Below are 54870 nucleotides of genomic sequence, written 5' to 3' on the forward strand. Positions count from 1 at the left end.
GTGCCCGGCGCGTGGCCGTGCGCCGGGCACCGTGCGCGCCCGAGCCGCGGCCGGGCCGCCCCGGGCGCACGTGGGGGTGTTCGGAGGAACGCGCCGGGGGCGGACTCAGCGCAGCTGGTCCTTCATCACCTTGCCGGTGGCGTTGAGCGGCAGTGCGTCCAGGAAGCGGATCGAGCGCGGCACCTTGTAGCCTGCCATCCGATTCCGGCTCCAACCGATCAGCTCGTCCTCGGTGAGCGGCGCCGACGGCACCACGTAGGCCCGCCCGACCTGCCCGAGCCGCTCGTCGGCCACCCCGACCACGGCGGCCTGCGCCACCGCGGGGTGCTCGAGCAGGAACCCCTCGATCTCGGCCGGGTAGGCGTTGAAGCCGCCGACGATGAACATGTCCTTCTTCCGCCCGACGATCCGCAGCCTGCCCTCCGGGTCCAGCTCACCGAGGTCACCGGTGTGCAGCCAGCCCTCCGGGTCGATCGCCTCGGCCGTGGCCTCGGGATCGTCCAGGTACCCCTGCATGACGCTGTAGCCGCGGACGAGCACCTCGCCGTCGTCCGCGATCCGCACCTCGATCCCGTCGCACGGCTGCCCGACGGTGGTGGCGATCTGCTCGAAGGTGTCGCCGGGGCGGGACGCCGTCGCGGTGCCCGCCTCGGTGAGGCCGTACCCGGTCATGATCGACCGGAACGGCAGCTCCTCGCGCACCCGGCGGATGAGCTCCACCGGGATGTCGGCCGCGCCGGTGACGGCGGCCCGCAGCGAGGAGAGGTCGCGGGTGCCCTTCGCCGCGAGCAGCGAGTGGTAGAGCGTGGGCGGGCCGGGCAGCATGGTGATCCGCTCGCGCTCGACCAGGTCGAGCACGGTGTCCACGTCGAAGACCGGCACCGGCAGGATGGTGGCGCCGCGGATGAGCGAGGCGACCAGCCCGGCCTTGAGCCCGAAGGTGTGGAAGAACGGGTTGACGATCAGGTACCGGTCACCCTCGCGCAGGTCGGCGAGATCGCACCACTCCGCGTAGAGCCGCAGCGTCTGCGCGTGGTTCATCAGCGCGCCCTTGGGGCGGCCGGTGGTGCCGGAGGTGAAGATGATGTCGGCGATGTCGGTGCCTGCCACCGGGCGCTCGAACGGCTCCCCGCTGCCGAGGAACTCCGACTTCAGATCGAGCACCGGCACGTCGGCGGTGTACTCGGTGCCCTGGAAACCCTGCTGCACCAGCACCGCCTTCGCCCCGCTGCGCCGGATGACGTCGCGCGCCTCCTCCGCCTTGAACCGGGTGTTCACCGGAACCAGCACGCCGCCCGCGGCCATCAGCCCGAAGGCGGCGACGATCCACTCGGCCGAGTTCGGCGCCCAGACCGCGGCCCGGTCGCCCTTCTCGATACCGAACGCGGCGAAGGCGCCCGCGGCGCGGCGCACCCGCTCCGCGAGCTCGGTGTAGCTCCACCGCAGCTCACCGTCGACGACCGCCTCGGACGAACCGAAGCGGTCGGCGGCGGAGAGCACCATCTGTGGGATGGACTCCCAGGTCATGGTGGGGTTCAGACCTTGAGCAGCCGGGCCAGGTTGCCGCCCATGATGCCCGCCTGGTGCTCCAGCTTCATGTCCTTGATCTCGTGGATGTAGCGGGCCGGTTCGGCCAGCCCCTCCGGGTGCGGCCAGTCCGAGCCGAAGAGCACGTGGTCGGCGCCCATCACGTCGGAGAGCCGGACCAGGTCCTCCTCCCAGAACGGGGAGACGTAGAGGCTCTGCTTGATGGCCTCGACCGGGTTGCGGAAGCCGAACCCCTCCGGCGCCTTCTTGTACACGTCGGAGAGCTGCTGCAGCAGCGGCTCCAGCCAGGCCGAGCCGTTCTCGATGACCGCGATCTTGAGATCGGGGAAGCGGTTCAGCGCGCCGTGGCAGACCCAGGAGGCCACCGCGTCGGTGACCGGCCGCCACTGGTTGGTCATGGCGAAGGTGTTGGTCTGGAAGGGCAGCATCTCCAGGCTGTTCCCCTCCCACTCGGCGTCGTAGCGCGAGTAGCCGCTGTCCGAGGAGTGCATGGTGACCAGCACGTCCAGCTCGACAACGCGCTTCCAGAACGGGTCGAACTCCGGCAGCGCGAACGAGCGCATGCCCTTGTAGCCGGGCACCGGCGCCGGGCGCACCAGGATGGCCTTGGCGCCGTGCTCGACGACGGCCCAGTTCAGCTCGGCGATCGCGCGGTCGACGATGGGCAGGGTGATCACCGGGATGGTGAAGATCCGGTCCGAGTGCACGAAGGCGCCGTCCTGGCCCCAGTCGTCCAGCATCCAGCGGTTCAGCGACTCGACCACCGCGTGGATCAGCTCCGGGTGGTGCCGCATCCGCTCTTCGATCAGGCTGGCCAGGGTCGGGAACATCAGCGCGCGCTGCAGCTGCAGATCGTCCATGACCTTGAGCCGGGCGATCGGGTCGCGGAAGGCGTCGATCGCCTTCATGGACTTGCCGAAGATCTCCCTGCGGCTCTTGCCCTCCGGGTTCCCGTGCTTGAAGTACTCCTCCATGGCACCGGGGCGGGCGACGACCTCGAAGGTCGGGTTCGGGATGTACTCGCTGATCTGGCCGAGCACCGCGATCTTGGTGCGGCCGTTGATCTCGACGTACTGGATCGCGCCCTTGTACTGCTCCGGCAGGTACCGGGTCAGCGCTTCCTTCGTCTCGTAGAGGTGGTTGTCCGCGTCGAAGAGCTGATACGGCAGGTCTACTTTGCTCATGGAATCCTCCTTGTCGTCTAGCGAGAATGATATTCTCTTCAAGAGCGGGCCGCAACGTCCTGAGTGGCGGCGAGTTCGCGGCGGACCACGTATTTCTGGATCTTGCCGCTGGGCGTGCGCGGGAAATCCGCGACGACGTGCACCTGCTCCGGCCACTTCTGCTTGGCCAGCCCGGCCGCGGCGAAGTGCGCGCGCAGTGCCTCCAGGTCGGGGGCTTCGTGCCCGGGCAACAGCCGCAGCACCGCGGCCGCGCGCTCGCCGAGCCGCGGATCGGGCACCGCCACCGCGACCGCCTCGGCCACGCCGGGCAGCGTCAGCAGCAGCTCCTCGACCTCGAGCGCGCTGATGTTCTCGCCGCCGCGGATGATGATGTCGGACTTGCGGTCGGTGATGGTCAGGTAGCCGTCCGCGTCCAGCACGCCGATATCGCCGGTGTGGTACCAGCCGTCGGCGTCGAAGGCCGTCGCGGTGAGCTCCGGGTCGACGTAGCCGAGGCAGAGGTCGGGGCCGCGGCTGATGATCTCGCCGTCCGCGGCCAGCCGGAGCTCGACGCCGGGCAGCGGGTCGCCGTCGGTGTAGAGCCGCTTCTCCTCGGGCGCGCTGTGCAGCGAGCCGGTGATCGAGGGGTGCTCGGTGCTGCCGTACGAGCGGTAGACCGTGATCCCAGCGCTCGCCAGCCTGGTGGTGATCGCGGCGGGCACCGCGGCGCCGCCGAGCCCGGCGTAGCGCATGGCGGGCAGGTGCGCGGGGGTGTGCTCGGGGTGGTCGAGCAGGCTGGTGACGTAGTACGGAACGCCGCCGCCGACGGTGATGCCGTGCGTCGTCATCAGACCGAGGATGCGGGCGGGGTCCCAGACGTCGATGAGGTGGATCGGCTTGCGGTCCAGCACCGGGATGAGCAGCGCGTTCACCATGCCGATGAAGTGGCCGACCGGGGCGGCGGTGAGCTGGTCGCCGCGGTCGGCGGGGTACCACGCGGCGAGCTGCCTGGTCTCGTGCACGAGCGTGTTGTGGCTGTGCACGACGCCCTTGGGCGCCCTGGTGGTGCCGGAGGTGAAGGCGATCAGCGCCGGGCCGTCCGGGTCGGTGCCGAGCACACCCGGCATGGGCTCCGGGTCGAGCAGGTCGTCGAAGTCGCGACCGACCACGCCGGTGATCGGCACCCCCGCGTAGGGCTCCGGCGGGAACTCCAGGCTGCCGAAGCGCTCCAGCGTGACGAACACCTTGGGCCGGACCGTCTCCAGGATGTAGCCGAGCTCGCGGCGGCCGTAGAAGTGCACCACCGGGACGACGGTGGCGCCGAGGAAGGCCGAGGCCCAGAAGGTCGCCGCCGCCTGCATCCAGTTCGGCAGCTGGAAGGCCACCACGTCGCCCGGGCCGACCCCGCGCCTGCGCAGCCCCGCCGCGAGCCGCCGCGCGACCTGCTCGACCTCGGCGAAGGTGCCGTCGTAGGGCCGCTCCTCGGAGTGGATCCGGAACGCGGCGCCCGGCGCGGCGGCGAGCCCGCCCGCCAGCAGCTCGCCCAGCGTCTCACCGGTCCACCAGCCCTGCTCGCGGTAGTGCTTGGCCAGCTCGGGAGGAATCGTGCGCATGGGAGCCCCTTCTCGACCGCATAGCGTTCTCCCGAACAGAGAATCACATTTTCCAGCGGGAGAACAAGCGTGTGGCCTAGGGTGTGGTCGGTAGTTCGTCCCGGGTAGTGCGGCAGCCCCGCGTCCCCCCAGTCCCGACGCCGCCGGGCGCCCGGAGCGATCGCCGTGTCGACTCTCGATCTCGGGATGGAACCCATGGCTACTCGATCCGCCGCCCCCGGCGTCCACTCCGTCACCCACTGGCGGGCGCATGCCCGCGAGCACCCGCTCCGGCACCGGCTTGCGGTGGTGGCCCCGGACGCCGCCGACGTCATCCGGAATGCCGGTGGCTGGCTCTTCGACCGCTCCGCGGCAGGCTGGGAGGTGACCGTGCTTGTCGCCGACTCCGCCGACGTCGCGCCGCTGCGGATCCTCGGCGCCACCGTGCTCGACCTGCGCCAGGCGCTCGCCGGGCCGATCCACGAGATCTGGCCCATGGCGGTGGCCGTCTCCGCCGCGACCTACCGGGTCGAGCCGATGGTCCGCACGGGGGTGCTGGACTGCCTCGATCGCGGCCTCACCGAGATCGCGGTCTGGGGCGACGACCTGCCGGACGAGCTGGCGGGCCGGGTCGCGCCCTCCTATCACCGGGTCAGCGTCGCGGCCCGCGCCTTCAAGTCCTGCGCGCTGACCGCCGCAGGCTGCGCGGGGGAGCAGGTGCCGCCGACCGAGGTCTTCGGCGCCGGCGAGCTGCTGCCGCCGCGGTACCGGGCCGAGATGCGCGACCTGCTGCCCGCCTGACGGTCAGCCCGCGGGCTCGGGGCTGCCCGCCCTGGCCCGTTCGAGCTGGGCGATCTCCCGCTCGACGAGGTCGAAGGCCTCGCCGTGCCCGCCGGACATGCCGAGCGCGCGCTCCAGCACCACCACCCGGGAGATGCTCGTCATGAGCACCGCCATCGCGGCGGGCGGGAAGCGCTCGGTGTCCAGCCCGTACTCGGCGAGGATGCGGGTCAGCGCGGTGGTCTGGATCGTGCGGAAGCGCTCGGCGTAATCGGCGACCGCCGCCCGGATGGCCGGGCGGTGATTCGACAATCCGACGAACTCCATGGTGAAACGGACCGCGGCGGGATCGATGCTGAATTCCCAGAGCGCGCGCAGCGGGGCGGACGTTTCCATCATCTCGGCCTGCATTATGAGCCCCTCGTCCGCGCGCCGGGTGAAGATTTCCAGCAGGAGGTCGTCCATCGAGCGGAAGTAATAATGCACGAGCTGGGGTTTGAGCCCGGCGCGCTCGGCGACGCGCCGTGAGGTCACCGCCGCCCAGCCCTCGTCGAGCAGCAGCTGCTGGGCGGCCTCCAGCAGGACACCGCGGTTCTTGGCGTCGGGGGCGCCGATACGGCGGGGTGATGGCATCCGCCTGCTCCCTTCCGGAGTCCTGGTCGTGGGATCAATTCGTATCGTAGTAGCGGACCGCTGTCACTATTGACGCCTCTTCCCGAATCATGCTATGCATGTGCACAGCATCTGATCCGGAGGGACGGCTCTGCGATTCCTTCCGGGTTGACGGGAAATTCCCGGTCGCCCCTCTTTCGCATTTTCCGACATATCCGAAGTGAAACGCGTGTGGTTCGAGGAGAATCTAATTCTCTGAATCGTGCATTCCACTCTTGACGTCGCTGAGAGATAGCGCTCACAATGGGAACAGTTGGTTCTCGCAGAGTGCGGTACGCGATTCTCAGCGACTCTCCCGCCGCCGATCAGAAGGTTCATCGATGACGCTCAGCCCTGGTCCCGCAGGCGGTGAACTCCCCGCCGCGAAGCCGGCGACCCGGGAGGTCACCGACTGGGGCCGCGGCTACCTGAAGCGGCACCCGGTGGCCGCGCTGGAGACCGTCGGCGGGCAGTTCGTGCTCGGCGTCCGGGCCATCCAGTACCTGGTCGCCGATATCGTCACCGGGCGCTTCAACTTCGCCGAGTTCGTCAGGCAGTCGGCCTTCATGGCCTCGGCGGCGGCGCTGCCGACCATCTTCGTCTCGCTGCCCATCGGCGTGACGCTCTCCATCCAGTTCGGGCTGCTGGCCGGGCAGGTCGGCGCCACCTCGCTGGCGGGCGCGGCGAGCGGGCTCGCGGTGATCAGGCAGGGCGCGCCGATGGTGGCCGCGCTGCTCATGGCCTCGGCCGTCGGCTCGGCCATCTGCGCCGATCTCGGCAGCCGCAAGATCAGGGACGAGCTGGACGCCATGGAGGTCATGGGCGTCTCGGTGATCCGGCGGCTGGTCGTGCCGCGGGTGGCGGCCGCGGTGCTGGTCGGCGTCTCGCTCACCGGGGTGGTCTGCTTCGTCGGCTTCCTGGCCGGTTACCTGTTCAACGTCTTCGTGCAGGGCGGCGCGCCCGGCAGCTTCGTCGCCACCTTCGCCTCCTTCGCCACCGTCGGCGACCTGTGGCTCACGCTGGTGAAGGCCGTGGTCTACGGCGCCATCGTGGCGGTGGTGGCCTGCGAGAAGGGGCTCGGCACCAAGGGTGGGCCGGCCGGCGTCGCCAACTCGGTGAACTCGACGGTGGTGTCATCGATCCTGCTGCTCATGGTGGTCAATGTCGTGTTCACGCAGATGTTCATGATCCTGTTCCCGCGGTCGGGGCTGTGATGGCCGCGCCGTACCGCCCGCTCGGCACCCGCACCCTGCTCCGCACCTCGCGGCAGGTCGGCGTCTCGTTCATGCGGCTCGGCCACATGATCAGCTTCCTGGTGCGCGCGCTCGGCTCGATCCCGGTGATGCTGCGGCACTACCGCGGCGAGTTCCTGCGCATCCTCTCCGACATCACCTGGGGCAACGGCTCGATCGTCGTCGGCGGCGGCACCGCGGGGGTGATCATCGTGCTCGGCGCGGCTGGCGGCGCCATCGTGGGGCTGGAGGGGTACAACGCCCTGCACCTGCTCGGCATGGAGCCGACCATCGGGCTGATCGCCTCCACCGCCTCGACCAGGGAGCTGGCGCCGATCATGGCCTCGCTGGCCTTCGCCGCGCAGGCGGGCTGTCGCTTCACCGCGCAGCTCGGCGCGATGGGGATCGCCGAGGAGATCGAGGCGATGGAGTCGATGGGCATCCGCTCGATGCCGTACCTGGTGAGCACCAGGCTGCTCGCCTCGATCGTGGCGATGGTCCCGCTCTACGTCATCTGCCTCGCCGTGAACTACATCGCGGTCGAGCTGGTGGTCGGGCTCTCCGGCGGGCTCTCGCGCGGCACCTACCAGCACTACTTCCAGCTCGTGCTGAACGGCCCGGACATCGTCTACTCGCTGCTCAAGGCCATCGTCTTCGTGATCATCACGACCACCGTGCAGTGCTACTACGGCTTCTACGCCGCGGGCGGGCCGCAGGGGGTCGGCATCGCGGCGGGCCGCGCCATGCGCGCCGCCATCTCGCTGATGATCATCGTCAATCTGCTACTCACGATCGCGCTGTGGGGCATCGGCGCCAGCGCCCGGCTCGGAGGCTGAGGTCATGTCGGTGCTGTTCGAGAAGGACGGCCGCGGGCCGTCCGGCACCGCGCTGCTGCTGCGCGGGCTGGTGCTGGTGCTGGCGACCGCGCTGGTGGTGACGCTACTGCTGCTCAAGTCCACCGGCCGCTTCGACGAGAAGCTGGAGGTGACGGCGGTGCTCGCGCAGCTCGGCGACGGGCTGCCGACGCGCTCCGACGTCAAGTTCCGCGGCATGCTGGTCGGCATCGTCGCCGGGGTCACCCCGGCCGTCGGCGACGCCGGGAACCGGGTGCTGCTCCAGCTCGACCCCGTTGCCGCGCAGGGGATTCCGAGCACGGTGACGGCCAGGGTGGTGCCGAGCAACGTCTTCGCGGTCTCCTCGGTGCAGCTGGTCGACAACGGCCCGGGCCCGGCGATCGGCCCGGATACCGAGATCACCCAGGACACCAGCCTCTCCACCGTGCAGTTGCAGACCGCGCTGACCAAGCTGCGCGAGATCATCGCCAGCACCGCGCGGATCGGCGCAGGCAATACCGTCGGCATCCTCGCCACGGTGGCGCGCGCGACCGACCGGCGCGGCGCCGACCTGGTCGAGGCGGGCGCCCAGCTGAACCGGATCACCACCGAGTTCGACGCGCTGCTCACCCCGGACGGCGGCCCGCCGACGCTCACCATGGTCGCCGATGCCGTACGCGGGCTGAACACCTCAGCCCCCGACCTGCTCGACGCCCTGCACCACGCGGTGCTGCCCATGCGCACCCTGGCCGAGCAGGACGCCCAGCTGGCCGGGCTGCTCGGCGCGGGCAATGCCACCTTCGGCACGCTCGCCGGTTCGCTGGATCGGCGCACCGACCAGATCGTCGACGTCACGCAGAAGATGGGGCCGGTGATCGACGTCTTCGCCGAAGGCTCCCCGGCCTTCGGCCCGATCGTGGTGCGCATCAAGCGCCTCTCCGAGCTCTGGTTCTCCGAGTTCTGGAATGCCGACAACCCGCGCGGGCGCGGCAAGTTCCAGTTCCGCTTCACCCCGCACACCCCCTACACCAGGGCCGACTGCCCGCGCTACGGCGAGATCGCCGCACCGAGCTGCGGCACCGCCCCCGCCGACATCCCGATCGAGCCGGTGCCCGCCGCGCTCGACCCGGCGAACCAGCCGGCCGCGCCGGAGCTGCCGCCGGAGATCAGGGACCTGATCGAGCGGGCACTGCAGGGCAACCCCACCGGCGCCGAATCGCTGCTGGCGCCGCTGGTCGCCGACGGCCCGTTCCCGACCGGCGGTGCCCGATGAGCTACCGCCGCCCGCTGATCGGGGTCAGCCTCTTCGTCGCCGTCGCGATGGCGCTCATCTGGGTCACCTTCGTGACCCTCGATCGCGGCATCAACGGCGACACCGAGGACTACTCGGCGGTCTTCAGCGATGTCAGCGGTCTGCGCGTCGGCGACGACGTGCGGATGGCCGGGGTCAGGGTCGGCCGGGTGGACGGCATCGAGCTGGACGGCCTGCGGGCCAGGGTGCGGTTCCGGGTGGAGAACGACCAGACGCTCTACGGCAACACCAAGGCCGCCATCACGTACCAGAACGTCATCGGACAGCGCTACCTCGGGCTCGCGCTCGCCGAGTTCGGCGACGGCTCGGCGCTGCGGCCGGGCGCGGAGATCCCGCTCGAACACACCGAGCCCTCCTTCGACATCTCCGCGCTGCTCAACGGCTTCGAGCCGCTCTTCGGCGGGCTGGATCCGGCGCAGGTCGACAATGTGACCGGCGCGCTGATCAAGGCGCTGCAGGGCGACCGGACCTCGCTGGTGCTGCTGGTGGAGCAGGTCTCGTCGCTGGCCGAGTCGCTGGCCGGGCCGGACCAGGTGCTCGGCGCGGTGATCGGCAACCTGAACGCGGTGGTCGGCAACCTGGCGCTGCAGACCGGCCAGATCGGCTCGCTGATCGGGCAGTCGCGGGCCATCGTGGACGGGCTGACCAGGCACCGCGACGAGCTGTTCGGCGCGCTGGACCAGGCGGCGGTCACCACCGGCGGGCTGGCCGACACCATGGACGGCATCCAGCCCGAACTCGAGTCCATGCTGAATCGCGAGCCCGGCTTCACCAGGCATTTCGCCGAGAACAAGGAGAACTTCGCCTACCTCGGCTTCAACCTGCCCGGGTTGCTGAAGGGGCTGGCCAGGGTGAGCCAGGAGGGCCCGTACCTGAACACCTATCTGTGCAACTTCGGCGTCACCATCCTGCCCGCGCTCTCCTCGCTGGTCCCGACCGTTGTCGACCTGGCAACTCCCGGCGGGCAGGCCAAGTACTCCCCGATCTGTAGGTCCACCGAATGACGAAGACGTGGAAGCGGCCGCTCGAGGAGCACCGCCGCGGCGTGCTCGGGCTGATCGCGGTCGCGGTGCTGCTCGCGGTGCTCGCGGCGGCGGTCGGCTGGAGCCGGATCGGCATCGGGACCACCCGCTACGAGGCGGAGTTCGCGCAGGCGGCCGGGATCAGCTCCGGCGACCAGGTGACCCTCGCCGGCGTCCCGGTCGGCACCGTCGACGCCACCCGGCTGGCGGGGGACCGGGTGCTGGTGACGCTCGCGATCGACTCCGGGGTGCCGCTCGGCACCAGCACCGGCGCCGCCATCAAACTCACCACGCTGCTCGGCGCCCGCTATGTGGAGCTGCGCCCGGCGGGCGACGGGGAGCTGCCCGACCACCGGATTCCGCTGGAGCGCACCGAGGTCCCCTACGACCTGCAGACCGCGCTGGACAACGCCACGGTGACCTTCGACCGGCTGGACGCCGGGCAGATCGGCACCTCGCTGAACACCCTCGCCGCCCAGCTACAGGGGGTCCCGACGGTGCTGCCCGGCATGCTCGCGAACGTCCGCGCGCTGGCGACGATCATCGGCGACCGGCGCACCGAGCTGAGCGCACTGCTCGCCGCGAGCCAGCAGCTCACCGGCGTCGTCACCGACCAGCAGGCGAACCTGGCCGCGATCATGACCCAGGGCCGCGACCTGCTCACCGAGATCGTCGCCCGCCGGGACATGGTGCTGCGGCTGATGGACGCAACCCGCCGACTGGCCGACCAGGTCAGCACCCTCGTCGTGCGCGACCGGCCCGCCGTCGACACCCTGATCGCCGGGCTCGACGAGCTGCTCGGCAGCCTGGCCCGCAACGACGCGCTGCTGCGCAGCACCCTGGAGATCCTGCCGATCCCGATCCGCAACTTCGCCAATGCCTCCGGCACCGCCAACGAGGTCGACTTCACCGCGCCCGCCGGGCCGCTGATCGACTCCTGGATGTGCGCGCTAGGCGGGCGCGCCGAGGGAGCCGGGCTCGCCCCCTACCACGAGGACTGCCAGTGAGAGCGAAGCGAGTCCTGGTCCGGGCCGGTGTGGTGCTGGCGATCGGCGCGCTGGCCGGCTGCGCGGGCAGCGCCGTCGTCCCGGACGACACCATCGCGGTGACCGCGCAGTTCGACAACGGCGCCGGGCTCTACCCGGGCAACGCCGTCGCGGTGCTCGGCATGCCGGTGGGGAAGGTGACCTCGGTCGAGCCGCGCGGCACGCACGTCGAGGTGCGCATGGAGTTCGACGCCGACGTCGACATCCCGGCCGACGCGCGCGCCGTCACGCTCTCCACCTCGGTGCTCACCGACCGGCACGTCGAGTTCACCCCCGCCTACCGCGGCGGGCCGACGCTGGCCGACGGCGCCAGGCTGGGCCCGGAGCGCACCCGCACCCCGGTCGAGTTCGACCGGCTGCTCGGCGCCGCCGAGCGGATGGCGGGCGAGCTGCAGGGCGAGCAGCCCGGCGACGGCCCGGTGGCCCAGCTGCTCGGCGTCTCCGCGACCATCGCCACCGGGAGCGGGCCGGAGCTCAGGCAGACGCTGGACCAGCTCGCCACCGCCCTGAAACTCGGCAGGGACGGCGGCGCGGAGACCCGCGACACCCTCACCAAGCTGGTCGACCAGCTCGCCCAGCTGCTCCGCGCGGCCGCCGCCAACGAGGACACCATCCGCCAGTTCGGCGCCGCCGCTCGACAACTCGGCGACGTGGTGGCCGACCTGGACATCGGCACCGGCGACACCGGCGCGCAGATCACCGACATCATGCGGCAGACCGACGCGCTGCTCACCGAGAACGCGGGCGTGCTGGAGTCCACCCTCGCCAACGGCGCGACGGTGACCAAGGCGCTGGCCGACTACCGCAGCGAGCTCGGTGAGTTCATCGACGTCACTCCGCTGCTGCTGAACAACGCCTACAACGCGGTCGACTTCCAGTACCGCGGCGTGCGGGTGCACGCGCTGCTGGACAAGGTCTTCTTCGACGGCCAGCTGGTCAAGGAGGTCTGCAACATCCTCGGGCTGCGCCAATTGGGCTGCGCCACGGGCACGCTGCAGGACTTCGGCCCCGACTTCGGGATCACCGACATGCTCGACGCCATGTCCAGGATGCCGCGATGAGCGCCGGTCGGGTCACCCGCGCCGCCGCGCTCGCCGTGGCGGCGCTGGCCGCGAGCACCGGCTGCGCGGTCGGGCTCGGCGATCTGCCGCTGCCCGCCCCCGGCTCCGGCGGCGACAACTACACCGTGCGGGCGAGCTTCGCGAACGCGCTGAACCTGCCGGCCAAGGCGAAGGTGCGGCTCTCCGGCGCCGATGTCGGCGAGGTGAGCGACATGGCGGTGCGCGACTACACCGCCGTGGTCACGCTGACCATCCAGCAGGGGGTCCGGCTGCCGCTCGGCACCAGGGCCGAGCTGCGCACCGCGACCCCGCTCGGCGACGTCTTCGTCTCGCTCACCCCGCCCGCCGAGGCCACCACCGCCACCCCGGCGCTGGCCGACGGGGACAGCATCGCCCTCGACCACACCTCCGCCGCGACCACCATCGAGGAGCTGCTCACCACCGCCTCGCTGCTGGTGAACGGCGGCGCCCTGCGCAACCTCACCACCATCGTGAACGGGCTCGGCAACGCCGTCGGCGAGCGCGGCGACCGGATGGCCGAGCTCATCGACCGCTCCACCCGGGTGGTGCAGGCGCTCTCCGCCCGCTCCGACGACATCCGCTCCGCGCTCGCCGAGGTGGACCAGCTGGCCCGCCGGATCGACGAGCAGCGCGGCACCGTCGACGACGTCATCGCGGCGGCGGGCCCGGCGCTCGACACCCTGCGCGCCAACTCCGGCCAGGCGCTGACCCTGGTCAACGAGGTCGAGCGGATCACCGCGCAGGTCGGCCGCTTCCCCGGGGTGAACGGCGAGCAGACCACCGGCATGATCGCCGACATCAATACCATCGCCGCCCAGCTGAATTCGGCGGCGACCAACCCGAATGCCAGCGTCGCGGCGATGAACGCGCTGCTCGGGCCGGTCATGGCGGTCACCGTGAGCACCTCGGCCAGCACCGACGCGGACTGGCAGGACCTGGCCATCGGCGCGCTGCCCGACCCCAACCACCCGGGCGACCCGGAGAGCAGGCTGCCCGACCAGCGGGACTGGCAGAACTTCATCGGCACCCTCACCTACACCCTGCTGAAACTTCAGGGCCGGATCACCGGGGGTGCGCGGTGAGCGCGCTGGAGCGGCCCGCCCGGCTGCTGGTCGGCACGGTCTCCGCGGTGCGGGCGCGGCGCTCCGCGGTCTCCGCGGTGGCGCTGGCGCTGACCCTGGTCGTCGGGGTCGGGTACCTGGTGTTCGGCTCGCTCGGGGTGAACCCGGCGGCGGAGACCATGCGGGTCAGGGTGCACCTGGCCGACTCCGGCGGGCTGCTCGCCGGGCAGAACGTCACGCTGCGCGGGGTGCCGATCGGCAAGGTCGAGTCGGTGCAGCTCGCAGGCACCGGGCTGGTCGCCACCGCGGTGATCGATGCCGCCACCGCGGTGCCCGCCGACGGCGAGGTGCGGGTGGCGAGCCTGTCGCTGGCGGGGGAGCAGTACCTGGACTTCCGGCCCGACCGGGACGGCGGCCCCTACCTCGCCGACGGCGCCGAGATCGCCGTCGAGCGGACCAGCACCCCGACCCCGCTCTGGAAGACGCTCTCCCAGCTCGATTCCACGCTCGCGCAGGTCGATCCGGCGCAGCTGGCGGCGGTGGTGGACGAGCTCGGGGTCGGGCCGGAGGGGCCGGACAAGCTCGCCGACCTGCTCGACAGCGGGATCTTCCTCGCCTCGACGCTGGATTCGGTGCTGCCGCAGACGGTCTCGCTGATCCGGGACAGCAGGCAGGTGCTCGGCACGGTCAGCGACCTCGCGCCCGGGCTCGGCGATTTCGCGGCCGACATGAACGTGGCGCTGACCGGGGTGGAGGCCAAGTCCGGCGGATACGTCGAGCTGCTGAACGCCGCGCCGGGCACGCTCCGCGCGCTGGACGCGCTGCTGGCGCAGAACTCGCCGAACGCCGCCGCGCTGCTCGGCAACCTCGGCGTCGTCGCCGACACCACCGGCCCGCGGGTGCCCGCCTTCCGGGAGTTCTTCTTCCCGACCGAGCGGGCCGGCTCCACCCTCGACGCCATCGCGGTGGCCTTCCACGACGGCGGCGTCTGGGGGCTGGTGAACCTCTACCCGCGCTACGCCTGCGACTACGACCTGCCGCGGCGCCCGCCCTCGCTCCCCGACTTCCCCGAGCCCTACCTCTACACCTACTGCCAGGACAACGACCCGTCGGTCCTGATCCGCGGCGCCCGCAACGCCCCGCGCCCGCCCGGCATCGACATCCCCGGCGCCCCGCCCCCCGGCGAGCCCGCCGACCGCCAGGCCACGCCGACCCCCATCGGCCCGCTCTCCCTCCCGCTCACCTTCGCGGGCCCCCCGCTCCCACCCCCGCCCCCGGCCCCGCAACGCTGAGAGGAACCACTCATGAGTGACACCGACACCGCCGTTGACGCCCGGCCGGACACCGCCCCCGGCAAACCCGCCGAACCCGCCGCCGAGAAGCCCGACGACTCCTCCGCAGGCAAAACAGTCGAGAATGCCACCGCAGGTGGCGGCGAGACCCGCGGCAAGCACTGGCTGCGCATCGCTCGCAAAGCCGCCCTGCCGATCACGGCACTCATCGCCATCGCCGCGACGACGGCGGCGATCATCCTCGGCGTCCAACTCCGCGACGAGCGCAAGACGGACGCGGCCGCCGCCGCCGCCCTGGACGCGGCGAAAACCTACGCCGTCACCCTGACCAGCGTCGACTCCAACAACCTCGACGCAGGCTTCACAGCGGTACTCGACGGCTCCACCGGCGAATTCCGCGACATGTACACGCGATCCAGCGGCCAGCTGCGCCAGCTCCTCCTGGAGAACAAGGCGACCGGCAAGGGAACCGTCCTCGACGCCGCCGTCAAGTCCGCGACCGAAACCGAGGTCGACGTCCTCCTCTTCATCGACCAGACCGTCACCAACGCCGCCTCCGCGGACCCGAGGATCGACCGCAGCCGCGTCGAGATGACCATGCAGCTGGTCGACGGCCGCTGGCTCGCCAGCCGCGTCTACCTGCCCTGATACGCCCCCTCCGGCCGATCCGGAGATCTCTCGCAACTAAGCGAGAACGAAATTCTCCACCTGAGATATGATTGTTTCCGAGGAGCTACCGATGACCGACTTCGACACCGTCGACTACTTCACCGATCCGAGCCTGGTCCCGGATCCGTACCCCTACTTCGACCACCTGCGCGCCCAGTGCCCGGTCAAGCAGGAGCCGACCTTCGGCGTCTACGCCGTCACCGGGTACGAAGAGGCCACCGAGGTCCTGCGCGACACCGAGAAGCTGTTCTCCTCGGCCATCGCCGTCGGCGGCCCCTTCCCGCCGCTCCCGTTCCAGCCCGAGGGCGACGACATCACCGAGCAGATCGAGCAGCACCGCTCGCAGCTACCGATGTTCGAGCACATGGTCACCATGGACCCGCCGCAGCACACCTACGCCCGCTCGGTCCTGAACCGGCTGCTCACCCCGGCCCGGCTCAAGGAGAACGAGGAGTTCATGTGGCGGCTGGCCGACCAGCAGCTGGACGAGTTCCTCGCCGACGGCAAGACCGAGTTCCTCGCCGCCTACGCCAAGCCGTTCTCGCTGCTGGTCGTCGCCGACATGCTCGGCGTGCCGGAGGAGGACCACCAGCAGTTCCGGATCGTGCTCGGCGCCGAGCGCCCCGGTTCCCGGGTGGGCGCGCTGGACAACGAGATCGTGGCCTCGAACCCGCTGGAGTGGCTGGACGAGAAGTTCGTCCAGTACATCACCGAGCGCAGGGAGAACCCGCGCGACGATGTCCTCACCTCGCTGGCCCAGGCCAAGTACCCGGACGGCTCCACCCCCGAGGTGATCGACGTGGTCCGCTCGGCCACCTTCCTCTTCGCCGCGGGCCAGGAGACCACCGCCAAACTGCTCGGCGCCGCCCTGCGGGTGCTCGGTGACCACCCCGAGGTGCAGCAGGCGCTGCGCGCGGACCGCAGCCTGATCCCGAATTTCATCGAGGAGACGCTGCGGATGGACTCGCCGGTGAAGTCCGGCTTCCGGCTGGCCAAGCGGGCCACCCAGGTCGGCGAGGTGGACATCCCGGTCGGCGCGACCGTCATGGTCTGCCCCGGCGCCGCCAACCGCGACCCGCGCCGCTTCGAGAACCCGCACGAGTTCCGGTTGGACCGCAAGAACTTCCGCGAGCACATGGCCTTCGGCCGCGGCGTGCACTCCTGCCCCGGCGGCCCGCTGGCGCGGGTCGAGGGCCGGGTCTCGATCGAGCGGATTTTGGACCGGATGCTCGACATCGGGATCGACGCGGAGCAGCACGGCCCGGCCGGTGAGCGCCGCTACGACTACGAGCCCACCTTCATCCTGCGTGGCCTCAGCAACCTGCACATCACCTTCACCCCCAACCCCTGAACCACACACACGGAGAGAGGTCCACGATGACCGGACGGGTCGACGGCAAGGTCGCCTTCATCACCGGCGCGGCGCGCGGCCAGGGTCGCAGCCATGCGGTCCGGCTGGCCCAGGAGGGCGCGGACATCATCGCGCTCGATGTCTGCAAGCAGCTCGACAACGTGCCCTTCCCCATGCCGACCTCGGACGATCTCGCCGAGACCGCCGACCTGGTCAAGGCGGCGGGCGGGCGGGTCGTCACCGTCGAGGCGGACGTCCGCGACTTCGACGCGGTGAAGGCCGGGCTGGACGGCGCGGTCGAGCAGCTGGGCAAGCTGGACATCATCATCGCCAACGCGGGGCTCGCCAACGAGGGCGGCGCGCTGGTGGAGATGCGCGAAGACCTCTGGGACGACATGATCGGGGTCAACCTGACCGGCGTCTGGAAGAGCGTGAAGGCGGGCATCCCGCACCTGCAGGCGAACGGCAGCGGCTCGATCGTGCTGACCAGCTCGGTGGGCGGGCTCAAGGCGTACCCGAACGTCGGCCACTACGTCGCCGCCAAGCACGGCATCGTCGGGCTCATGCGCACCTTCGCGGTGGAGCTCGGGCACCAGAACATCCGCTGCAACTCGGTGCACCCCACGCACGTCAGCACCGACATGCTGCTCAACGAGGGCACCTACAAGCTGTTCCGCCCCGACCTGGAGAACCCGGGCCCGGACGACATGAAGCCGATCTGCCAGATGTTCCACGTGCTGCCCACCCCCTGGGTGGACTCGGTGGACGTCAGCAACGCGGTGCTGTACCTGGTCTCGGACGAGGCGCGGTTCATCACCGGCGTTCCGCTGCCGGTCGACGCGGGCTCGATGCTCAAGTAGCAGCATGGAATTCGGGTTGTGCCTGCCGTGCCTCGGCGAGTTCGCCGAGCCGCGGCGGGTGGCCGAGCTCGGCCGGGAGGCCGAGAGCTGCGGATGGGACGGCGTCTTCGTCTGGGACCACGTCGTCTTCCCGTTCGGCGACACCGAGGTGGCCGATCCCTGGGTACTGCTCACCCTGCTGGCCGCGGCCACCACGCGGATCCGGCTCGGGCCGCTGGTCACCCCGGTCGCCCGGCGCAGGCCGTCGACGCTGGCCAGGCAGACCGCCACTGTCGACCGGCTCGCCGGCGGGCGGCTGGTCTTCGGTGCCGGGCTCGGCTTCCCGCTGGCGGCGGAGTACGGCAGCTGGGGTGAGGTCGCCGAGCCGCGCGCGGTCGCGGCGCGGCTGGACGAGGGACTCGACCTGCTGACCCGGCTCTGGACGGGGAAGCCGGTCTCCTTCCGCGGTGCGCACTTCCACGCCGAGGTCGGCGCCCTCCTGCCCGCCCCCGCCCGCCGTCCGCCGATCTGGATCGGCGGCAACTGGCCGAGCCTGCCTCCGCTGCGCCGCGCCGCCCGCTGGGACGGTTTCGCGCCCATGATCATCGGCAAGGACGGTTCCTTCGCCCCCACCACCGGGGTGGTCCGCGAAATCGCCTCCCGCCTGGCGGAATTGCGCGCCGCGGGCACCCTGCCGCCGGACGCCGCCGGAGTCGTCGCCGGTGCCGCCGCGGCGCTCGGCGCCGAGCAGCCGGACCGGTTCGACCTCGTGGTCACCGGGCGCACCGACGGCGCCGAGCCGGACCGCGATGCCGACACCGCCGCGGCGGTGGAAGAAGCGGGCGCAACCTGGTGGCTCGAGGGCTTCGGCCCCGGCCGGGGCGAGTTCGAGCGCGCCCGGCGCCGGATCGCCGCCGGCCCGCCCCGGTGAACTCCGCGCTACTCTCGAAACGAGAGTCTCTCTTTTCCGGAGAGATCGGCGGAAGGACACGGACATGCCCGCGACCAAGGAAACCCGATCGGATACCGCCCGCGCCCTGCGCGACGCGCTGCGCGCCCAGGCCACCAGGACGGTGGTGTTCCACAGCGCCGTCGCGGCCCGGCTCGGCATCACCGTCACCGACCTGAGCGCGCTGAACATGCTCAGCATGGCGGGCCCGCTCACCCCGGGCCAGCTCGCGGACCGCCTCGGCATCACCAGGGGCGGCGCGGTGACGACGGTCGTCGACCGCCTGGAGAAGGCGGGCTATGTGCGGCGCAGCCGGGACGAGGAGGACCGCCGCCGGGTCCGGGTCGAGTTGGTCGCCGTGCGCGCCGACGTCGCCGTCGCCCCGCTCTTCGGCGCCATCGGCCAGAGCCTCCCGGACGACGAGGAAACCCTCGCCGTCCTGCTCGCCTTCGTGCAGAAGCTGAACGGCGCCCTGGAGCGCGGCACCGAAAGGGCCACCGCCGATCGCGGCTGACCACCCCTGCCTGGCGTTCCACGCGATGAAATGGTAACTCTTGAATATGAGAATCTAGTTCTCATCGAGAGTACGGCGAGGAGGCAGGCCGAGATGCTGTTCGAGTTCGACTCCGACCAGCGGCTGTTACGCGAGACGGTGCGTGACGTCGCGGCGAAGGAGTGCCCGCCCGCGCTGATCCGGGACATCGTCGACAAACAGGGCGACCCGGCCCCGCTCTGGCAGACCTACGTCGGCCTCGGCTGGACCGAGCTGACCGAGCCGGGCGAGACGGTGGAGCTCGGCATCCTGTTCGAGGAGCTGGGCCGGGCCACCGACCCCACCCCGTTCCTCGCCACTATGTCGCAGTTCGCGCCGCTGGTGCCAGGCGTCGGCAAGCTGGACCGCCCGGGCGCCGCCGTCTACGAGGGCGTCACCGCCGCCCCGGACGGCACCGGCTGGCGGCTCACCGGCACCGCGCACCACGTGCTCGACGGCGACCGGGCCGAGCGGTTCGCGGTGGTCACCGGCGCCGGCGTCTTCGTCGTCCCCGCCGCCGCGGTGACCGCGCGGCGCACCTCGGTCTTCGACCCGGTGCTGCACCTGGCCGAGGTCACCTTCGACGGGGTCCGGCTGGAGGCGGCCGAGCGCACCACGGTCGATGTGGAGCGGGCCAAGCAGTACGCGCTCACCGGGATGGCGCTCACCACCGTCGGCGCCTGCCGTCGCATCCTGGACCTGGTGCTGGAGCACGTGCGCAGCCGCAAGCAGTTCGACACCGTGATCGGGTCGTTCCAGGCGGTGCAGCACAAGGCCGCCGACATGCACATCGCCATCGAGCGGGCCCGCGCGCTCGGCTTCTTCGCCGCGCTCTGCCTGGCCGAGGACGACCCGCGGCGCGGGCTGGCCGCCTCGATGGCGAAGGCGGCGGCGGGGGAGTGCCAGTCGGTGGTGTTCCGGCACGGCGTCCAGCTCTTCGGCGCCATGGGCTTCACCTGGGAAAACGATCTGCAATTCGCGCTCAAGCGCGCCAAGACCGGCGAGCTGCTGCTCGGCGGGGCGGCGGAGCACCGGGCGCTCGTGGCCGAGGAGTACCGTGCGTCTCTCGTTTGATTCCGACGTCGAGGAGTTCCGCGCCGAGTTCGCGGCCTTCCTCACCGAGCACCAGCCCGGCGAGGACGAGGCGCGGGAGCGCTCGAAGTCCAGTGCGGATGTTCCCGAGTGGGCCCGGCGCTGGCAGCGGCTGCTCTTCGACAACGGCTGGCTGCTGCCCGCCAACCCGCCGGAGTTCGGCGGCCGCAACGCCTCGGTGCTACAGCAGTACGTGCACCTGGAAGAACTGTCCAAGCGACGGATCTACCACTCCTTCAACCCGCAGGGCCTCGGCATCATCGCCGCCTCGCTGCTCTCCTTCGGCACCGAGGAGCAGAAACACCGGTGGGCCGTGCCGATCCTGCGCGCGGAGATCACCGCCGCGCTCGGCATGAGCGAGCCCGGCGCGGGCTCGGACCTCGCGGGATTGCGCACCCGCGCGGTCCGCGACGGGGACCACTACGTGGTGGATGGCCAGAAGGTCTGGACCTCCGGCGCGCACGACGCCGACGTCCTGCTCACCTTCGTCCGCACCGACCCCACCGCCCCCAAACACAAGGGCATCAGCGTCCTGCTGATCCCCACCGACACCCCCGGCGTCACCCGCCGCCCCTTCCCCTCGGCCTGCGAACGGGACGACCTGGACTTCAACGAGGTCTACTTCGAGGGCGTGCGGGTGCCGGTCGCCAACCTGGTCGGCCCGGAGAACGGCGGCTGGACGGTCGCCAACGGCTCGCTCGGCCACGAGCGCACCCTGCTCTGGCTCGGCTACGCCGACCGGTTGCAGGACCTGCTCGCCGACTTCCGGCCGCGGACGGTCTTCGACCGCGACGCCTACGCCGGGCTGGTCATGGACAGCTACGCGCTGCGGCTGCTCGGCTCGGCCGCGCTGGCCAGGGAGTCCCGCAACGAGCAGGACGTGCCCGCGCTCTCGGTGCTCAAGGTGCTCGGCTCGGAGGCGGTGCAGACCGCCACCGAGCACGCGCTCACCGCGGTCGGTACCGACGGCCTCGCCTCCCCGGCGATCAGCTCGCCGCCGAGCCCGCTGAACCTGGAGAACTTCTGGTGCGGCTGGTTCGAGCGCTACCTGCGCAGTTTCGCGGGCACCATCGCGGGCGGCACCTCGGAGATCCAGCGCAACATCATCGCGCAGCGGGTGCTCGGGCTGCCGCGCGCCTGATCGTCCGCGCGCACGGCGGGGGCCCCGGAATCCGGGGCCCCCGCCGTCGTCGTCAGCGCTTGCCCTCGTACCCCGCGGTCGGGTCGGGCGAGATGCCGAAGCTGTTGAAGGCCAGCGCCAGCGTGGTGTAGCAGCCGACGGTGAAGACGAAGTCCATCCGCTGCCGGTCGTCGAAGCGCTCGCCGAGCGCGTCCCAGGTCTGCGCGGAGAGCACCGACTTGTCGTCCAGCTCGTCCACCGCCTCCAGCAGCAGCCGGTCGAAGGGGTCGGGGGCGCTGCCGTTGCGCCTGGCCGCCTCCACCTCGGCGTCGGTCAGCCCGACCTCCTTGCCCATCGCCACGTGGTGCAGCCACTCGTAGACGCACTCACGCCGGTGCGCCACCCGCAGGATGATCAGCTCGCGCTCGCGCGGCTCTATCGTGGAGTTGAAGAGCAGGTGCACGTTGAAGCCGAGGAAGGCGCGGGTCAGCTGCGGGTGCCGGACCAGAACCGAGAGCGCGTTGCCCGCGCCGTCGGGGTTGCGGCGCTCCCGTGGCAGCATGCGGGAGAGGGCCTTGTCGACCTCCTCGTCCCACTGATCGCCCGGAAGGGGGGTCAGAGCCATGACGGTCTCCTGTCGGATTCGAGAGGATCGGCAACGGATTGTGCCGATTCCGCGTATGGGTTCTCCCAAAGTGAGAATATACTTTCCACAAAAGAGAGCGACGCGCAGAACGGACGATCATGGCTGCTCACACCTCCGATCCCGCTACCGGCAGGCGGGCTCACTCCCGCAAGCACCTGCTCCGCTACCGGCTGGCGGTGGTCGCGCCGACCGCCGCCGATGTGGTGCGGCACGCGGGTGGCTGGCTGTGCGACCGCACCATGGCCGGCTGGGAGGTGACCGTCGTGCTCGCCGACACCACCGATGCGCGGCCGCTGGAGATCCTCGGCGCCACCGTGCTGGATCTGGAGACCTCGCTGGAGAGCACCGTGCACGACACCTGGCCGCACGCGGTCGCGGTGGCGCCGGAGCTCTTCGACGCCGACCCGCGGGTGCGCCGTGGCGTGCTCGACTGTCTGGACAACGGGCTGATCGAGGTCGCGGTCTGGGGCGAGGAGCTCCCCGCCGAGCTGGACGCCAGGCTCGGCACGGTGCATCACAGGCTCAGCGTCGCGGCGCGCGCCTTCAAGGGCTGCGCGCTGGCGGCGGCGGGGCTGCGGGGTGCCGATATCGAGTACTCCGAGGTCTTCCGCAGCGGGGAGCTGCTGCTCACCGGCGCGTGGGGCGGTACCGACCTGGTTCCGGTGGGCTGAGGAGTCAGGACGCCAGCCTGGCGCCGGTGACCGTGGTGCGCGGCTCGCCCTGCCAGCCGCAGGGCAGCCCGCAGCTCGCCCGCAGCACGACCTCGGTCGCGCCGCTCGCCATCTCGCGCTCGATCGCCGACGCCTGCGCCGGGTAGCCGCACTCCGGGCACTTCTCGAAGAAGTCGAGCACGTCGCGCACGCGCATGCGGATCGGCCGGTCCAGCGGCTCGGGGTGCCGCGCCGCCCGCGGCAGCAGTGGCCGGACATCGCCGCTGCGCGGGGCGCCGCGGCGATCGGCGGCGGGGTCCGGCAGCCGGCCGCTGCCGATCAGGGGGGACAACCGGATCATGCTGTGAGAATAGCATTCTCTATTTGTGTGAGCTGAGTTTTCGTCAGCTCCGGCCGAGCTCGGCGACGATCGGCGGCAGGTCCCTGGTGGTGCGGATGCCGGGCGGCGCGGCGCGCAGGTAGGCGACGGCGTTCACCGCGCGGTTCGCGGCGTAGCGCGGGGAGACCGCGGCCAGCCGGTCCGGCCGCACGGGGTAGCGCAGCGAGAGCTCCACCGGGGTCTCGCCCTCGACGCTGACGTGCCAGCCGGTCTCCCTGACCGCCCAGGCCGGGTCCAGGTCGTCGGTGCAGTACCAGGTCGAGCGGTAGCCGAGCAGGTCGTGGCCGCCCGCGACGCCGGTGACGGTGATGCGCTGGGCCGCGACGGTACCGGCGGGGATCACGGTGCCCGCCACCGCGACGTCGCGCGCGGCGACCGCGTGCTCGCCGCGCACCGCGACGGTGTCCAGCGGCAGCCGCAGCGACTCGGCGAGCAGCCGCAGCGACGGCGCGTGCAGCCTGCGCGCGTGCGCCAGCCGCTCCGGCTCGAACTCCCGCGCCGCGCCGCCGAACCCCATCGCCTCCAGCACCAGCCGGTCGGCGCCGTGCGTGGCCAGCTGCACGCTCTCCTCGATGGCGATCCGCTCCACCCGGCGCTGCAGCGAGCTGAGCGCCACCGGCAGCGTCTCGGTGACGAAGCCGGGCGCGACCCCGGTGCTCAGCACCGAGGCACCGCCGAACCAGCAGGCCGCCTCGATCCGGGCGCAGATCTCGGGCGCCATGCTCTCCGGGTGCCGCAGCTCGCCGTGCGTGGTGACCACGTCGATCCCGGCGACCAGCAGCCTGCACACCTCGTCCGGGTCGAAGAGCCGCGGCATGTAGAGCACGCAGTCCGGGGCCAGCGCGAGCACCTCGGCGACATCGGTGGTCGCGGTGATCCCGGTGGCCCGGCCCGCGCCGCAGAGCTCGGCCGCGTCCAGCCCCGCCTTGGCCGGGTCGTGCACGAGCACGCCGCAGAGCGCCAGGTGCGGGTGCTCGAGCACGGCGCGCAGCGCGTGCGCGCCGACATTGCCGGTGGCCCACTGCACCACCCGGTGGGTGGTGGCCGGGGTCGGCAGGAGCGGTTCGATGGCCATGGCGGTTCCGTTCGATCGAGGGCGCGGGTGACCGGCTACGGCCGGAAGCGGAGCAGCCCCTCCTGCGCGAAGGAGGCGACCAGCGAGCCGTCGGCGGTGAAGACGTCGCCGCGGCCGTAGCAGCGGCCGTGCGCGACCAGCGGGCTGTGGTGCCGCAGCAGCAGCCAGTCGTCGGCGCGCAGCGCGCGGTGGAACCAGAGCGAGTGCGTGATCGGCGCCGAGGTGAAGTCGGTGCCGTTGCCGGCCTGGCTCACCCCGCCGAGCGGGCGCAGCGCGGTGCCGATCGGGAAGAGGTCGGTGGCGTACGCGGCGAGTGCGGGGTGCAGCTCCGGCGGCGCGGCCGGGGTTCGCATCCAGACGTCGTAGTCGGGTGCCTCGGTGGCGGGGTCGTCCAGGTCGGCGGTGGCCCTGGTCTCCCACGGGAGCAGCGGCATCTCGATCCGGTGGCCGGGTCCGGGCAGGGCGGGGAGTTCGGGGGAGGTCTGGTGGGCCGGGCCGTCCTCGGGCAGGTGCAGCGAGACCATCGCGGTCGCCACCACGTCCCGCTTCTGCCGCGCGGTCACGGTGAGCGCGGCGAAGGAGCGGCCCTCCTGCTGGCGCTGCACGATGTAGTAGACCGGGGCGTCGCCCTTTCCCTCGTGCGCGAAGAGCGTGTGCAGGGATTTCACCGCCTTGGCCGGGCAGGCGAGCTGCGCCGCGCGCACGATCTGCGCGAGCACCTGGCCGCCGAAGAGCCAGCCGTTGTCCAGGGGGAGGCTCGGGCCCTCGTAGACGGTCAGGGTCTCGCGGCGCCTGCCGCGGTCACCGGGCGGAGTGGTCGGCCGCTGACGCAGGTCGAGGCACTCGAGCAGATCTCCCCACAGGTCAGGCATACCTAAGTGTAAACGAACTACCGGCTCGGGAGAATGTTATTCTCCGAAGTCAGACCGGGTCGAAGGCGGCGATGCGCCAGGAGTCGGAGACCTTGTCCAGGGTCACCCGCACGCTGCTCGCGGCCAGTGCCGGGTCGGGCTTCTCGGCACTGGTGGTGCTCTGGTTGATGAAGACCAGCACCACCGCCTGGTCCTGCCGCAGCTCAGCGACGGCCGCGCGGACCACCGTCGCGCTGGTGCGCACCGACTTCTCGCGTGCCGCCGGGGCGACCACCTGCTCGGTGAACTGGCTGTAGTAGTCCAGGAAGTCGCCGGTGAGGTGCTGTTCGGCGGCGGCGAAATCGCGGTCGAGGGTGTCCGGGGCGTAGGAGAGCAGCGCGACGGTGCCCTCGGTGGCGGCGGCGACCGCGCGCTCCTGCGCGGCGGTGCCGGTGCCCTCGTCCGGGCGGTTCGCGGCGTACAGCGTGGCGGCGGTGGCGATGCTCGCGACCACCAGGATCGCCAGCAGGATCGAACCGGCGTTCGCGCGCAGGCGGGCGGTCACGGGACGAACTCCACTTTCGACATGCGCATGGTGTCGCCCTCGCGCTGCACGGTGACGCTGAGCCGCCAGGCGCGCGGCTCCTGCTGCGCGCCGCCGGAATTGGTGACCTTCGAGGTGGCGGCGACCAGGACGACGGCGGAGTCGTCGGTCATGGACTCCACCGCGACCGCGTTCACCGTGCCCTCGGTGGCGACCTGGGACTGCTCGATGACCGAGGTGAAGTCGGCCGAGCGGCCCTGGAAGTCGTCTCGGAACGTGCCGGTCGAGTTGTCGAGGACGCGCTGCACGTCGGCGGCGGCGTGCGTGAAGTCCAGGGTGGTCAGCGCGACCACGCCCTGCTTCGCCGCCGCCGCGAACTCGCCCTCCCTGCGCTCCTGCGCCGCGGCCTCGCGGTGCTGGTACCCGAGGAAGCCTGAAGTCGTCAGCGCCGCGGCGATGGTCAGCACCGCCGCGGCCCGCAGCGCCGTCCGGCGGGGGTGCGCGGCGAGCGCCGTGCGCAGGCGCCGCAGCCGTCCGGTGCTTTCCCCTTCGGCGGCCGGCTCTTCGGTCGGGCTCCCCTCCGCCACGCCCGCGGAGTTCGCTCCCGCGGAGACGTCCGGCTCGGCTCCCGGGGCGCCCTCCGGCTCGCTATCGGGGGCGACGCCACCCGCGCTCGCTGTCGCGGGCCGGGCATCATCCGTCTCGTCGCGCGCGTCGGCATCGGCGCTCGTTGGTGTCGCGCTCCCGGATTCGCCGGCCGCGACGCCGCCCACGCTCGCCGACTCGGTGGTCCCGCCGCTGGCGGCGCTCGCCGATTCGGCGGTCTCGACGCTGGCGGCGGCGTCGTCGACGCTCGGCGCGGAACGCCTGCTCCCGGCCTCGCGGCGCAACTGCGCGGCCTTCGCACGCGCTCGCGCGGCGTCGGCCCGCGCCTCGGCGGCAACAGCCTCCGCTTCCGCCACCTCCGCGGCGAGCAGGAGATCGTCCGCGACCGCCACGTCGTGTCCGGTGACCGGGCTCATGGGCAACCTCCGTTCGTCTCGGAATCGGATGAGAATGACGTTATCACGCAAGTGCAGAGCTATTTCCGCGATTCCGGGGCGCGCGGACTGATTATGTTATTCTCGCTGACGAGAATGGCTGTTTCGTTAAGCGGAGAGGTGCGGGGATGAGCGTTTCGCTGCTGCTGGACATGGCGGCATCGAGCAACCCGGACCGCCCGGCCCTGGTCTGCGACGAGGTGCGCTGGAGCGTGACCGACCTGCACACCGCGGTCCAGGGCGGGTCCGGCGTGATCGCGGGCGCCGGGGCGCGCAGCGTCGGCTACGTCGGCACCGGCGGCCACCTGCTGCCGCTGCTGATCTTCGCCGCGGCGGGCGCGGTGGTGCCCTTCACCCCGCTGAACTACCGCCTCGGCGCCGACGGCCTCGGCGCGCTGATCGCCCGCCTCGACACCCCGCTGCTGATCGCCGACGACGAGTACCACGACGTCGTCGCCCGGATCGCCGGGCCGGGCGCCACCGTGCTCCGCTCCGCCGAGTTCCTGGAGCGGGCGGCGGCCGCGGAGCCGGTCACCGACTTCCCCGACCCCGAGCAGGTGGCGGTGGTGCTCTTCACCTCCGGCACCACCTCGACCCCCAAGGCGGTCGAGCTCTCGCACAACAACCTGGTCAGCTACATCACCGGCACCGTCGACTTCGGCTCCGCCGACCCGGACGACGCCGCCCTGGTCTGCGTCCCGCCGTACCACATCGCCGGCGTCGGCGCCGCGCTCTCCAACCTGTACGCGGGCCGCAAGGTCGTGTACCTGCGCAACTTCGACGCGGCCCGCTGGATCGAGCTGGCGGCGAGCGAGCAGGTCACCTCGGCGACCGTCGTGCCGACCATGCTGGCCAGGATCGTCGCCGAGCTGGAGCGCACCGGCGCCACCCTGCCCGCGCTGCGCACCCTCGCCTACGGCGGCTCCAAGGTGGCGCTTCCGCTGCTGCGCACCGCGCTGAAGTTGCTGCCCGAGGTCGGCTTCGTGAATGCCTACGGCCTCACCGAGACCAGCTCCACCATCGCCGTGCTCGGCCCCGACGAGCACCGCGCCGCGCTGGCCTCGGACGATCCGGCGGTGATCCGCAGGCTCGGCTCGGTCGGCACCCCCGTGCCCGGGATCGAGCTGCAGGTCAGGGATGAGAGCGGAGCCGTGCTCCCGCCCGGCGAGACCGGCGAGCTGTACGTGCGCGGCGCCCAGGTGTCCGGGAAGTACACCGGCATCGGCTCGGTGCTGGACGCCGAGGGCTGGTTCCCGACGAAGGACGTCGCCACCCTGGACGCCGACGGCTACCTGTTCCTCGGCGGCCGCTCGGACGACACCATCATCCGCGGCGGCGAGAACATCGCGCCGGCCGAGATCGAGGACGTGCTGGTCGAGCATCCGCGGGTGCGCGAGGTCGCGGTGATCGGCGTCGAGGACGTGCAGTGGGGGCAGATCATCGTCGCCGTCGTCGTCCCCGCGGACGGCGCCGAGCCGGACCCCGAGGAGCTGCGCGCCTTCGTCCGCGCGGGGCTGCGCGGTTCGCGCACCCCGGACCGGGTGGTCTTCCGCGACTCGCTGCCCGCCACCCCGACCGGCAAGGTGCTCCGCCGCGACCTGGTCACCGAGTACGGGCCGGAGCAGGCGGCGGACGCCGTCACCACGTAGAGAGGACGACAATGGTCAAGAACGGAACCCGACTGCGCAGCCAGGTCTGCGACACCGAGGTCATCGTGGTGCGTGCCGCGGACAGCCTGGACGACCTGCGCGCCGGCGGCGTCCCCATGGTCCCGCTCGGCGGCGACGCCGCGCCCGGCGGCACGCTGGAGCCCGCGTTCGCCGACGGCAACCTGATGGGCAAGCGCTACGTCGACGAATCCGGCGCGGAGGTGCTCGTCACCAAGGCCGGGGCGGGCACACTCAGCGTGGGCGCCACACCGCTGGCGCTCAAAGAGGCGAAGCCGCTCCCCGCGAGCGACTGAGGGAAGGAAGGGTCCGCCGTGACCGAAGCGAAGATGCTCGTGTTCGCCAATGCCGTCGAAGGCCAGGACGACGCGTTCAACGAGTGGTACGACACCACCCACCTGGCCGACGTGGTGAAGGTGCCGGGGATCAGCGCCGGACAGCGCTACGACCTGGTGCCCGGCGCGCTGCCGGGCCGGGCCGCCGCCGCGCCCGCGCACCGCTACCTCGCGGTCTACGACCTCACGGCGGAGCCCGCCGAGGTGGTCGCGGAGTTCACCAAGCGGGCCGGGTCCGGGGAGATCCCGCTCAGCCCCACGCTGGATGTCGCGAGCCTCAGCGTCGCCGTGTGGAAGCCGCACGGCGCAGCCGTCACCGGCTGATCCACGAACCTCGAAGGGCCGCCCGCGCTTTCGCGCGGGCGGCCCTTCCGGTGTCGCGGAGGCGCCGGGAGCGCGTTCAGGAGCGCTGGCGGAAGAGGGCCTCCTGCGCGTAGGACGCCACCAGTTCGCCACCCTCGGTGATCACGTCACCGCGGCCGAAGATCCGCCCGCCCGCCAGGATCGGCGAGTGCTGCCGCAGCACCTGCCAGGCATCGCTGCGCACCGGCCGGTGGAACCACAGCGTGTGCGAGGTGACGGCGGACAGGAACTGCACTCCGTTGCCCACGTGGCTGATTCCCTCCTCGGGGCGCAGCGCGGTGCCGATCAGCGTGAGGTCGGTGGCGTAGGCGGTCAGCGGCGCGCCCAGCTCGGGCTCGACCTCGGGGGTGCGCAGCCACAGCTCGTAGGCGGGCGGCCCGGCCTCGGTGCTGTCCAGGTCGTCGACGGCCCTGGTCTCCCAGGGGATGAGCCCGAAGTCCCTGCGGTGCTCCGGCCCCGGTAGCCCGCCGACGCCGGGCAGGCTCTGCCGCTCGGCGCCCTCCTCGGGCGCGTGCAGCGAGACCACCGCGCTCGCCACCACCTGCTCGCCCTGCCGCGCGGTGATCGCCGCGGTGGCGAAGGAGCGCCCCTCGTGCTGCGGCTGCACCTCGTACCGGATCGGGGTGTCCGACTTCCCCTCCCGCGGGAACACCGTGTGCAGCGACTTCACCGACTTCTCCGGGAACGCCAGCCGCGCCGCAACCAGCAGCTGGCCCAGGATCTGGCCGCCGAAGACCCGGTGGTACTCCAGCGTCTGGTTCGGTCCCTCGTACGCGGCGGTGTCGACCGGTTTCAGGTCGAAGGTGGCCAGCAGGTCGTTCCACATGTCGGGCATACACGGATTGTAAGGCACCCTCTACCAGTTAGAGAGTGCCATTCTCATTCAGGTGACCACTATCCCGTGCGCGCAGAAGTTCCAGACCTCCTCGGCGGTGATCGGCCGCATCTCGCCCTCGGTGCTGCCCGGCTGCGAGATGAACATGACCGTGTGCAGCGTCATCGCCGCCATCCGGCGCGGCGGCAGGTCGGCGCGCAGCCGCGCCGACTCGCTCGCCTCGGTCATGAGCTCGGTGAACATGGCGAAGAGCGCCGCGTGCGCGCTGCGCACCTCGGCGGGGTGCGAGCTGAGCAGCTGCGGCGCGAACTCGGTGAAGAGCGGCCTGCGCGCATCCGGGTCGGGGCGGCAGAGCTGGAAGAGCAGCTCGACCGCGGTGCGCAGCTTCGCCAGCGGGTCGGCGTGGCCCGCCGTCGCGGCCCTGATCTGCTCGGCCGTCTTGCTCAGCGCGTCCTCGTAGAGCGCGAGCAGCAGCTCGTGCTTGCCGTCGAATTGCAGGTAGAAGCTGCGCAGCGACTGCTGTGAGCGGTCGACCACCTCCTGCACCGTGAAGTCGGTGCTCCCCTTCTCGGTGATGATCGCCTGTGCGGCATCGAGAAAGCGCTGGACCCGCTGGCCCGCCCGCTGGGTGGCGGTGCGCAGCGAGCGCTCGACCGCGCGCTGTTTCCACGCGGGTTGCTCCTCGCTGCTCACGGGCCCGCCAAGGGGTTGGGACGTGACGGAAGCGGCATGGTCCAGCTCCGTTCAGCTCTGGCCGTTTTGGAGAATCCACACTACCGTATTTGAAGAACATAATTCTCATGCGTTATCGACGGAAGTGAGGGCGATCCGCGTGTTGCTCGAGTTCGACTCCGATCAGCGCTTCTGGCAGCAGACCGTGCGCGAGGCCGTCGCCAAGCACTGCCCGCCCGCGCTGATCCGGGACGTGGTGGACCGGGGCGCCGATCCCGGCCCGCTCTGGAAGCTCTACGTCGAGCAGGGCTGGACCGCGCTGACCGATCCCGCCGACGCCGTCGAGCTGACCATCGTGCTCGAGGAGCTCGGCCGCGCCACCGACCCGACGCCCTACCTGGCGACCATGACCCAGTACGCCCCGCTGGCGGGCGCGGCCGAGCCCGCGGTGGCGGGCGCCGCGCTCTTCGACGGCGTCGCCGCGCACCGCGACGGCGGCGGCTGGCGGCTGGACGGCACCGCGCAGGTGCTCGACGGCGACCGGGCCGAGCGATTGGCGGTCGCCACCGGCGCAGGCGTCTTCGTGCTGCCCGCCGCGGCGGCGACCGTGCGCCGCATCCCGGTCTTCGACCCGGTGCTGCACGTCGCGCAGGTCACGCTCGACGGCGTGCGGGTGGCCGAATCGGACAGGGTGGCAACGGATTCCGTGCGGGCCCGCGGTGCCGCGCTCACCGGGCTCGCTGCCACCGGCGTCGGCGCCTGCGCCCGGGTGCTGGAGCTGGTGGTCGCGCACGTGCGCGAGCGCGAGCAGTTCGGCGCGCCGATCGGCTCCTTCCAGGCGGTGCAGCACAAGGCCGCCGACATGCACGTCGCGGTGCAGCGGGCCCGCGCGCTCACCTACTGGGCCGCGCTCACCGCCTCGGCGGGCGACCCGCGTGCCCCGCTGGCCGCCGTGATGGCCAAGGCCGCCGCGGGCGAATGCCAGGCCCTGGTCTTCCGCAACGGCCTGCAGCTGTTCGGCGCCATGGGCTTCACCTGGGAGAACGACGTCCAGTTCGCGCTCAAGCGGGCCAAGGCCGTCGACCTGCTGCTCGGCGGTGCCGACGAGCACCGCGCCACGATCGCGAGGGAGTACCGTGCAGCTGTCGTTTGACGCGGAGGTCGAGGAGTTCCGCGCCGAGTTCGTCCGGTTCCTGGACGAGCACCTGCCCGCCGACGCCGCCGCGGGCGAGCGCCCCGGCTCCACCGGCGACATCCCCGAGTGGGCGCGCGCCTGGCAGCGGGTGCTCTTCGAGCACGGCTGGCTGGTGCCGGGCAACCCGCCCGGCTACGGCGGGCGCGGCGCCGGGATCCTGCAGCAGTACGTGCACCGGGAGGAGCTGGCCCGGCGCGGCATCTACGAGAACTTCAACCCGCAGGGGTCGGGGATCATCGCGGCCTCGCTGCTCACCTTCGGCACCGAGGAGCAGAAGCAGCGCTGGGCCGCGCCCATCCTGCGCGGCGACCTGACCGCCGCGCTCGGCATGAGCGAGCCCGGCGCCGGCTCCGACCTGGCCGGGCTGCGCACCCGCGCGGTGCGCGACGGTGACGGGTACGTCGTCGACGGGCAGAAGGTGTGGACCTCCGGCGCGCACGACGCCGACGTACTGCTCGCCTTCGTCCGCACCGACCCGGAGGCGCCCAAGCACCGCGGGATCTCGGCGCTGATCATCCCCACCGACCTGCCCGGGGTCGAGCGCAGACCCTTCGCCTCGGTCTGCGACCCCGGCGACCTCGACTTCAACGAGGTCTTCTTCTCCGGGGTGCGGGTGCCCGCGGAGAACCTGCTCGGGCCGGAGAACCAGGGGTGGCGGGTGGCGAACGGGTCGCTCGGGCACGAGCGGAACCTGCTCTGGACCAGCTTCGCCGTCCGGTTGGAGGGGCTGCTCGCCGACTTCCACCCGGTCGGGCCGGTGCAGGAGGATCGCTACGCCACCTTGGCGCTGGACGCGCAGGCGCTGCGGTTGCTCGGGTCCGGCGCGCTCGCGAAAGCGGCTGTGGGGGAAGACGACCCGGCCGAGATGTCGGTGCTCAAGCTGCTCGGCTCCGAAGCGGTGCAGCGCGCCTCCGAGCACGCGCTCGCCGCCGCGGGCGGTGGTGCGCTGCCGCATCCCGACGTGACCGCTCGGCACAGTCCGTTCAATGTGGACGAGAGTGCGCCGGGGTGGTTCGAGCGGTTCGTGCGGAGTTTCGCCGGGACCATTGCCGGGGGGACGTCGGAAATTCAGCGGACGATCATCGCCCAGCGGATTCTGGGGTTGCCGCGGGGGTGAGTACGGGTCGCCGCGGGGGCGCTGTCCGGTGCCACGCGCTGCGGAAGGGGCCGGGTCAGGTGCGCCGGGCGATGCGAAGGTGCGGGTCGGGGCGGTCCAGCGGCGGGCGGTCCAGCGGGGGCAGGGGCGGTCCCATCGGGAGCGGTGGCGGTGCCACCGGATTGCCGGGATCGAGGCGCTCTGCCTCGGTGAGCCAGCCCCTCGCCTGGCGAAACACGTGGTCGCGGCGCAGCGGTTGCCCGGTCTCCGGTGCCACGGCGCCACCGCCGAGCGCCGGTGCGGCATTCAGGGCCGAGCCGAGGTGGCGCAGGCAGCGGCCCTGGCCGCGCGGGTCGGCCAGGTCGCGGTAGCCGGTCCATGCGGTCTGCCAGTCCTGCACGGCGGCGACCTGCCGACCGAGCATCCAGTGCAGGATGCCCCTGATCTCGGTGGCGTGCACGCGGCCGCCCGGATCGCGGCCGTCCTCGGTGCGCGCGAGGGCGAGTTCGAGGCGGTCGCCCGCGGCCTCGAGCCCGTCGCGGCGAAGTTCGGCAACCGCGAGGTTGATCAGGACGCAGACCTCGGCGGACAGGTCCGCGCGCGGTACCAGCCGCCATACTCGCTGGAGGTCGCGAACGATCATGGCCGGGTCGCCCCCGTCGCGGAGCTGCTCGAGGGCCAGGCTGTGCCTGCGGCGCGCAGCGACAGCGGTGGCCCAGGCCAGTGGACGGTGGTGCTCGAGCACGTCGGCCGCCGGGTTCGCGCGCAGTCGCAGCAGGGCTGCGTGCAGCGGGAACTTCGGCATGTCGTCGAGCGCGGTCAACAACGCACGCAGGTCGTCGCCCCTGGAGTCGTGCCCGTAGTACACGTCGAGGGCATCGACGACGCGAATCAGCTCGGGGAGCACCGCCATGGGCAGGTTTCCGCGCGAGATCGCGCCGGTGACGAGATCGCGCAGTTCGACCTCGGCGCCGTCGAACCAGGCTCGGGCCGCCACCACATGGCCGGGGTGTCCGAGCGCGACGGCCCGCGCACTCGCCCGGTCGGCGTGCGCGCGCACCAGCGCACAGAGCGCGGTCGCCCAGGCCGATTTCTCGAGCACCTCGTCGCCCTCCGGTGCCGTCCGTCGCACCGTGGGGTAGTAGTGGGCGCCGGACACCGCCAGGACCTGATCGTGCAGCAACTGGGCGCACAGCTCGGTGGCGGTGCCGAAGGCGGGTGCGGGCGCACCGGGCCTGCGGAGGGAGTGTGCGGCGTCGGACAGCGCCGCCGCCACCGCGAGCAGTATCGCACTGTCGTACCGGCGCGCCGGGAGCAGCTGGAAAACCGCTGCCTCGGTGGGATTCCGCGCCGAAGTGACCGGCACTGCGAAAGTTCCGGGTTGCGACGGAATGCCTTCGACCGCTACATCGGGTCCGTCGAGCGAGTCCAGCAGCGCGCGAGTCCGCTCGAGCCGCTCCCCGTCCTGCCGCTGCGAGTACCACCGGTACCCCGCGAAGAGCACCCCGCCGATGACCAGCAGGATCCACAATGCCCGCAGGGTGCTCGCCAGCGTCCGGACCACCTCGGTCTCACCGAAAGAGTCGACCACCAGGGTCCGCCCGAACTCCAGCGTCAGCGCCGTGGCCACCACGGGCGTGGTGCCGACCGCGACCCGCCACAGTGTCGAGCGCGGCTCCCCTCGCGCGCGTGCGACCTGCGCGCCGCCGCGTACCGGATCAGGCTGTCCCGCAGCGGGTTCCGTGCTCATCGCACCGCACCCCCGGTCAACCCGGGGACCAGGCAGCGCCGCCAGGTGAGCAGCAGGACCAGCACCGGCACCACCGCGGAGAGCAGTGATCCGGCGGCCAGCCGGGCCGAGTTCTCCTCGAACTGCCGTGCCTCGCCCCAGAGCAGCAGCGACCACGGACTGCCGCCCGCGCCACCGAGCAGGAAGCCGATGGTGAAGTCGTTCCACACCTGCACCGATTGCAGGACAGCGACGGCGCCGAGCGCGGGCCATGCGGTCTCCAGCACCCGTCGTACCGCGGTGGCCTGCGTGGCGAGGCCGTGCAGGGCGGCGGCGCCGTCCGGGGCGGCGAGCAGTGCGGCGCGCAGGACGAGCATCGCGATCGGGATTCCGGCGGCGGCGTGCACCAGAATCAGCGGGGTCCTGGTGCCTGCCAGCCCGCCGTGCTCGACGGCCCAGACGATCGGGCCCAGGTAGGTCTGTACCGGCAGCACCGCGAGCACCACCAGCCCCGCTACCGCGATCCGGGTGCGGCGGCGCTCCGGGGCCGCCGCGGCGAGCCGGAGCGCGGCGGGAACGGCGGCGGTCAGCACCAGCAGCGTGCTGGCCAGCGCCACCCAGCCGGTGCTGCCGAGCGAGCCGAGCAGGACGCGGTCCCGGAGCAGCCCCGTCACCGCGTCGAACTGGAAACCGTAGGGGCCCCAGAACATCGCGACGATCAGTACCAGGATCGGGAGGGTGAAGACCAGGAGGACCGCGGCTGCCGCGAGCGTCCGCCACACCCCCGGCCGGTCCCGGATCCGGGTGCTGCTCGGCGCGGCGGGGGCGGGACGACCGCCGCCGGTCTCGTTCTGGAAGACCCAGGCGGCCACCCCCACCAGCGCGGCGAGCGGTATGGCGTACACCGCTTCCGGGCCGAAGCCCGAGTCCGGATCGCTCGCCAGCCGCCACCAGAAAACCGTGGCGCCCTGGTTCCACTCCTGCAGCGGCCACGGCACCCCGATGAGCACAGCATCGAACATGCGCGCCGCGGCGACCCCGATACCGGTGGCGAGGACGAGGATCACCGGTCGCAGTTCGCGTAGCCGGTGCCCGAGCCGGTGCCAGGCCTCGAGCTGGGCCAGGTGCGCGGCCTGCCCCGGCGCGGCGTCGACGGCCCGGATGCCGTCGTGCAGCAGCGCGGTGGCGAAGCCGAACCAGGTCCAGGCGAAGGCGGCCGGAGGCAGCAGGCAGAACCACCAGAACACGGCGGGCTGCGAGTCCAGCCCGAAGAGGTCGGCGAGCCGCTGGAAGATCAGCCGGAAGGCGACCCCGGAGACCAGCGCGGCCACCGCGCACGGCGCCACCAGTGGCAGCCACATGTCCCACCGGTCCTGCAGCCACAGGGCGAGAGCCAGCGCGACCGCGACCATCGCCACCGCGAGTAGCACCATGCCGCCGGTGAACAGGTAGGCCCGTGCCCCGGCCGGGCTCAGTCCGCGCCCGACCTGGTAGCAGGCGGCCGCGACCACCCAAGGCGTCGCCACCGCCAGGAAGGCACGCAGCTTGTCCGCATCGTCCCCGGCGCGCTTGCCGACGGCGACCGCGACCGCGACCGCCAGCACGGCCGCCACGCACCACAGCGGCACCGCGGGCGCGGTCGCGACCGCGAAACCGACGGTGATCCCCGCCGGAACGATCAGCACCGCGGTGACCAGCACCGCCGCGGGTGCGGCCCAGAGCAGGGTCAGCCGGCGCAGCCGCGGCACCCCGGGCACCGGTGCCCCCCGCATGGGCCGGGTGGTCAGCGCCAGCTCGATGCCGTGCGCCCGGATGTGCGAGTTCGTGCTCACCGTGGCCGCCGTTCCCGATCGTCGAGCGCCGCGACCGCCCGGTCGACGGCGGGTTGCACCGCGCCGACCCCGTCCCCGACCTCGGCGAGGAACCCGGTCAGCACCGGCCACAACCCGTGCCGCCCGCCCATCGCACCGATCCGCTCGGACAGCTCGACGACCGGTTCCGCGGCCAGCTCCCCGGCCACCGGGCCCAGAATCCGCGAGTACGTCGCCTCGGTCGCCCGATGCGGCCCGAGAAACCCGCCGTACCCCTCGATCCACGGCTTCGCCGCCGCGGGCGCGGCGAGCGCGGCCAGCACCTCGTCCGCCGCCCGGCTCGCCCGGGCCGTCACCACCGCCACGTCGCCGCCGACGATGTGCGGCCGGGCGCCGCCGGGCACGGGCGGGAACCACGTGGTCCCCACGACGTCGTCGGAGCGCTTCGCGTGCCGCAGGCAGCGCCGCACGATCGGCTCGGCGAAGTCGGGCATCGCCACCATGAGCGCGGTGCGATGGTCGAAGACCTCCCGGACGGCGTCGGGGAACTGCCTGGTCAGCGCGTACCCGATCCCGCGTGCCGCGCGCACCCCCCACAGCGCGCCGAGGTTCAGTAGCGCCGCCCGCACCGCGGGCCGGTCCCAGCGCCGCGGCGGCGCGCTTTCGGCGAGTTCCGAGTAGTCGCCGGGGGATTCGGCGAGCAGCATGTTCTCGAAGCTGTCGGTGAGCGTCCAGCCGTCGGCTCCCGCGGGCGCGAGGAACCGCACCGGCCCACCGGAGAGCTCACCGGCGGCGGCGACCCAGTCCCGCACGGTCCACCCGGCCGGATCGCCGAGCCCGTACTTCGCCATCGCCTCCCGGTCGAACCACACCAGCGATTTTGCCGTCGCCTTGAACGGCGCCCCGTAGGGCTTGCCCTCGTGGACGAGCAGCCGCTCCCAGTACTCGGCGTACGGCGCGTCCCGCCATACCTGATCGGGCAGCGTCCGCAGCCGACCGCGCGCCGCGAGCGCCCGCACCTGCCCGATCTGCGGCATCATCACGATGTCCGGCGCCTCCCGGCCCGCCGAGCCGAACGCGGTGTCGATATCGTCGCCGAGCGGCACCACCTCGACGGCGGTCCCGATCTCCAGCGCGGCGAGCACCGAGCGGAAGGCGGCCAGCTCGCCCCCGCTCCACGCCACCGCGATCCGCACCGCCCCCGACCCGCCGAACGGGCCCGTGCCACACCCCGCTGCCAGCGGCAGCAGCGCCCCCGCCCGCAGCAGCCCCCTGCGTGAAACCATGCTCCCCCGATGTCGTTGCCCGACAGCCGGTCCCGATTATGCCGCGTGGTCTCCCGCGAGAGTTCCGAATCGGCTCACTCGGTGGCGGTGAGCGCGGCGCGCGGGCACTGCGCGACCGCCTCCCGCACCCCCGGCGCCAGCGCGTCCGGGACGTCCTCGTGCAGGACGTGCAGGTTGTCCTGGTCGTCCAGGTCGAAGACCTCGGGGGCGATTCCGGCGCAGACACCGTTCGCCTCGCAGAGGGTCCAGTTCACATCCACCTTCACGGGGTCACCTCCGGGTCGTCGACGGTCAGGATGGCGTGCACGGGGCAGTCGAGCAGGGCGCGCAGGACGCCGTCGTGCTCGGTGGGCGGGACCGAGCCGTCGGTCTCGAGGGCGGCGTAGCCCCAGTCGTCCAGGGAGAAGTGGCGCGGCGCGTGTCTGGCGCAGATGCCGAAGCCGTCGCAGAGGGTGCGGTCGAGGCGGATCTTCACGGGCGGACCTCCGGGTGCACCTCGAAGGGGCGCTCGGCGCGGTACGGGCCGTCGGCACAGGTGGGGCAGGTGCCGGTCAGGTGCGTGGCGACGTCGGCGCCGAAGCGGGCGAGCAGGGTGGCGGCGGCGTTGGTGGCGCCGTCGAGGGTGCCGCAGGCGCCGCGGCCGCGCAGCACCACCGACCAGCGGCGCAGCCGGGCCACGTCCTCGTCGGTGGCGGTGCCGTCGCGCAGCGCGCCCGCGGCGGCGGCCATGGCGGCGGTGCCGTTCCAGCAGGAGCCGCACTGGCCGGCGTTCTCCCGGTCGAAGTACGCCAGCACCGCGGCGGCGACGGCCACCGGGCACTCGGTGGTGATGAGCGAGAAGGCGCCGCAGCCGAGCCCGCCGCCGATCGCGCGCAGGGTGCTGTGCTCCAGGGTGACGTCCAGGACGGCCCGGTCCACCATGCCCGCGAAGTAGCCGCCGGTGAGCGCGCCGCGCACGCTGTCGGGCGAGACACCGTGCAGCGCGAGCAGTTCGGTGAAGGGGAGGCCGTGCGGGAGCTCGTAGAGCGCGGCCGGGCGGCCGCCGCCGGAAACGGTGGCGAGGAAGGTGCCGGGGGAGGCCTCGGTGCCCGCCGCGCGGAACCCGTCCCCGCCGTGCGCGTGCACGAAGGGCAGGTGCGCGAGCGTCTCCACATTGCTGACCAGGGTGGGCAGCCCGGCGACGCCGCGCTCGAACGGGCGCGGCGGCTTGTCGCTCGGCAGCGCGGGGCCGCCCTGCACCGCGCGCACGGCCGCGGTCTCCTCGCCCGCCACGTAGGTCGGGTCGACCAGCACCAGCTCGATCGGGGGCGCCTCGATCCCGGACGAGTCGAGCTCGGTGAGCGCGGCGTCCACACTGCGCGCCGCGGCCGGGTCGGAGAGGTAGACCACCGCGCGCTCGGCCCCGACGACCCCCGCGGCCAGCCGCAGCCCGTCCAGTACCAGGTGCGGGCGCTGCCGCAGCAGCCACTTGTCCTTGATCGAGGCCGGCTCGCCCTCCTCGCCGTTGGCCAGCACCACGGTGCCGCTGCCGCGCTGATGTGCCGCGCGCACCCCGGCCAGCTTCACGGCGAGCGGGAACCCCGCCCCGCCGCGGCCGAGCAGCCCGCTGCGCCGCACCTGCTCCAGCAGCGCCTCCGGATCACCGGCCGGACGGTAGCCGCCTGCCGCGCGATACCCGTCCAGCCGCTCCGCGTCCGCGCGCAGCAGCCGCGGCTCCAGCCCCGGCGCCGGGCCGCCGACCCGGAACCCGGACCGCTCGAAAATGTCCTGCATGGCAACCTCTTCCGGGGGAGAAACGGCCGCTAGGCTGGCCGGTATGAGAACCGCGGTGGTGCGAATCGACGTCGACCCGGCCGGCGAGCTGTCGCCCGCCGGGCTCACCGACGGGTTCGCCGCGCTGCGCGCGCACCTGAGCGGGATTCCGGCGGTGGTGGTCGGCTCGGCCGCGAGCCGGGAGCTCCAGCTGCACATCGAGACCGGCGACACCGAGGCCGCGGTGCACGCCGCGGTCCGCGCCTGCGCGAAGGCGTTCGGCACCGAGCCGGTGCCCGGCGTCGTCACCTACGTCAGCCGCGGCACCGACGACGACGCGCACGGCGTGCTCGCCGGGTTCGGGCTGCGCGGCGACATCCGGCGCGAGCCGGACGCCGACGGCTTCGACGTGGTGCACGTGACCCTCGACCGCGCCGACCTGGAGCGGGTGCCGGAGAGCCGGATCCACACCGCCCTGGAGGCGTCGCTGAACTGCGAGGTGCTCGTCCATACCCGGTGAGCTCAGCCGTCGAGGAAGGACAGGATGGGCGGCGCGGCCAGCACCCAGGTGTCGAACAGGTTGTACCGGTCGACCTTCTTCTGCGCCCGGTCCTCGACGGCGCGCTCCCAGGCGTCCTCCGGCCACGGCGGGTCGATCAGCGTCGAGCCCGCGATCAGGCAGCTCACCTCCAGCGAGGTGCGCTTCGGGTGGTCCAGGTCGTGCGCGCCGCCGCGAATGATGAGCGTTGGCACGGTGATCCGGTCGAAGAGGTCGTCGTCGACGCCGGGGACGGTCTGCCCCGGCTTGGAGACGTAGGCGTTCAGCCAGCGCAGCGAGAGCTTGACGAACTCGTCCCGGTCCAGCGCGAGCAGCCGCTGCTCGTTCTTCGGGTTGGCCGCGATCAGCTCGCGCCACTCCCGCATCCGCGGCAGCCCCGCGACGCCGAGGCCGCGCGCCACCTGCAGGCTGGGCAGCACGTAGTGGGCGCCCAGGTTGAAGGTGCCGTAGATGCCGCCGACGATGTTCCACAGCACCAGCTTCGAGACCAGCTCCGGGTACAGGATCGTGGTGAGCATGGAGTCGCGGGCGCCGCCGGAGCCGCCCGCCAGCACCACCGGGCCGGTGTCCAGCGCGGTGAGCAGGCCGTGCAGCGTCTCGGCGCGCATGTGCGATTCGCTCTGCCCGTAGAACTGGACGTCGGAGGCGCCGCAGTTGGGGCGGTCCCAGAGCAGCACCCGGTACCCGCCAGCGACCAGCGCCTCGGCCAGCGGGCGCAGCCCCGGGATGTCCATGCCGAACCGCCCGCCGGGCGTGAGCACCACGAGTTCGCCGCTGTCGCCGAGGATTTCGTAGACGACCGAGCCGCCGTTCACGACGACCGATGGCATGGGAGCTCCTCTCCGTGACCGCGGCTCACGCCGTGACGATGACGTCGGCGCCGTCCACCCGCACCGGATAGGTGCGGATGCTCCACTCCGGCTTCACCGCGGTGGTCCCGGTGGCGAGCTCGAAACCCCACTGGTGCCAGGGGCAGTAGATGTACTCCTTGTCCCGCACCTCGACCGCGTCGCCGGGCACCGACTCGTCCACGACGGTCCGGCCGCGGGCCCGGCCCGCGCAGAGCGGGCCGCCCTCGTGCGGGCAGTAGTTGGCAATGGCGTAGAAGGTGCCGCCCACGTTGTAGACGCCGACCCCGTGCCTGCCGATCGGCACCACCTTGGACTCACCGGGCGGGATCTCGTCCACCGTGGCCACGACGTGTTCCCGCCCCTGGGCGAGCCGGGGGCGTTCGGGCTGCGCGGTCACAGCACCCGCCTCTGGCCCTCGATCGCGGGCACGAACTCCGGCAGGTGGTAGGTCTCGATGCCGTTCTTGTACATCACCCGCTCGCGCGCGTGCTCCGGCAGGTGCTTGACCAGCCAGCGCGGGTCGTCGAAGGTCCAGTGCGGGTAGTCCGAGGAGTAGAGCAGGATGCGGTCCGCCTCCATCCACTCGAAGGCCCTGGTCAGCTCGGTCTTGTCCTCCGGGTAGTCCAGCGGCTGCGTGGTGAAGCGGATGTGCTCCTTGACGTACTCCGACGGCTTCCGCTTGATGTCGACGAACGACTCGCGCGCCGCGTAGATGGCGTCCATCCGCCACATGAGCGGCAGGATCCAGGTGAAGGCGTGCTCCACGAAGACGATCCGCAGCTCGGGGAAGCGGTCGAAGACGCCGTCGAAGATCAGGCTCATGATCTGGTTCGCCGCGAGCAGCGAGTAGGTGACCATGAAGTCGTGGTTGTAGCTGGGGAAGCCGACCGGCGGCATGGGCATGGTCTCGTACGCCCCGCGGCCCAGGTGGCAGCTCACCACCAGGTCGTGCTTCACCGCGGCGGCCCAGATCGGGTCGTAGCGCGGGTCGCCCCAGGCCGGGCGCGGCTCGGCCTTGATCAGGATCTGCGACATGAACGGATGCCCGGCCCAGTGCTCGATCTCGCGCACCGCGCCGTCCACATTGTCGATGGCGGCGCAGATCGAGCCGCGCCAGCGCTGGTGCCGGTTGTTGACCGGGTCCAGCCAGTGGTTGGCCAGCCAGTGGTTGATACCGGTGGCCAGCGCCTGGGTCGCCTCGGGCAGCCGGGTCGCCTTCACCGTCGGCTCCAGGATGCAGATGTCCGAGCCGGCCTCGATGATCAGCTGCCGCAGGGCGAGTTCCGGGTCGCTGCCGGGGAATTCGCCGTCCTTCGGGAAGGTGTCGACCCGCATGGCGTAGGAGTGCGCGTAGTCCGGGGCGTCGTAGATGATGGTCTCGCCGACCCGGTGGCTCAGGAAGTGCTTGCTGCGGAACGGCTCCGGGATGTACTCGACCAGTTCCCTGCGCCGGGGCACCGGGTGCACGTCGGAGTCGACCACCCGCACGGCGACCTGCTCGGCGGCCGGTGCGCGCTGCTGCTGATGCGCCAGTGTCATGGGCGTCTCCTTATCCCGCGGGGGCCATGATGTCGATGCCGTACAGCTCGGCGGCATTGCGCCAGAGCAGCTTCGCGCGCTGCTCCGCGCTCAGCCCCGCAGGTAGCGCGAGTGCGTCGCCCGCGTGCCAGTGCGGGTAGCTGGAGCCGAACATGAGCATGTCCTCTTTACCGGTGAAACCGAGCCACTCGGCGGCGAACTCGGTGTCGCCGGGGCCGTCCAGGCTGCCCTGCACGAAGTAGACGTGGCCGGGCAGGTAGTCGCTCGGCATCTTCGGCGCCCACGGGGTCTGCTCCAGGTGCGGCCTGCCGAAGGTGTCCATCCGCCAGCTGAACGGGGTGAGCAGGTCGGCGCCGCCGTCCGCCCAGACGAACTGCAGCGCGTCGAAGCGCTCGAAGACGCCCTCCGCGATCATGTTCATCAGGTGGTAGACGTAGTTCAGCGCCATGAAGCCGAGGTACTGCTCGTAGCCGCGGGTGTGCCCGGACGGCGTCGGCGGGAAGGCGATGCTCTCGCCGGTCTCGATGTGCGCGGCCACCGGGAGCCCGGCCGCGGCGGCGGCCTCCCAGATCGGCCAGTACTGCGGCTTGCCGTACAGCGCCATGGACTGCAGCGGGATGCCGAGCTGCACCACCCGCGGGTGCGTGCCCCAGCGCTCGATCTCGCGCAGCGCGCCGGGCACGTCGTCCGGGTTCACCCGGATGGTGCCGCGGAACCGGTCGGCGTGCGCACCGTCGAGCCAGCGGGTCACCAGCATCTCGTTGTGCGCGGCGAGCACCGCGGTGGTGAGGTGCCGGTCCGGCAGCACCCCGCGGGTCATCGGATGGAGAACCGCCACGTCGACGCCGCGCTTGCCGAAGAGCTGCGCGGCCACCAGCTCCGGGTCCGAGCCCGGATACTGCTTCTCCGGGCCGCGGGTGCCCTTCGCGTACTCACCTCCGGGCGCGCCGTACCAGTCCATCTCGGCATCGGGGATGCCGCGGCTGCGGTACGGCTCGCGCAGGAAGCTCCGCATGTCGGCGTTCGACGCGAAGAAGACGTGCACGCTCGCGTCCACGACGGGAGTGCTGGTGCCGTCGGGCAGTTCTCTCATCCGATCACTTTCTCGATCAGTCGATCACCGCGACGTCCGGACGCTCCGTCACCGGGGCGGCCAGCCGCTGCTCGTCGCAGATCCGCTGCAGCTTCTCCAGGGTCGCTTCCAGCCCGGGGCCGAGCTTCTTCCCCGGCGTGAAGGTGGCGGGCAGCTTGCGCATGCCCTGGATCACGCCGATCGTCTCGTAGTGCACCGTGCCATCGGGGTCGCAGCGGTAGTCCGGCATCCGGTCGAGCACCGCGGTGAGCATCGACTTGAACACCGTGCGCGCCACGTTCGAGCCGATGCAGCGGTGGATGCCGAGCCCGAAGCTGAAGTGCCGGTTGCCCTTCCGATCCAGGACCACCTCGGTCGGGTCGGGGAAGACCGACGGGTCGCGGTTGGCCATGGCCCAGGAGAGCCAGAGCCGGTCGCCCTCGTGGAACTCGGTGTCCTGCAGCTCGACGTCCTCGGCGATGGTGCGGCCGTCGCCGGGGGCCGGGGTGAAGTAGCGGAGGAACTCCTCGGTGGCCGGGTCGAGCAGCTCCTCGCGCTCCCGGCTGAGCAGCTCGCGCTGCTCGGGGTTCTCGGCGAGCCACTCCAGCGAGTGCGCGGTGAGCGCGGTGGTGGTGTCGAAGCCGCCGCCGATGATCAGCCCGAGCATGCCGAGCAGCTCCAGGTCGGGGGCGGGCTCGCCGTCGATCCGCAACTGGGTCAGCGCGTACACCAGGCCGGGGCGCGGGTTCTCCTTGATCTCGGCCAGGCTGGTGAGCAGGTCGATGCCCATGGCCCGGTGCATCTCCGCCACCTTCGGCGCCTCCGGCGAGTTCTCCGGGGTGTAGACGGCGGCGTGCACCGGCTCGCTGTAGAGCGACCAGCGCTTCAGCGGAATGCCGAGCATGGCCAGGGTGAGCACGGCGGGGACGACGTTCGCCAGGTCGTCCACGAAATCGATGCGGCCGGACTCGATGTGCTCGTCCAGGGCGGCCCGCACGATCTCGTCGATCACCGGCTCCCAGCGCCGCACCGCGGCGGGGGAGAGATAGGGGTTGAGCACCGAGCGGTAGATCCGGTGCTCCGGGTCGTCCATCTCCAGGATGCCGCCGCGCACCATCGAGGCGCGCTGGGCGGTGGGGATCGAGATCCCCTTGTACCCCTTGCGGTTCCCGTGCAGGTCGTGGTCGTTGGAGACGTGCGGGCAGCGCGCCAGCTCGAACACCGCGTCCGCGCTCGCGGCGACCCAGTGCCCGTTGTGGGTGTCGGACCAGGCGACCGGGCACTTGCCCTGCATCTCCTCGGTGATGTCCTGGAAGCGGTGCCGGTACTCGGGGCTGTGCCGGTCGAACTGGTACCTGACCCGCTTGCGGTCCTCGCCGGCCACGCTCTCGTCGATGGTCACGATGTGAATCCTCTTCAGCTCAGATGTGGTAGTCGTACCACTTCAGGTAGCCGCCGCCGTCGACCCGCAGCTGCGTACCGGTGACGTACCTGGCCTCCTCGGACGCCAGGTACACGATGGCGTTGCTGATGTCCTCCGGCTCGACGTAGCGGATGGGCATGGCCTGCTGGACGGCGAACACCGGCTCCGCGTCGGCGCGGGTCGGGTGCTCCAGGTCCGGCCGGAACGAGCGGTACATGGGCTCGCTCTGCAGCATCGGGGTGTTGCAGTTGGTGGGGTGCACGACGTTCGCGCGGATGCCGCGCGGCGCCAGTTGCCTGCCCAGCTCGTAGACGTAGGCGGTGAGCGCGCGCTTGGAGTGCACGTAGGCCATGCCGCCCGGATCCTTGCCCGGCTGGTCGACCTTGGAGATGTCGATCAGCGAGGCGGTGGAGCCGGTCGCGATGATCGAGGCGCCCTCGGTCAGGTGCGGCAGCGAGACGTGGATGGCGTTGATGGTGCCGATCAGGTTGGTGTTGATCACGTCGGTCCAGGCCTGCAGCTGCGGCTCGCCCTTCATGCCCGCGATGCCCGCCTGGGCGACCACGATGTCCAGCTTGCCCAGCTCGCGGACGCCGTCGTCGACGGCCTTCTGCAGTTCGGACGCGATGCGCACGTCCGCCTTCGCGGTGACGATCCGGCGGCCGGTCTTGGCGACCAGGTTGGCGGTCTCCTCCAGATCCTCCGGGGTCGCCAGTGCGTACCCGACCGTCGCGATGTCCTCGCAGAGGTCGACCGCGATGATGTCGGCGCCCTCCTCGGCGAGCCGCACCGCGTGACTGCGTCCCTGCCCGCGCGCGGCGCCGGTGATGAACGCAACCTTGCCTTCGACACGTCCCACAGCTGTCCCTCTCCCGTGACTCCTCGGACGAGAATTTACCTCGCCATCGAGGAGAACGCTACTCTCCTCACTGAAAATCTCGCAAGGTTTTCGGACTTTTCGGGCAGGTCGAGGCGCTGATCCGCCGCGAATGCGCACGGCCGCGTGAATGTGTTATTACCGTCAGAGGAGAATGGCATTTTCACTCGATCTCGGAGGCGACCCGCGATGCGAACCATCCCCGACGAACTCAGGGCCGGGTACGAGGCGGCGGGCTGGTGGCGCCCGGAGACGCTCGGCGAGCAGCTCACCCGCGATCTGGCCGGGCTGCGCGAGCTCCCGTTCCGGGTGCACTCGGACACGCGGCCCTGGTCTGGCAGCTTCGGCGAGGTGGAGCTGCTGGCGCGGCGGCTGGCCGCCGGGCTGCGGGCGCGCGGGGTCGGGCCGGGCGACACGGTCGTCTTCCAGCTGCCCAACTGGATGGAGGCGGCCGCCACCTTCTGGGCATCGGCGTTCCTCGGCGCGGTGACCGTCCCGGTGGTGCACTTCTACGGCCCGCGCGAGCTCACGCACATCCTCGGGGTGACGAAGCCCGCGGTCTTCATCACCGCGGTGAGCTTCGGGCGGCTGGTCTTCGACCCGGAGGTGAGCGCCGGGGTGCCGATCGTCGGCGTGGTGGGCGGCAGTGGCGCGGGGGCTGCCGATTTCGACGCGCTGCTCGCCGCCGAGCCGCTGGCAGGCGCGCTCCCCGCCGACCCGGCCGGGCCCGCGCTGATCGCCTTCACCTCGGGGACGACCAGCGCGCCGAAGGGCGTGATCCACAGCCACCAGACGCTGGGCTGCGAGGCGCGGCAGCTGGCCGAGCAGAACAAGCTGGACCGCGGCGCCCAGCTCACCGCGACCCCGGTCGGCCACTTCATCGGGATGCTCGCGGCCTTCCTCATCCCCGTGCTGCACGGGAAGCCGGTACACCTCACCGACGTCTGGGATCCGGGGCGGGCACTGGCGCTCATGCGCAGCGACGGCCTCTCGGTCGGCGGCGGGCCGCCGTACTTCGTCACCAGCCTGATGGAGCACCCGGACTTCTCCCCGGAGCACATGGCGCACATGCGCTACGTGGGGCTCGGCGGCTCCACCGTGCCGCCATCGGTCACCCGCGGGCTGGCCGATCTGGGGCTGATCCCCTTCCGCGCGTACGGCAGCACCGAGCACCCGTCGATCACCACCTCCCGCTACCACGCGCCGGAGTACGAGCGGCTCTACACCGACGGCAGGCCGATGCCCGGCGTGGAGATCCGGCTCGGCCCGGACGGCGAGATCATCAGCCGCGGCCCCGATCTCTGCCTCGGCTACACCGACCCCGAGCTCACCGCGGCCGCCTTCGACGCCGACGGCTGGTACCACACCGGCGATATCGGGGTGCTGCACCCGGACGGCCACCTCACCATCAGCGACCGCAAGTCCGACGTCATCATCCGCGGCGGCGAGAACGTCAGCGCGATCGAGGTCGAGGAGGTGCTGGCCGGGCTGCCCGCGGTGGCCGAGGCGGCGGTGGTCGCGGTCCCGGACGCGCGCTTCGGCGAGGTGGTCGGGGCGGTGCTGCGGCTGCGGCCGGAGCACGCGCTGCCGACCGTCGACGAGATCGCCGCGCACTTCGCCGCGGCGGGCGTGGCCAGGCAGAAGTGGCCGGAGCGGGTGTTCGCCGCGGACGAGTTCCCGCGCACCGCGAGCGGCAAGGTGCAGAAACATCTCATCCGGCGGGGCATTGCCACATCCGGGTGAGGAGAATACGATTCTTCTCAGTTGCGAACGGAGATTTCATGACGACCCCCGCTCAGCCCGGAACCCCCGCATGGGACACCGAGGTCGACGTCGTGGTGCTCGGGAGCGGCGCCGCCGGCCTCACCGCCGCGCTCTCCGCCGCCGTTGCCGGTGCCTCGGTGGCGGTGTACGAGAAGGCCGAGACCGTCGGCGGCACCAGCGCGGTCTCCGGCGGCATCGCCTGGATTCCGGCGCACGACCGGGCGCCGGACGGGCCGCTCACCGTCGAGGACGCCATGGCCTACCTGGACGCGCAGTCGTTCGGGTCGATGGATGTCCCGCTGGTGGAGACCTTCGTGCGCACCGGCGGCGCGGCCGTGGATTTCGTGGAGAAACACAGCGCGCTGCGCTTCGAGATCGCCGACGGCTTCCCGGATTACAAGCCGGAGCTGCCCGGCGGCCGCCCCGGCGGCGGCCGCTCGCTCAGCCCCATCGCCTTCGACCTTGGCAGGCTCGGCGCTTGGCGGGACCGGATCACCACCTTCCCCGCGGACTGGAGCAATGTCGGCTTCGACGCCGAGACGAGGGCGCGGCTGAACGCGGGCGTCACCGACGCCAACGCCGACCTGGTGGTGGCGGGCGCCGCGCTGATCGGCGGGCTGCTCACCGGGGTGCTCGCGGCGGGTGTGGTCCCGCGCACGGGCGCCCGCGCGGTCGAGCTGGTGACGGCGGAAGGGGCCGTCACCGGGGTCCGGATCGCCACCGCGGCCGGGCTCTCCACGGTGCGTGCCCGGCGCGGGGTGATCCTGGCGACCGGCGGCTTCGAGTGGGATGCCGAGCTGGTCCGCGCCTACCTGCGCGGTCCCATGCGCGGCCCGGTCTCGCCGCCGAACAACACCGGCGACGGGCTGCGGCTGGCCATGGCGCTCGGCGCCGAGCTGGGCACCATGAGCGAGGCGTGGTGGGTGCCGGTGGTGCAGATTCCCGGCGACACCATCGAGGGGAAGCCGCGCAGCCGCAGCGTCCGGCTGGAGCGCACCCGGCCGCGCAGCATCATCGTCAACCGGGCAGGCCGCCGCTTCGTGAACGAGGCGGGCGAGTACAACGCCATGGTCGGCGCGTTCCACTACCTGGATCCGCGCGGTGGTTACGTCAACGACCCCGGCCACATCGTCTTCGACGCCGAGCACCTGCGGAAGTACGGCTTCCTCGGCGTGCCGCCCGGCGGCGAGGTGCCGGAGTGGTTCAACGAGTCGGCCGATCTCGCCGAGCTGGCCGGGCGGATCGGCGCCGACCCGGACGGCCTCACCGCCACCGTCGAGCGCTGGAACAAGACCGTCGCCGACGGCGCCGACCCGGACTTCGGCCGCGCCGCCAGCGCCTACGACGGCTACTGGGGCGACCCGGACGCCGAGCCCGCCTGGGCGAGGACGCTCGGCCCGCTGGACACCGCGCCGTACTACGCGGTGCCGGTCACCGCGGGGGCGATGGGCACCAAGGGCGGCCCGCGCACCGACGAGGACGGCCGGGTGAAGCACGTCACCGGTGCCGTGATCCCCGGGCTCTTCGCGGTCGGCAATGCCATGGCGGGCGCGACCGGGCGGGCCTACGGCGGCGCGGGCGGGACCATCGGCCCCGGCCTGGTCTTCGGCTACCGCGCCGGGCACGCCGCCGCCACCGGCTCCTCCGTCGAATCCTGAAAGCAGAAGGGACCTATGCGTTGTCGGAGTACGAGAGCATCTGGAGCGACCTCCAGGGTGTGGCGTTCGAGCAGGGCTACCTCGACGCCGGAAGTGTGCGCACCCGCTACCTGCGCGCGGGCGCGGCGGGGAAGCCGACGCTGATCCTGCTGCACGGGTCGGGCGGGCACGCCGAGGCCTACGTGCGCAACCTCGCCGCGCACGCCGAGCACTTCGACACCTGGTCGATCGACATGCTCGGGCACGGCTACACCGGCAGGCCGGGGCACCCGCTGGAGATCCCGCACTACGTGGCGCACCTCGCCGCCTTCCTGGACGCCATCGGCGTGCGGACCGCGTCGATCAGCGGGGAGTCGCTGGGCGGCTGGGTGGCGGCCCGCTTCGCCATCGACCACCCGGACCGCGTGCACCGGCTGGTGCTGAACACCGCGGGCGGCTCGCAGGCCGACCCGGTGGTCATGCAGCGCATCATCACGCTCTCCATGGCCGCGGCCGCCGACCCGGCCTGGGAGACGGTGCAGGCCAGGATCAAGTGGCTGATGGCGGACAAGTCCAAGGACTACGACGACATCGTGGCCAGCAGGCAGCGCATCTACCGCCAGCCCGGCTTCGTCGACGCCATGCGCGACATCATGGCGCTGCAGGACCCGGAGATCAGGCAGCGCAACCTGCTCGGCCCGGACGACTACGGCCGCATCACCGCGCCCACCCTCGTCCTCTGGACCAGCGACGACCCCACCGCCGACGTCACCGAGGGCAAGCGCATCGCCTCGATGATCCCGGGCGCGCGCTTCGAGGTGATGCCGGACTGCGGGCACTGGCCGCAGTACGAGGACGCGGCCACCTTCGACGCCCTGCACCTGGGCTTCCTGCGGGAGAGCTGACGTGGCGGCCGATTACGACGTGCTGCTGGTCGGCGCGGGCCCGGTCGGGCTCACGCTGGCCAATGTGCTCGGCGGGCACGGCGTGCGCACCAGGGTGGTGGAGGAGCGGCCGACGCTCATCGACTACCCGCGCGGGGTCGGGCTGGACGACGAGTCGCTGCGCACCTTCCAGTCCATCGGGCTGGTGGAACAAGTGCTGCCGCACACCAACCCGAACCAGATCATGCGCTTCGTGGACGGCAGGCGCAGGCTGCTCGCCGAGATCGCGCCCACCGACACCTCGTTCGGCTGGCCCAAGCGCAACGGTTTCGTGCAGCCGCTGGTCGACGCCGAGCTGCTGGCCGGGCTCGCGCGGTACCCCTCGGTCGAGGTCTCCTGGGACACCGCCGTGGTCGGGTGCGTCGACACCGGTGCGCACGTCGAGGTCTCGCTCGGCGACGGCAGCGTGGTGACCGCGGGGTACGTGGTCGGCTGCGACGGCGGGCGCAGCGTCACCCGCAAACAGATGGGGGTCGGCTTCGAGGGGACCACCTCGCCGACCCGCTGGCTCGTGGTCGACCTGGCATCGGACCCGCTCGGGCACCCCAATATCGAGGTCGGCGCCGATCCGGCCCGGCCCAATGTCTCGGTCTCCATCGCGCACGGCATCCGGCGCTTCGAGTTCATGATCCACGACGACGAACCGGACGAGCTCGCCGAGGATCCCGCCTTCTTCCAGCGGATGGTGGCGTCCTTCGTGCCGTACCCGGAGCGGCTCGAGGTGATCCGGCGCCGGGTCTACACGCACCACTCCCGGATCGCGGACACCTTCCGGAAGGGGCGGCTGCTGCTGGCGGGCGACGCCGCGCATCTCATGCCGGTGTGGCAGGGCCAGGGGTACAACAGCGGCATCAGGGACGCCGCCAACCTGGGCTGGAAGCTCGCCGCGGTGGCGACCGGCAGGGCCGGGGATGCCCTGCTGGACAGCTACGACACCGAGCGCCGCAAGCACGCCCGCGCCATGATCGACCTCTCCACGCTGGTCGGGAAGGTGATCTCGCCGACCAGCAAGCGGGTGACCGCGGCGCGCGACGTGCTGGTGCGCGCGGCCGCCGCGATCCCGCCGGTGAAGTCGTACGTGCTCGGCATGCGGTTCAAGCCGATGCCGCGGTACGACACCGGCGCGGTGGTGCACACCTGGTCGCGCTCGCCGAAATCCGCCGTCGGGACGCTCTTCGTGCAGCCGCGGGTCGACACCCGCGAGCGCACCGACGTGCTCCTCGACGACGTGCTCGGGCCGTGGTTCGCGGTGCTGTTCTGGAACAACCGGCCGCGCGAGGTGCTCGGGGAGCGGGAGTTCGCGCGCTGGAAGGCGCTCGGCGCGGTCTTCGTCGCCGCCCGGCCCTCCTGCCAGCTGCACTGGCCCGACCACGACGACCAGGACGTGCTGATCGTCGGCGACCGCACCGGCGGGCTCAAGCGCTGGTTCGACGGGCACCTGGACTCGGTGCTCTTCCTGCGCCCCGACCGCTGCATCGCGGGCGCCTCGCCCGCGCAGTACGCGCCGGAGGTCGGCGCCGCGCTGGCCGCGGCGCTCGCGCTCGACCCGGAGGGGGAGCACGATGCCGCTGGCCGTGTGCTGCGTCTCGCATAGCCCGCTGCTCGAGCTGCCCGGTCCTGGGCGCGAGCTGCTCGACGATGTGGAGGGGGCGCTGGAGCGGGCCGCCGGGTTCGTCCGGGAGTTCGATCCCGAACTGGTGCTGACCTTCTCGCCGGACCACTACAACGGGTTCTTCTACCGGACCATGCCCGCCTTCTGCGTCGGTACAGCGGCGAGCGGCGTCGGCGACTACGGGAGTCACGCCGGGCCGCTGGACGTCCCCGCCGAACTCGCCACCGAGCTGGCCGCGGCGCTGCTCGCCGACGGCGTCGACGTCGCGGTGTCGGTGGCCATGGAGGTGGACCACGGCACCGTGCAGCCGCTGCGCAGGCTGCTCGGCTCGGCCACCGCGCTGCCGGTGATCCCGATCTTCGTCAACGCGGTCGGGGTGCCGCTCGGGCCGCTGCACCGGGCCGCCGCGCTGGGGGCGGCGGCCGGGCGGTTCGTCGCCGGGCTCGGCAAGCGGGTGCTGATCGTCGGCTCCGGCGGGCTCTCGCACGATCCGCCGGTGCCCGCGCTGGCCACCGCCGCCGGGCCGGTGCGCGAGCGCATCGTGCACGGGGCGCCCATGTCGGCCGAGGCGCGGGCCGCCCGCCAGGAGCGGGTCGTCGCCGCCGCGCGCGAATTCGCCGCGGGGGAGGGGCCGTCCGCGCCGCTGGCCCCCGAGTGGGACGCCGGCTTCCTGGACGTGCTCGACCGTGGCGCGCTCGGCGAGTTCGCCACCTGGGACAACGCCGATATCACCCGCACGGCGGGCAACTCCGCCCACGAGGTGCGCACCTGGGTAGCCGCCTTCGCCGCCCTCGCCACCCAGGGCCCCTACCGGGTGGCCGACCGCTACTACCGCGCCGCCCCCGAGCTCATCGCGGGCTTCGCCGTCCGCACCGCGCTGCCCGTCGGCGCCGCGCCGACCGAACGGAGGTCGCAATGACCGAACCGACAGACCGCGCCGCCGAATCGCCGAGCCGAGCCGCCGCGGTCCCGCCGCTCGCCGCCGACGACCCCGCGGCATCTGCCGGCGCAGCCGGCACCCCCCTCCCCGGGGCCGAGGTCGAACCGCGCGCAGCGCGCGAGTTCGACGAGGTCGTGGACGTGCTCGTGATCGGCTCGGGCGGCGGCGGTCTCACCGCAGCACTCGCCGCCGAGGCCGCGGGGCTGAAGGTGCTCGTGGTCGAGAAGGCCGCGTACTACGGCGGCTCGACCGCGCTCTCCGGCGGCGGCATCTGGGTCCCGAACGCCCCGGCCCAGCACCGCGACGGCTTCGAACTCGACCCGGACAGCGTCGTCCAGTACCTGCGCACCATCACCGAGGGCCTGGTCACCGACGAGCGGCTGCGCGCCTACGTGCACAGGTCGCCGGAGATGATGGCCTTCCTGGAGAGCCGCAGCCGCTGGCTGGAGTTCGTCTGGAAGCCCGGCTACGCCGACTACTACCCGGAGCTCCCCGGCGGCTCCGACCAGGGCAGCACCATCAACGTCCCGCCGATCGACCTGCGCGCCCTCGGCCCGGACGAGGAGCTGCTGCTCAAGCCGCTCGCCCTCGCGCCGAAGGGCATCTGGCTCGGCCCCAAGGACCTGCGCCTCTTCTACCAGGTCAGGCAGAATTGGCGCGGCAAGGCGGTACTGGTCAAGCTGCTGTGGCGCAAGTTCCGCGCGCACGTCTTCGGCGACCGAATCGCCGCCATCGGCCAGTCCCTGGTGGCGCGGCTCCGGCTGGCGCTGCGCGAGCACGACATCCCGCTCTGGCTGAACGCCCCGATGACCGAGCTGACCACCGGCCCGGACGGCGAGGTCACCGGCGCGGTGGTCGAGCGCGACGGGGTTCAGGTGCGGATCCGCGCCGAGCGCGGCGTCATCCTCGCCACCGGCGGCTTCGACCACGACATGGAGTGGCGCAGGCGCGAGGAGCCGCTCATCGACGAGGACTGGAGCTTCGGCAACCCGCTCGCCACCGGCGACGGCATCCGCGCGGCCGAGAAGGTCGGCGCCGCCACCGATCTCATGGACGAGTCCTGGTGGTTCCCGTCCATCCAGTGGCCGGACGGCCGGATGCAGTTCCTGCTCAACGAGCGGATGATGCCTGCCCAGTTCATCGTCAACGGCAACGGCGAGCGGTACATCAACGAGGCGGCGCCGTACATGGACTTCGGCCACGCCATGCTGGCGGGCCAGCGGACCGGCGTCGACCACATCCCGAGCTGGCTGATCACCGACCACCGCTCGTGGAACCGCTACGTCGTCGCCGGGCACCTCCCGCTGCCCAGGATCCCGTTCGCCCCGGTCCCCACCGGGCGCAAGGTCCCGAAGGCGTGGCTGGACTCCGGCGTCGTGGTCGCGGCGAACTCCATCGAGGAGCTGGCCGCGAAGATCGGCGTGCCGCCGGAGCGGCTGCGCGCCACCGCCGACCGCTTCAACGAGCTCGCGAACTCGGGCCACGACGACGACTTCGACCGCGGCGACAGCGTCTACGACAACTACTACGGCGACCCCACCCTGCCCAACCCCAACCTGGCGCCGCTGCGCAAACCCCCGTACTACGCCTTCCGCATGGTGCTCGGCGACCTCGGCACCTCCGGCGGGCTGCGCACCGACGAGCACGCCCGCGTCCTGCGCTCCGACGGCAGTGTCGTCCCCGGCCTCTACGCCACCGGCAACACCGCGGCACCGGTCATGGGCCGCTCCTACGCGGGCGCGGGCGCCACCATCGGCCCCGCCATGACCTTCGGCTACATCGCCGCCGAACACCTCACCGGGGCGGGCGGATGACGATCGACGAGCTGTGGCGCTACGACGGCCGCCGCGCCGTCGTCACCGGCTGCGCGTCGGGGATCGGCGCACAGGTCGCGCGGCAGGTGCGGGAGCTGGGCGGCACCGTGATCGGGCTGGATATCGCCGAGCCGGCCGCCGAGTTGGACGGCTTCCACCGCGTGGACATGGCCGACCCCGCCTCCATCGACGCGGCCGTCGCCGAGCTGGGCCCGGTGGACACGCTCTTCAACGTCGCCGGCGTCTCCTCCGGCATCGGCGACCCGCCGAAGGTCGTCACCATCAACTTCCTCGGCCTGCGCCACCTCACCGAGGCCCTGCTGCCTGGGTTGCGGCCGGGCGCGACCATCGCCAGCGTCTCCTCCCTGGCCGCCGCGAACTGGCTCGAGCACCGCGACCAGACCACCGGGCTGCTCGACACCGAGAACTTCGAAGCCGGAAGGGTTTGGTGCGCGGCGCATCCGGAGGCGCTCGAGGACGGCGGCTACCGCCTGTCGAAGGAGGCGATCATCCACTACACCGCCCGCGCCGCGGCCCCGCTCGGCGCGCGCGGCATCCGCGTCAACTGCACCGGCCCCGGCGTCACCGAGACCCCGATCCTGGACCAGCTGCGCACCGCCTACGGCGACCAGTACCTCGACACCATCCCGAAGCCACTCGACGGCCGCGTCTCCGACCCGGCCGAACAGGCGGCGGTGCTGGTGTTCCTCAACAGCGCGGCGGCG

54 protein-coding genes (1 of these 54 only partly in view) are annotated in these 54870 nt (G+C 72.1%); 30 read left to right on the top strand and 24 right to left on the bottom strand.

Annotation, left to right across the window (positions count from 1 at the left end):
- Positions 1–105 precede the first annotated feature (105 nt).
- Genes ACFUJ1_RS22470 through ACFUJ1_RS22480 form a run of 3 tightly spaced genes read right to left on the bottom strand, consistent with a single transcriptional unit; the run spans position 106 to position 4324 of the window.
- A complete protein-coding gene (locus ACFUJ1_RS22470) occupies positions 106–1527 on the bottom strand; it encodes a FadD3 family acyl-CoA ligase (protein ID WP_378648477.1) in 1422 nt (473 codons plus the stop codon).
- An 8-nt stretch (positions 1528–1535) separates the two neighbouring features.
- Positions 1536–2732, bottom strand: coding sequence for an amidohydrolase family protein (locus tag ACFUJ1_RS22475; protein WP_378648479.1), 1197 nt, complete (start codon positions 2730–2732; stop codon positions 1536–1538).
- A 38-nt stretch (positions 2733–2770) separates the two neighbouring features.
- On the bottom strand, positions 2771–4324 hold the full coding sequence (locus ACFUJ1_RS22480; RefSeq protein ID WP_378648481.1) for an AMP-binding protein: 1554 nt from the start codon (positions 4322–4324) through the stop codon (positions 2771–2773).
- A 195-nt stretch (positions 4325–4519) separates the two neighbouring features.
- Here ACFUJ1_RS22480 and ACFUJ1_RS22485 point away from each other — a divergent pair, with 195 nt between their 5' ends.
- On the top strand, positions 4520–5104 hold the full coding sequence (locus ACFUJ1_RS22485; RefSeq protein ID WP_378648483.1) for a hypothetical protein: 585 nt from the start codon (positions 4520–4522) through the stop codon (positions 5102–5104).
- A 3-nt stretch (positions 5105–5107) separates the two neighbouring features.
- On the opposite strand, the gene ACFUJ1_RS22490 is transcribed toward ACFUJ1_RS22485, so the two are convergent.
- The gene (locus ACFUJ1_RS22490; protein WP_378648485.1) at positions 5108–5716 is read right to left on the bottom strand and encodes a TetR/AcrR family transcriptional regulator; all 609 of its coding nucleotides are present in this window, start codon (positions 5714–5716) and stop codon (positions 5108–5110) included.
- A gap of 359 nt (positions 5717–6075) precedes the next feature.
- Between ACFUJ1_RS22490 and ACFUJ1_RS22495 the strand changes: the two genes are divergently transcribed.
- The 15 genes from ACFUJ1_RS22495 to ACFUJ1_RS22565 all read left to right on the top strand — a co-directional run bounded on the left by ACFUJ1_RS22495 (position 6076) and on the right by ACFUJ1_RS22565 (position 21187).
- The gene (locus ACFUJ1_RS22495) at positions 6076–6948 is read left to right on the top strand and encodes an ABC transporter permease (protein ID WP_233017334.1); all 873 of its coding nucleotides are present in this window, start codon (positions 6076–6078) and stop codon (positions 6946–6948) included.
- Positions 6948–7802 (top strand): ABC transporter permease, encoded by an 855-nt coding sequence (locus ACFUJ1_RS22500; protein ID WP_378648487.1) that lies wholly within the window; start codon positions 6948–6950, stop codon positions 7800–7802. The genes ACFUJ1_RS22495 and ACFUJ1_RS22500 overlap by 1 nt, the downstream gene beginning before the upstream one ends.
- A gap of 4 nt (positions 7803–7806) precedes the next feature.
- Entirely contained in the window at positions 7807–9072 is a 1266-nt protein-coding gene (locus ACFUJ1_RS22505) for an MlaD family protein (RefSeq protein ID WP_378648489.1), read from the top strand.
- On the top strand, positions 9069–10115 hold the full coding sequence (locus tag ACFUJ1_RS22510; protein ID WP_378648491.1) for an MlaD family protein: 1047 nt from the start codon (positions 9069–9071) through the stop codon (positions 10113–10115). Before ACFUJ1_RS22505 ends, ACFUJ1_RS22510 begins: the two co-directional genes overlap by 4 nt.
- On the top strand, positions 10112–11140 hold the full coding sequence (locus ACFUJ1_RS22515; RefSeq protein ID WP_378648493.1) for an MCE family protein: 1029 nt from the start codon (positions 10112–10114) through the stop codon (positions 11138–11140). Before ACFUJ1_RS22510 ends, ACFUJ1_RS22515 begins: the two co-directional genes overlap by 4 nt.
- Complete coding sequence (locus ACFUJ1_RS22520; protein WP_378648495.1) at positions 11137–12240, top strand: MCE family protein; 1104 nt, start codon at positions 11137–11139, stop codon at positions 12238–12240. The genes ACFUJ1_RS22515 and ACFUJ1_RS22520 overlap by 4 nt, the downstream gene beginning before the upstream one ends.
- A complete protein-coding gene (locus tag ACFUJ1_RS22525; protein WP_378648497.1) occupies positions 12237–13343 on the top strand; it encodes an MlaD family protein in 1107 nt (368 codons plus the stop codon). The genes ACFUJ1_RS22520 and ACFUJ1_RS22525 overlap by 4 nt, the downstream gene beginning before the upstream one ends.
- Complete coding sequence (locus ACFUJ1_RS22530; protein WP_378648499.1) at positions 13340–14614, top strand: MlaD family protein; 1275 nt, start codon at positions 13340–13342, stop codon at positions 14612–14614. Before ACFUJ1_RS22525 ends, ACFUJ1_RS22530 begins: the two co-directional genes overlap by 4 nt.
- A 12-nt stretch (positions 14615–14626) precedes the next feature.
- Positions 14627–15262 carry a hypothetical protein gene (locus ACFUJ1_RS22535; protein ID WP_378648501.1) on the top strand — a complete coding sequence of 212 codons (636 nt, stop codon included), beginning with the start codon at positions 14627–14629 and terminating at the stop codon, positions 15260–15262.
- A 91-nt stretch (positions 15263–15353) separates the two neighbouring features.
- The gene (locus ACFUJ1_RS22540; protein ID WP_378648503.1) at positions 15354–16634 is read left to right on the top strand and encodes a cytochrome P450; all 1281 of its coding nucleotides are present in this window, start codon (positions 15354–15356) and stop codon (positions 16632–16634) included.
- Positions 16635–16660: 26 nt separating this feature from the next.
- The gene (locus tag ACFUJ1_RS22545) at positions 16661–17494 is read left to right on the top strand and encodes a mycofactocin-coupled SDR family oxidoreductase (protein WP_378648505.1); all 834 of its coding nucleotides are present in this window, start codon (positions 16661–16663) and stop codon (positions 17492–17494) included.
- A gap of 4 nt (positions 17495–17498) precedes the next feature.
- Positions 17499–18404, top strand: a complete 906-nt coding sequence (locus ACFUJ1_RS22550; protein ID WP_378648507.1) for an LLM class flavin-dependent oxidoreductase — start codon at positions 17499–17501, stop codon at positions 18402–18404.
- A 64-nt stretch (positions 18405–18468) separates the two neighbouring features.
- A complete protein-coding gene (locus ACFUJ1_RS22555) occupies positions 18469–18936 on the top strand; it encodes a MarR family transcriptional regulator (RefSeq protein ID WP_378648509.1) in 468 nt (155 codons plus the stop codon).
- Positions 18937–19029: 93 nt separating this feature from the next.
- Complete coding sequence (locus ACFUJ1_RS22560) at positions 19030–20028, top strand: acyl-CoA dehydrogenase family protein (protein WP_378648512.1); 999 nt, start codon at positions 19030–19032, stop codon at positions 20026–20028.
- Entirely contained in the window at positions 20012–21187 is a 1176-nt protein-coding gene (locus ACFUJ1_RS22565; RefSeq protein ID WP_378648514.1) for an acyl-CoA dehydrogenase family protein, read from the top strand. Before ACFUJ1_RS22560 ends, ACFUJ1_RS22565 begins: the two co-directional genes overlap by 17 nt.
- 52 nt (positions 21188–21239) lie before the next feature.
- Here ACFUJ1_RS22565 and ACFUJ1_RS22570 read toward each other — a convergent pair whose 3' ends face one another.
- A complete protein-coding gene (locus tag ACFUJ1_RS22570) occupies positions 21240–21791 on the bottom strand; it encodes a carboxymuconolactone decarboxylase family protein (protein ID WP_233017348.1) in 552 nt (183 codons plus the stop codon).
- Between the two features lie 119 nt (positions 21792–21910).
- Between ACFUJ1_RS22570 and ACFUJ1_RS22575 the strand changes: the two genes are divergently transcribed.
- Positions 21911–22483, top strand: a complete 573-nt coding sequence (locus tag ACFUJ1_RS22575; RefSeq protein WP_378648516.1) for a hypothetical protein — start codon at positions 21911–21913, stop codon at positions 22481–22483.
- Positions 22484–22487: 4 nt separating this feature from the next.
- Here the strand turns inward: ACFUJ1_RS22575 and ACFUJ1_RS22580 are convergent, their stop codons facing one another.
- From ACFUJ1_RS22580 to ACFUJ1_RS22600, 5 genes are read right to left on the bottom strand one after another with little or no spacing between them, the layout of a single operon-like run.
- The gene (locus ACFUJ1_RS22580; RefSeq protein WP_378648518.1) at positions 22488–22823 is read right to left on the bottom strand and encodes a hypothetical protein; all 336 of its coding nucleotides are present in this window, start codon (positions 22821–22823) and stop codon (positions 22488–22490) included.
- Positions 22824–22866: 43 nt separating this feature from the next.
- The gene (locus ACFUJ1_RS22585; RefSeq protein WP_378648520.1) at positions 22867–23937 is read right to left on the bottom strand and encodes a dihydrodipicolinate reductase; all 1071 of its coding nucleotides are present in this window, start codon (positions 23935–23937) and stop codon (positions 22867–22869) included.
- Between the two features lie 35 nt (positions 23938–23972).
- A complete protein-coding gene (locus tag ACFUJ1_RS22590; protein WP_378648522.1) occupies positions 23973–24809 on the bottom strand; it encodes an acyl-CoA thioesterase in 837 nt (278 codons plus the stop codon).
- 49 nt (positions 24810–24858) lie between these two features.
- Positions 24859–25353 (bottom strand): twin-arginine translocation pathway signal, encoded by a 495-nt coding sequence (locus ACFUJ1_RS22595; protein WP_378648523.1) that lies wholly within the window; start codon positions 25351–25353, stop codon positions 24859–24861.
- A complete protein-coding gene (locus ACFUJ1_RS22600) occupies positions 25350–26354 on the bottom strand; it encodes a hypothetical protein (protein WP_378648525.1) in 1005 nt (334 codons plus the stop codon). Before ACFUJ1_RS22600 ends, ACFUJ1_RS22595 begins: the two co-directional genes overlap by 4 nt.
- Positions 26355–26500: 146 nt before the next feature.
- On the opposite strand from ACFUJ1_RS22600, the gene ACFUJ1_RS22605 reads away from it, so the two are divergent.
- The 3 genes from ACFUJ1_RS22605 to ACFUJ1_RS22615 are packed head-to-tail and all read left to right on the top strand — an operon-like array spanning position 26501 to position 28698.
- On the top strand, positions 26501–28021 hold the full coding sequence (locus tag ACFUJ1_RS22605) for a class I adenylate-forming enzyme family protein (protein WP_378648527.1): 1521 nt from the start codon (positions 26501–26503) through the stop codon (positions 28019–28021).
- 11 nt (positions 28022–28032) lie between these two features.
- The gene (locus ACFUJ1_RS22610; protein ID WP_378612040.1) at positions 28033–28335 is read left to right on the top strand and encodes a hypothetical protein; all 303 of its coding nucleotides are present in this window, start codon (positions 28033–28035) and stop codon (positions 28333–28335) included.
- 18 nt (positions 28336–28353) lie between these two features.
- Positions 28354–28698, top strand: coding sequence for a hypothetical protein (locus ACFUJ1_RS22615; protein WP_378648529.1), 345 nt, complete (start codon positions 28354–28356; stop codon positions 28696–28698).
- A 76-nt stretch (positions 28699–28774) separates the two neighbouring features.
- On the opposite strand, the gene ACFUJ1_RS22620 is transcribed toward ACFUJ1_RS22615, so the two are convergent.
- Together ACFUJ1_RS22620 and ACFUJ1_RS22625 are read right to left on the bottom strand one after the other, a co-directional pair.
- Positions 28775–29572 (bottom strand): acyl-CoA thioesterase, encoded by a 798-nt coding sequence (locus tag ACFUJ1_RS22620; protein WP_378648531.1) that lies wholly within the window; start codon positions 29570–29572, stop codon positions 28775–28777.
- Between the two features lie 48 nt (positions 29573–29620).
- Complete coding sequence (locus ACFUJ1_RS22625) at positions 29621–30265, bottom strand: TetR/AcrR family transcriptional regulator (protein WP_378648533.1); 645 nt, start codon at positions 30263–30265, stop codon at positions 29621–29623.
- 139 nt (positions 30266–30404) lie between these two features.
- On the opposite strand from ACFUJ1_RS22625, the gene ACFUJ1_RS22630 reads away from it, so the two are divergent.
- Both ACFUJ1_RS22630 and ACFUJ1_RS22635 read left to right on the top strand, forming a co-directional pair.
- Positions 30405–31397 carry an acyl-CoA dehydrogenase family protein gene (locus ACFUJ1_RS22630; RefSeq protein WP_378648535.1) on the top strand — a complete coding sequence of 331 codons (993 nt, stop codon included), beginning with the start codon at positions 30405–30407 and terminating at the stop codon, positions 31395–31397.
- Positions 31381–32556, top strand: coding sequence for an acyl-CoA dehydrogenase family protein (locus ACFUJ1_RS22635; RefSeq protein ID WP_378648537.1), 1176 nt, complete (start codon positions 31381–31383; stop codon positions 32554–32556). Before ACFUJ1_RS22630 ends, ACFUJ1_RS22635 begins: the two co-directional genes overlap by 17 nt.
- A 55-nt stretch (positions 32557–32611) precedes the next feature.
- Here the strand turns inward: ACFUJ1_RS22635 and ACFUJ1_RS22640 are convergent, their stop codons facing one another.
- The 6 genes from ACFUJ1_RS22640 to ACFUJ1_RS22665 form a co-directional block, all read right to left on the bottom strand.
- Entirely contained in the window at positions 32612–34285 is a 1674-nt protein-coding gene (locus ACFUJ1_RS22640; RefSeq protein ID WP_378648539.1) for a hypothetical protein, read from the bottom strand.
- A complete protein-coding gene (locus ACFUJ1_RS22645) occupies positions 34282–36096 on the bottom strand; it encodes a hypothetical protein (protein WP_378648541.1) in 1815 nt (604 codons plus the stop codon). The genes ACFUJ1_RS22640 and ACFUJ1_RS22645 overlap by 4 nt, the downstream gene beginning before the upstream one ends.
- Positions 36093–37361: an ABC transporter substrate-binding protein gene (locus ACFUJ1_RS22650; RefSeq protein ID WP_378648543.1), complete on the bottom strand. Its 1269-nt coding sequence runs from the start codon at positions 37359–37361 to the stop codon at positions 36093–36095. The genes ACFUJ1_RS22645 and ACFUJ1_RS22650 overlap by 4 nt, the downstream gene beginning before the upstream one ends.
- Before the next feature lie 74 nt (positions 37362–37435).
- On the bottom strand, positions 37436–37627 hold the full coding sequence (locus ACFUJ1_RS22655; protein ID WP_378648545.1) for a ferredoxin: 192 nt from the start codon (positions 37625–37627) through the stop codon (positions 37436–37438).
- A complete protein-coding gene (locus tag ACFUJ1_RS22660; RefSeq protein ID WP_378612031.1) occupies positions 37624–37836 on the bottom strand; it encodes a ferredoxin in 213 nt (70 codons plus the stop codon). Before ACFUJ1_RS22660 ends, ACFUJ1_RS22655 begins: the two co-directional genes overlap by 4 nt.
- Positions 37833–39134, bottom strand: coding sequence for an NADH-ubiquinone oxidoreductase-F iron-sulfur binding region domain-containing protein (locus ACFUJ1_RS22665; protein ID WP_378648547.1), 1302 nt, complete (start codon positions 39132–39134; stop codon positions 37833–37835). The genes ACFUJ1_RS22660 and ACFUJ1_RS22665 overlap by 4 nt, the downstream gene beginning before the upstream one ends.
- A 43-nt stretch (positions 39135–39177) precedes the next feature.
- Between ACFUJ1_RS22665 and ACFUJ1_RS22670 the strand changes: the two genes are divergently transcribed.
- The gene (locus tag ACFUJ1_RS22670) at positions 39178–39633 is read left to right on the top strand and encodes a hypothetical protein (protein ID WP_378648549.1); all 456 of its coding nucleotides are present in this window, start codon (positions 39178–39180) and stop codon (positions 39631–39633) included.
- A gap of 2 nt (positions 39634–39635) precedes the next feature.
- Here ACFUJ1_RS22670 and ACFUJ1_RS22675 read toward each other — a convergent pair whose 3' ends face one another.
- From ACFUJ1_RS22675 to ACFUJ1_RS22700, 6 genes are read right to left on the bottom strand one after another with little or no spacing between them, the layout of a single operon-like run.
- Positions 39636–40502, bottom strand: coding sequence for an alpha/beta fold hydrolase (locus tag ACFUJ1_RS22675; protein WP_378648550.1), 867 nt, complete (start codon positions 40500–40502; stop codon positions 39636–39638).
- Between the two features lie 25 nt (positions 40503–40527).
- Positions 40528–40920, bottom strand: coding sequence for a Rieske (2Fe-2S) protein (locus tag ACFUJ1_RS22680; RefSeq protein WP_378612027.1), 393 nt, complete (start codon positions 40918–40920; stop codon positions 40528–40530).
- The gene (locus ACFUJ1_RS22685; protein ID WP_378648552.1) at positions 40917–42062 is read right to left on the bottom strand and encodes an amidohydrolase family protein; all 1146 of its coding nucleotides are present in this window, start codon (positions 42060–42062) and stop codon (positions 40917–40919) included. The genes ACFUJ1_RS22680 and ACFUJ1_RS22685 overlap by 4 nt, the downstream gene beginning before the upstream one ends.
- A gap of 10 nt (positions 42063–42072) precedes the next feature.
- Complete coding sequence (locus tag ACFUJ1_RS22690) at positions 42073–43155, bottom strand: amidohydrolase family protein (RefSeq protein ID WP_378648554.1); 1083 nt, start codon at positions 43153–43155, stop codon at positions 42073–42075.
- A 16-nt stretch (positions 43156–43171) separates the two neighbouring features.
- Entirely contained in the window at positions 43172–44536 is a 1365-nt protein-coding gene (locus tag ACFUJ1_RS22695; RefSeq protein ID WP_378648556.1) for a cytochrome P450, read from the bottom strand.
- Positions 44537–44555: 19 nt separating this feature from the next.
- Positions 44556–45416 carry a mycofactocin-coupled SDR family oxidoreductase gene (locus ACFUJ1_RS22700; RefSeq protein ID WP_378612023.1) on the bottom strand — a complete coding sequence of 287 codons (861 nt, stop codon included), beginning with the start codon at positions 45414–45416 and terminating at the stop codon, positions 44556–44558.
- A gap of 207 nt (positions 45417–45623) precedes the next feature.
- Here ACFUJ1_RS22700 and ACFUJ1_RS22705 point away from each other — a divergent pair, with 207 nt between their 5' ends.
- The 7 genes in view from ACFUJ1_RS22705 to ACFUJ1_RS22735 are tightly spaced (at most 38 nt apart) and all read left to right on the top strand, a layout consistent with a single transcriptional unit that may run on beyond the window.
- Positions 45624–47177: an AMP-binding protein gene (locus ACFUJ1_RS22705; RefSeq protein ID WP_378648558.1), complete on the top strand. Its 1554-nt coding sequence runs from the start codon at positions 45624–45626 to the stop codon at positions 47175–47177.
- A gap of 38 nt (positions 47178–47215) precedes the next feature.
- Positions 47216–48856, top strand: a complete 1641-nt coding sequence (locus ACFUJ1_RS22710) for an FAD-dependent oxidoreductase (RefSeq protein WP_378648560.1) — start codon at positions 47216–47218, stop codon at positions 48854–48856.
- Positions 48857–48876: 20 nt separating this feature from the next.
- Positions 48877–49740 carry an alpha/beta fold hydrolase gene (locus ACFUJ1_RS22715; RefSeq protein WP_378648562.1) on the top strand — a complete coding sequence of 288 codons (864 nt, stop codon included), beginning with the start codon at positions 48877–48879 and terminating at the stop codon, positions 49738–49740.
- 1 nt (position 49741) lies between these two features.
- On the top strand, positions 49742–51373 hold the full coding sequence (locus ACFUJ1_RS22720) for a bifunctional 3-(3-hydroxy-phenyl)propionate/3-hydroxycinnamic acid hydroxylase (protein WP_378648564.1): 1632 nt from the start codon (positions 49742–49744) through the stop codon (positions 51371–51373).
- Positions 51342–52310, top strand: coding sequence for a 3-carboxyethylcatechol 2,3-dioxygenase (locus ACFUJ1_RS22725; RefSeq protein WP_378648566.1), 969 nt, complete (start codon positions 51342–51344; stop codon positions 52308–52310). The genes ACFUJ1_RS22720 and ACFUJ1_RS22725 overlap by 32 nt, the downstream gene beginning before the upstream one ends.
- Entirely contained in the window at positions 52307–54145 is a 1839-nt protein-coding gene (locus ACFUJ1_RS22730) for an FAD-binding protein (RefSeq protein ID WP_378648568.1), read from the top strand. The genes ACFUJ1_RS22725 and ACFUJ1_RS22730 overlap by 4 nt, the downstream gene beginning before the upstream one ends.
- On the top strand, positions 54142–54870 hold the 5' portion of the coding sequence (locus ACFUJ1_RS22735; RefSeq protein ID WP_378648570.1) for a coniferyl-alcohol dehydrogenase. It continues 63 nt past the right edge of the window; the window shows 729 of its 792 coding nt (coding positions 1–729); it begins with the start codon at positions 54142–54144; the stop codon falls past the right edge of the window. Before ACFUJ1_RS22730 ends, ACFUJ1_RS22735 begins: the two co-directional genes overlap by 4 nt.

The organism is Nocardia sp. NPDC057227 (assembly GCF_042669725.1).
Classification (GTDB): Bacteria; Actinomycetota; Actinomycetes; order Mycobacteriales; family Mycobacteriaceae; genus Nocardia; species Nocardia asteroides_A.

Excerpts from the sequence above, each read along its gene's own strand:
- ACFUJ1_RS22490 (WP_378648485.1), bottom strand. The coding sequence starts at position 5,716 with ATGCCATCACCCCGCCGTATCGGCGCCCCCGACGCCAAGAACCGCGGT.
- ACFUJ1_RS22505 (WP_378648489.1), top strand. The coding sequence starts at position 7,807 with ATGTCGGTGCTGTTCGAGAAGGACGGCCGCGGGCCGTCCGGCACCGCG.
- ACFUJ1_RS22605 (WP_378648527.1), top strand. The coding sequence starts at position 26,501 with ATGAGCGTTTCGCTGCTGCTGGACATGGCGGCATCGAGCAACCCGGAC.
- ACFUJ1_RS22705 (WP_378648558.1), top strand. The coding sequence starts at position 45,624 with ATGCGAACCATCCCCGACGAACTCAGGGCCGGGTACGAGGCGGCGGGC.
- ACFUJ1_RS22500 (WP_378648487.1), top strand. The coding sequence starts at position 6,948 with ATGGCCGCGCCGTACCGCCCGCTCGGCACCCGCACCCTGCTCCGCACC.
- ACFUJ1_RS22665 (WP_378648547.1), bottom strand. The coding sequence starts at position 39,134 with ATGCAGGACATTTTCGAGCGGTCCGGGTTCCGGGTCGGCGGCCCGGCG.
- ACFUJ1_RS22640 (WP_378648539.1), bottom strand. The coding sequence starts at position 34,285 with ATGAGCACGGAACCCGCTGCGGGACAGCCTGATCCGGTACGCGGCGGC.
- ACFUJ1_RS22510 (WP_378648491.1), top strand. The coding sequence starts at position 9,069 with ATGAGCTACCGCCGCCCGCTGATCGGGGTCAGCCTCTTCGTCGCCGTC.
- ACFUJ1_RS22525 (WP_378648497.1), top strand. The coding sequence starts at position 12,237 with ATGAGCGCCGGTCGGGTCACCCGCGCCGCCGCGCTCGCCGTGGCGGCG.
- ACFUJ1_RS22480 (WP_378648481.1), bottom strand. The coding sequence starts at position 4,324 with ATGCGCACGATTCCTCCCGAGCTGGCCAAGCACTACCGCGAGCAGGGC.
- ACFUJ1_RS22470 (WP_378648477.1), bottom strand. The coding sequence starts at position 1,527 with ATGACCTGGGAGTCCATCCCACAGATGGTGCTCTCCGCCGCCGACCGC.
- ACFUJ1_RS22730 (WP_378648568.1), top strand. The coding sequence starts at position 52,307 with ATGACCGAACCGACAGACCGCGCCGCCGAATCGCCGAGCCGAGCCGCC.
- ACFUJ1_RS22685 (WP_378648552.1), bottom strand. The coding sequence starts at position 42,062 with ATGACACTGGCGCATCAGCAGCAGCGCGCACCGGCCGCCGAGCAGGTC.
- ACFUJ1_RS22560 (WP_378648512.1), top strand. The coding sequence starts at position 19,030 with ATGCTGTTCGAGTTCGACTCCGACCAGCGGCTGTTACGCGAGACGGTG.
- ACFUJ1_RS22610 (WP_378612040.1), top strand. The coding sequence starts at position 28,033 with ATGGTCAAGAACGGAACCCGACTGCGCAGCCAGGTCTGCGACACCGAG.
- ACFUJ1_RS22620 (WP_378648531.1), bottom strand. The coding sequence starts at position 29,572 with ATGCCCGACATGTGGAACGACCTGCTGGCCACCTTCGACCTGAAACCG.
- ACFUJ1_RS22475 (WP_378648479.1), bottom strand. The coding sequence starts at position 2,732 with ATGAGCAAAGTAGACCTGCCGTATCAGCTCTTCGACGCGGACAACCAC.
- ACFUJ1_RS22650 (WP_378648543.1), bottom strand. The coding sequence starts at position 37,361 with ATGGTTTCACGCAGGGGGCTGCTGCGGGCGGGGGCGCTGCTGCCGCTG.
- ACFUJ1_RS22495 (WP_233017334.1), top strand. The coding sequence starts at position 6,076 with ATGACGCTCAGCCCTGGTCCCGCAGGCGGTGAACTCCCCGCCGCGAAG.
- ACFUJ1_RS22725 (WP_378648566.1), top strand. The coding sequence starts at position 51,342 with ATGCCGCTGGCCGTGTGCTGCGTCTCGCATAGCCCGCTGCTCGAGCTG.
- ACFUJ1_RS22600 (WP_378648525.1), bottom strand. The coding sequence starts at position 26,354 with ATGAGCCCGGTCACCGGACACGACGTGGCGGTCGCGGACGATCTCCTG.
- ACFUJ1_RS22675 (WP_378648550.1), bottom strand. The coding sequence starts at position 40,502 with ATGCCATCGGTCGTCGTGAACGGCGGCTCGGTCGTCTACGAAATCCTC.
- ACFUJ1_RS22515 (WP_378648493.1), top strand. The coding sequence starts at position 10,112 with ATGACGAAGACGTGGAAGCGGCCGCTCGAGGAGCACCGCCGCGGCGTG.
- ACFUJ1_RS22580 (WP_378648518.1), bottom strand. The coding sequence starts at position 22,823 with ATGATCCGGTTGTCCCCCCTGATCGGCAGCGGCCGGCTGCCGGACCCC.
- ACFUJ1_RS22590 (WP_378648522.1), bottom strand. The coding sequence starts at position 24,809 with ATGCCTGACCTGTGGGGAGATCTGCTCGAGTGCCTCGACCTGCGTCAG.
- ACFUJ1_RS22535 (WP_378648501.1), top strand. The coding sequence starts at position 14,627 with ATGAGTGACACCGACACCGCCGTTGACGCCCGGCCGGACACCGCCCCC.
- ACFUJ1_RS22555 (WP_378648509.1), top strand. The coding sequence starts at position 18,469 with ATGCCCGCGACCAAGGAAACCCGATCGGATACCGCCCGCGCCCTGCGC.
- ACFUJ1_RS22585 (WP_378648520.1), bottom strand. The coding sequence starts at position 23,937 with ATGGCCATCGAACCGCTCCTGCCGACCCCGGCCACCACCCACCGGGTG.
- ACFUJ1_RS22710 (WP_378648560.1), top strand. The coding sequence starts at position 47,216 with ATGACGACCCCCGCTCAGCCCGGAACCCCCGCATGGGACACCGAGGTC.
- ACFUJ1_RS22545 (WP_378648505.1), top strand. The coding sequence starts at position 16,661 with ATGACCGGACGGGTCGACGGCAAGGTCGCCTTCATCACCGGCGCGGCG.
- ACFUJ1_RS22540 (WP_378648503.1), top strand. The coding sequence starts at position 15,354 with ATGACCGACTTCGACACCGTCGACTACTTCACCGATCCGAGCCTGGTC.
- ACFUJ1_RS22485 (WP_378648483.1), top strand. The coding sequence starts at position 4,520 with ATGGCTACTCGATCCGCCGCCCCCGGCGTCCACTCCGTCACCCACTGG.
- ACFUJ1_RS22550 (WP_378648507.1), top strand. The coding sequence starts at position 17,499 with ATGGAATTCGGGTTGTGCCTGCCGTGCCTCGGCGAGTTCGCCGAGCCG.
- ACFUJ1_RS22670 (WP_378648549.1), top strand. The coding sequence starts at position 39,178 with ATGAGAACCGCGGTGGTGCGAATCGACGTCGACCCGGCCGGCGAGCTG.
- ACFUJ1_RS22575 (WP_378648516.1), top strand. The coding sequence starts at position 21,911 with ATGGCTGCTCACACCTCCGATCCCGCTACCGGCAGGCGGGCTCACTCC.
- ACFUJ1_RS22690 (WP_378648554.1), bottom strand. The coding sequence starts at position 43,155 with ATGAGAGAACTGCCCGACGGCACCAGCACTCCCGTCGTGGACGCGAGC.
- ACFUJ1_RS22570 (WP_233017348.1), bottom strand. The coding sequence starts at position 21,791 with ATGGCTCTGACCCCCCTTCCGGGCGATCAGTGGGACGAGGAGGTCGAC.